Raw genomic sequence first — 56,852 nt, 5'->3', positions numbered from 1 at the left:
TGAAGTTGGTCAAGTATTCATCCGTTAATTTAATCGCAAGACTTTAAATCTTTTGTATATGTAAAGTGATCTTACAATCACCATTTAAATTGTCATTACTTTCAACCAAGGTAATGATACTGACTGCAATAATATCCAGTAATTTATTAGTCTCTGCCATTTACCCAATAAACAAACCCAATAACGGCTCCTCCGATAATATTACCTAGTGTTACAGGTAATAAATTTGAAAAGGCTCCAGCAACCGATACGAGTTCACCATGAGGTACTAAAAGAGCAAGTGAAAACAATGTCATATTTGCTATACAATGCTCAAATCCAATTGTAACAAAAGGGAAAATACAGCAGAAAATCATCACTAATTTTCCTGTCTCTGTTTTTAACTTATAGGTACACCATACGGCCAAGCATACAAGCAAATTACATAAAATACCTCGACATAAAAGTTCAACGAAGCTACCACTCATCTTAGCTGTAGCCAGTTTTTCAATGTAAGCTGCTATATCTCCACCTGCTAGCCCCGAGTAAAAAAATAATGCGGCTGCTAAAAGCGAACCAAAGAAGTTTCCTATGTAACTAAACGTCCAAATGCCCAACATCTCTAATGGTGATGATTTTTTTGATAGTGTACTAACCGTTAAAACTAGATTATCACCTGTAAATAAATTGGCCCCAGCCATCATGACCATACTAAGAGCAACGCCAAATGATAACCCTTGTACGATTTTCATACTCGGTACCCCAGCTGGACTTAATAAGCCTCCTATAGTAGTGATGAGCAAAATTCCAAATCCGATAAAAAGTCCGCCAAAAATAGCTAATAATAAATAATTAGCAGGCTTTTGCTTCATCATATTAATTTTTGTTTCAGCTGTTATACAAACTGAAGAAATTGCCTCTTTCATACTTTCATCTCCTAAACAACATCAAGCTATATAAATAACTTATTTTTAATGCTGATCTCAAGTAGTCATCTTTTTCCACTCTAATCAACTGATATACAAGGCTTACATTTTAACAAATATTATTCTAAAATATAATTAATTAGCAAATTCAAAGTAAATTCCTCCAAATAAACACATATTCATGCACTTTAACGATCTTTAAGTTTAGTTAATTGATATTAAAAAGGGATAGTAAAGCAAATATTGTGCATGAATTTCTTTCTGAAAGGACATCAATTTGTGTTTCGGACTACTCACTTTTGTATAGAAGCATTGTCAATAATAATCCGTATTTCTCGCATTACTAAACAAAGAAAAATTAAATTTGTAAATTTGATTAATTATTTTTTTCTATTGCTACATTAATTACTTCTATTAGTGATTTTATTGCTTAAATGGATTTAAATTGATATGATTCCACCAATCCCTACAAAACAAGTTCGTTAAGTAGGTTAAATTAAAGGGGTTGATTGGGATGGGTCAAATTGTAACAAATAAGATTAAACAATCAATTACAGAATTAATCGGTCATACACCACTATTAGCATTAAACCAATATGTAAAAGAGCAACAGTTAGAAACCGAAATTATCGTAAAGCTAGAATATTTTAATCCCGCTAATAGTGTGAAGGACCGTGTCGCTAAAGCGATGATTGAGGATGCTGAAGCTCGTGGTGTATTGACAAAGGATAAAACAATCATTGAAACAACTAGTGGCAATACTGGTATTGGTCTAGCAGCAATTGCAGCTGCAAAAGGCTATAAGCTTCGAATTTACATGCAGGATGGTGTAAGTGAAGAGCGTACAAAGGTAGTTAAGGCATACGGAACGGAGGTTGTACCTTTTTCAGATGTCCCAGAAATGGTAGCTGCATTTGAGGACACAGATGGTGACTTTGTAGAAACGATTAAAGTATTTCGAGAAACAGTCGTTGAACAAGAAGAAAATGTTGTATTTTTAAATCAACTTGATAATGATGCCAACCCAAATATTCATAAGTTAACAACTGGTCCTGAAGTCTGGGAGGATACAGACGGACAAATTGATATTTTTGTAGCAGCAATTGGCACAGGTGGTACGATAAGTGGTGCAGGTGCATACTTAAAATCTAAAAATCCAGATATTCAGATTATTGGTGTAGAGCCTGCTGTTAATTCCATTGCAACAGTTGATAATCCAGATATCATTGAAATCACAGGTGTTCACCGCTTCTCCGATGCTGACGAGGCTCGTGTGCCATCGAATGTTCATTTAGAAATAATTGATGAAGTACTCGAGGTGGAAACTACACAAGCTTATGAGGCGGCACGTGCTGTTGCGAAGTCAGATGGAATATTAGTAGGTACTTCATCAGGTGCTGCTTTATTTGCCGCCACAGCCCTTGCAAAGCGTCCAGAGAACAAAGGGAAACGGATTGTCGTTATCCTACCCGATACTGGTTTACGATATTTATCAACAGATTTATTTTAGAAACAAGCGCATCGAAAAATACGCAGTAGCTTAGACACCATATAAAAAAAGAAGGGTAAAATATTTTACCCTTCTTTCATATTAATAATTTGATCAATTATGCCTCGGCATAATTGCGTCTGGAATCGGCTTTGTGCTTAGGCCTGCAGATGTTTTTTGCGCGAAAGCGTAGCGGCAGCAGCAGGATGCAGGTCAGTTAGCCGTTATCACATGGATGCGATGATTTTAGGCTAACATCCTATGTGAACTCCTTTCCGATTCCGTGACATCGCCGGAGGCTTTGGGCCAACGTGATGTTGGTCACTCAGTCATTGCCATAGGACGTGGCGTTCTTAGACTGAGTTTCCCTATTTCAGCGGGCGTTTGGATACCCGCTGAAAAGTAGCTTAAATCCGCATTCAACTCACCACCTATAGTGGTGGGAGACTTCCGCTGAAAGAAGTTAAAAAGATCTTTCCTTTTGTGGTTTTAGACAATTCAACGGCCGTTATCGCATTTTTAATGTCTAACAAATCATAATGAGAATCCACTGCCATCATTTTTAACTTACCACTATTAACTAGATTGATTAAGTGATGAAATGTACCTTGCCATCTTTCTATTGAGACTTGCTTGTTCCAATGACGTAAATGGAACATATTTGCGTTTACATTTGCCTCTTTAACGATACTTTGCCAATTCACTTGCACACCAGATAAAAGACCAATAGCTAAAAAGTTCCCTCCAGATTTCAGACAGAAAGCAAGATCATTGCCTGCAGTCCCCCCTATAGAGTCAATAGCAGCATCAGCGCCCTTACCATTTGTTAGTTCCATTACTGTCTCATTGAGCGGTGCTACTGAAGCATCTATTACATAGGAAGCGCCAAGCTGAATTAAATCGTCAGTATGTCTATTATTTCTCGTAACCGCGATTAACTTGAAACCTAACAATTTTGCTAGCTGAGCAAATATGTGTCCAATTGCGGACCCGCAGGCATTCACTAATAAAACATCATTTGGCTGCAATTGTAATATGTCAGTACAAGTTACCCAAGCTGTCATTGGGTTGATATACAATTGCGCTGCGGTAAAATCATCAATAGAATCTGGGATGGGCACTGCGAATTCTGCGCTTGTTTTTACAATTTCCTGCCAAGTCCCTTCTCCTCGTAAAGGTAGTACACGCTTTCCGATAAGATTTTGAGATACTTTAGGACCTACATTCTCTACAATACCTACTCCTTCATAGCCAGGAATAGTTGGTAAAGAAATTCGATGAGCATAATTCCCCCATATTGGTATTAAATCAGAAGGATTTATAGGTCGTGCCAGCATTCGAACAAGGATTTCTTGTTCTTCAGGAGGTTTAATCGTTTTATTTTCAAACTTCAAAACCTCCCGTGGGTTTCCAAATTCATATAATTTAATGCTTTTTGCTTTCAAAAAATGTAACTCCTTTATAATTGATTAATAACTTTTATGTAACGACTCATTAAGAGAGACTTTAAGTGGCTTTTCTTCGTCCCCAGTGATTAGTTCTACTGAGATCATCATTCTTCACTAGGTGCCAGCCATTACATTGTTCTCCCCATATATAATGTTCTGTATACTGTTTGCTAATTTTCAAAACTGATATCCCCTTCCTTTTATCTTGATTGTATGGATATTTACCTAATATTTCTATAAAATATAAATAAGTATATTACTATCACGCAGTAAGGAGTGGGATCGTTGAATATCAAAAAACAATTGCTAGGCACTGCTCTCGGCTATATGCTGGCATTATTAATTGCATACATCTTTTTCGATTATTTTTCATGGTCGTTTACTCTAGGTTCTATTATAGGTATTTGTTTATTTGCTGTAATTTTAATGTTCATGAAAAGAAGATAATTTCCCTTCTCATAATGTATTTAGTAATTTTTCGAACTTGTTTGCACTCAATATTTCATGTGTCATAAAATGACCATTGTAAAACAGTCCAAAGGTTGTCCATATGATAGGCGCATTCTGTGCTTCATCTTTCGTCATTAATTGGAATGAATGAAAAGGAATGCCCTTTTTTTCTGCTATATTTTTTAAATCATCTATAACACCTATGGCAAACGGACATTGGGCAGTGAAGTATATTACAATACCACTGTTATTAGATATAGGATTCTTCACCTGTAGTTTAAAGGAAGGATCATTGGCACAATCGTTAAATTTATAGACGGCTAGCTGAAAATAAGGTGCCGCTTGATCTACAATTTCAAATCCCAAATGTTCAAAAAAACGCTTATCACTTAGAAATGGAAGCTTTTTCTCCCCTACTATATGTACGATGCCATCCATCCCTTGCGCTAATGCATCTTCCTTACACTTTTCAAACAATTGTCTAGCATGGTTTTGATTTTTGTATTTACCTGAAACCCACAGGCAATTTATATACATAAAATTCGGTGCTTCGATAGGAACCCAAGCTTGATTAGCCGGTAAATATTCAATAAACACTTTTGCCCGATCATATCAATTATGCCTCGGCATACTTGCGTCTGGAATCGGCTTTGCGCTCGCACAAAGAACTCCTTGCCGATTCCGTGACATCCACCGGAGGCTTTAACTTCTTTCAGTGGGTGTTTGGACACCCGCTGAAAAAAGTTAAACGATAAAAAACTAGCCCCTCATCCATACGGTTTATCAACCATTCTTTCTTTCCCTTTACCGCTTCCTCGTATTGCTTCGAACCGAGAGCGCAACATAAATGCTCCTGTTCAATATTGTTTCTAGTAATTTGAATATAATCCACTTTACTATCCTCCTCTTTACTAACCCAATTTGTTACCACTATTCTATTATATCTAAGGTAGAAAATGGGTAGCAATTCCTTCCCTTTTTCATTATCCATTATTTGGATTTCATAACAAAAAAGCGAACAATTAAAATATCTAAATTGAAATTTAATCCTTGGAATTAAATTTTCCACTTTAATTTCGTAAGTAAACCTTATCGCATCTACACATAATATAGTCATTATTCTTCTCTAACTTTATTAGCATACGATTTTAACCCAAACACCTTAGCTAGTGTACACATTGTATTTTGGTTGTTTGATTTTTATTAAAAAAGATGGTTATGCATTTTTCCTTTATACAACTTTTTTTCACACTAGTTATTTAATCGGAGTTAGGAAAAAACGTTGCTATAGACCCACTCAAAGTTTACTTGGTATCATAGGTCTATATTGATCAGGAGGTGATTTCAGGTGAATTCATCAAAAATTGCATTTTTATCAGTTTTGAGTAATTCTACTGTTGTCATATTAAAACTTATCGTTGGATTGTTCACTGGATCAGTTGCAATTATATCGGAGGCAATCCATTCTCTTCTAGACTTACTCGCCTCTTGTATTGCCTTTATCTCTGTACGAATTTCCAGTAAACCAGCCGATAAAGAACACCCCTACGGACATGGAAAGGTTGAAAATATTTCAGGGACAATTGAAACACTTTTAATTTTTGTTGCTGGGATTTGGATTATTTATGAATGTATTCATAAAATAATCAATCCCACACCAATCAAACTCCCAGTTTTAGGAATACTGGTCATGTTATTTGGTGCCTTGATTAATTTTTTTGTATCAAGAATTGTTTATAGAACTGCAAAGAATACTAACTCTGTTGCCATGAAATCAAATGCACTGCATCTACTTACAGATGTCTATACATCATTGGGTGTTGCATTGAGTTTATTGATTGTTCATTTAACTGGTTGGTACATTTTAGACCCGATCATCGGAATAATATTAGCATGTTATATTATGATTGAGGCTTTCAAACTGATGAAAGAAACATTTCCTCCATTAATGGATGCACGATTATCAAAGGAAGAGGAAGAACAAATTATTCGAATTATTGAATCATTTAAAGATGAATACATCGAGTATCACGATTTTCGAACTAGACGCTCTGGGGCGGAAGAATACATCGATTTCCATTTAGTCGTAGCATCAAATGAAAGCATTGAAACAGTTCATAATTTATGTGACCGTATTGAAGAAAAGATTAATACCCTCTTTCATCAAGCCAATATTCTTATTCACTTAGAACCAGAGAATGAGAAAATAAATGAATGATTTGCAAAATGCCCAGGTCTTTATTTTTTAAAGTACCTGGGCATTTATAAAAAAATAAGCTTAAATTAAAAAAACGAAATTTCCCATTATAAAAAAAGGAGGAAAAATATATGCAATATAAAATCTCACAAGAGCAAAATGAACGTAACAAATCTTTAATTAATAATAAGCTTTACGAATACAATTTAAAACATTTTCCAAAGGATTTAAGAGGTCGATATCAAGAAATCAACCTGTTCCTTACAGATGAAAATGATCAAATTCGTGGTGGCATATTGGGGGAAATTTGTTGGAATTTGTTGGAATTGGTTAGAGATACATACACTTATGATCGATGAGGATATTCGTGGATTAGGCCATGGATCTAAATTGTTATTAGAAATCGAACAAATTGCTTTAAATAACAAATGTGACTTCATAAAGGTCGATACTTTAAGTTTTCAGGCTTTAAATTTTTATCAAAATCACGGATATCAAATCTACGGTACATTGGACAATGTCGGAAGGGATCATCAGCACTACTATTTAAAAAAGAATCTTTCATAGGGCTACCAAGTTTTCTTCTAACATTGTAAATGAATAACAGTTAGGAACTTCCATTTAAAAAAAGTTGTAATTGTAATCACTTAATCCTTATTATGTCTTACAATTACAACTAATTTATGTACTAAATATTCGATCACAAATTAGATTTCTAAAAATACTGAATATATATGATGAATTTTATTAAAAATAAACGATTCCTTCTCCTTCGTAAAACCATTTTTTTCTGCCACTCGAATTGATGGTTCATTTTTAGGATCAATAATACTTATTAATTTTTCTTGTCCTAACTGTAAAAATCCATACTCCACACAACCTTTAGCCGCTTCAGTTGCATATCCTTTAGACCAATATTTTTTATGAATATGGTAGCCCACTTCAACTTCGGTTTCTCCATCAACTATTTGTTTAACGAGGCCACAATCTCCAATTAATTCATTCGATTCTTTTAAACATACACTCCATAAACCAAAACCATCTTCTCGATATCTTTGTTTATTTTTTTTCGATCCAATTTTTAGTTTGTTCTAAAATCAATTATGCCTTGGCATAATTGCGTCCGGAATCGGCTTTGTGCTTAGGCCTGCACGATGCAGGTCAGTTAGGCGTTATCGCATGGATGCGATGAACTTAGGCTAACATCCTATATTGAACTCCTTTCCGATTTCGTGACATCCGCCGGAGGGCTTTAACTTCTTTCAGCGGATGTTTGTACACCGACTGAAAAGTAACTTAAACCCGTTTTCATCTCACCACCCATAGAGGTAGGAGACTTCTGCTGAAAGAAGTTAAATGGTGACGGATAATATTTCATTGTTTCAGCATCTGAAAAAATTGAATAAAGGACAGAAATATCATCAACATTTAATTCTCGTAATTCTAACCTTTCTGTTTCCATAATTATCAATTTAGTTACCCCCTTGAATATGTGAATTGTTTTTCCTTATTTTAAGTTTAGAACAATTCGCTCCAGACTTGAAAAAAAATATAAATTTCTTCTAATTTGAATGTACAAATAACAATATTTCTTAAGGTTTATGTAAGGATTACGTAAAAAGGATGTAATTTCAAAAATCTATGCTAATATATAGTAGTTTAAATATAAAATGATCAATAATATATTGGCGAGGTGTAGGGTTTTTATGTATTTTGGGATTATTCCGCTTATCCTATTTGTTATTTTTCTGTATTCTTACTTGAAAGATCCCAGAAAGATAGTAAATGGCTTTTTATTTAATATTTTCTTCTGTTCATTTCTTTTATTTTGTACAATTGTTTCTTTAGCATCTGAAAACAATTCTATAAAGCTTTTAGTAATTATTCCTTTAATAGCACTTTTCTTTATTATACCTTTTGGAATTGTAGCTTTAATGTTCGGCCTATTTCTTAATGCAAGAATTTTAATGCAAAGAGAAGGCAGACGCTTAGCAAATTCCTTAACTTTAATTGTAGCAATTATTATTTTATTATTTTTTGCCATGCCTATTATTAGTCCATCCAGTTTGTTATCAAATATATTTCAACCTATGTTTGGCGGAATATCGCTTATAATGTTTTATTTCTTGATTCATTTATCAAACTTTCTATCTGCATATTTCCTCTATCAGTTTAATAAACCAAAGTATAACCAAGATTTTATCGTCGTACTAGGCAGCGGTTTAATTAACGATAAAGTACCACCACTTCTTGCAAGTAGAATTAATAAAGCTATTGATTTTTATCATAAACAAGCAATGGTTACCACACCACCAACAATTATTTTCTCTGGAGGACAAGGTCCCGATGAAAATCTGTCTGAAGCGGAAGCGATGCAAAAATACGCTATTGAAAAAGGTATTCCTTTTGAGCATACTATGCAAGAAAATCGCTCTGTAAACACCTATCAAAATATGTTATTTTCGAAACAGGTTATGGATACGTTAAAACCAGATGGTAAATACAACAGCATATTTACCACAAATAATTTCCATCTTTTCCGAGCTGGTTTATACGCTAGACAAGCTGGCCTGAATAGCCAAGGTATCGGCTCAAAAACAGCCTTTTATTATTGGCCCAACGCAATGATTCGTGAATATGTTGCAATTGTTGTAATGGGACGGAAAAGACATATGAAAGTTGTTGGGATAATTCTCGGAATTTCTCTACTCTTTTCTTTATTTGCCTTATTATTCATATAGATCCACCATGCCTCGGCATAATTGCGTCCGGAACGAAAAAAATAATCAACAAAAGGGTACTGAATCAATTCTAGTACCCTTTTATTAGTTTTTTACAATAAATAATATTCCCCTGTAGCCACAAACGGGACATGTAACAATACTTTCTTACATAACACCTATTTTAAATGCGAAGACAAAATATAATTTCCATAATATACAGCGGCTAGGACAAATCGGACAGACAAAATGAGTTGTTTTCGTTTAACTGGCAGCATATTTATAAATAAATTTCGCATAAAACAGACATTAAAAAGATGCTTAGTGGTAGTGGTGGTATTTAACCAAATTTATTGATGGAGGGACAGTGAATGCACCTAAAAAGAAAATCGTCTTGGTTACTTGCATTATTAACTCTAATAGCGGTTATTTCAGTGTTGTATTTGATGGAATCACCAAAACAACCAAAAGAGAATATCACCTTGTCTGTAGATGCAGATCAAAAAGCTGCAATACAGACTGTTACGAAGGAAGAATCTTTTTCTAGCCCTTTTGAAGAAACACGCCTACAAGTTAGTAATGAAAGAAATCAACTTCGCCAAAAGTTAACGCAAAAAATAACGTCAGATGAATATTTTGTTGACGAACAAAATACAGCGTCTATTGAAATCGATACTCTCAATAAGGAAGAATCTACAGAGGCAATACTGGAGACGCAAATTAAATCATTAGGCTTTCCCGATGCTTTAGTACGAATAGAAGGAGATAACATTTCCGTAACTGTGGTGGCAAATAAACTATCAAAATCTCGAGCAAATAAAATTATTTATCTGGTAAAAAAAGAATGCGAGGATGCAAATGTGCAAGTAAAATTCGGGGATAATAATTATTGAGAAAAAAGGGTCTTCATTTTATTTACAAAAAACAGCCTCACGGAGTGTTTTTAGTGGAAATACCCATTTCTAAGACGCTGCAGCTCCCACTCCACTCTTAATGTTAAAGTAGTAATAGCAGAAAAAGTAGATGTTTTAACTATTTCTATAAACAGGGAATATAACTAAGAGGCATCTTCTTGTTCATTTGGTTCGGTATAAACGGCCTACCGAAAGAGATACTTTACAAGAATATTATTATCAAGTTAATAGCCTTTCTCACTTACTTTCTCGGACATATCATAGCGATGAAAGGAGAAAAATTTATGTGCATTAATAAAGATAATTGTAATTGTTTATCAACGAAAAAAGAATGTGATAACGTTGGACCATTTGTGGCTAAAGATATAAATTGTATAACTTCAGGAATCGAGAACAATGATGAAAGTAACGGCGGTTCAATAATTCCTTTTTCCTCTGGAAATACACAAACTGTAGTTGAAAATATACTCGGCAATAATCTAGCTAGTCTTATAGGGTTTGGTACCGCTATAGACCTTGTACCTATTGCAAATAATACAATTAATTTAACTGGGCTTTTAACTGAATCCTTCACCGTCCCGCGTGAAGGCAATATTACTGCTATTTCAGCTTCATTTACTACATTAGGGGGACAGATTGAATCAGGATCTGTAACAATCCGTGCTCAAATTTTTCATGCACCTATAGGTAGTAATATTTTTACTGGTACAAGTGCCAGCGTTGATTTAGCTCCTACTGTTACAGAGCCTATACCTGTAGGTCTTTTAGTATTTGCATCGGCTAATATCACTCCAGTGCCAGTGGCTCCAGGTGACCAATTATTAATGGTATTTTATATTTCATCGTTACCAGGAGAAACTACAGTTGACCTTATTCTTGGTACTGCAAGTGCAGGAATTAATATTGTTTAAGTGGCAGTACTACTGTAGTTGGAATTTTTACAAATGAATATACTATATCCACTTCTATATTAGCAGCTTGGGTCCTTCGATTTCAGATAATATAGACAAGAAATTTAACTTCTTTCAGCTAAAAATAAGCTACAGTTTTTATTTTAAATATTTTTGATTAATAAATGCCTATTTTTCAATGGATGAATACCCCACTCCTTCTCTACAGCCTACATATTATATATTGTAGAAAGGAGGGTTTTTTTATGGGATACTATGGAAACGTAGGTAATTATAATAATTATTCCTGTGGCTGTTATGGTGGCTATAGCCGTGGCTACGGTTCAACATTTGCGCTGATTGTTGTTCTATTCATTCTTCTAATAATTATTGGCGCTACTTTCATAAATAATGAAAACTGTTAGCATATCAATACAAAACTATCAGTCTTGCTCACCTCTTTAAAGGGTCGCTTCCTGCCTAGTGACCCTTTAATCGTTTCTTTCCTCAAATTTTGCAAATACTTTTTATCATCTATTGCTCGATGTTTACATGACCATTGCTGGCGTTTGATCTCAAAAAACATATGGTTGGAATATTGATAGGGAAAAATAAGAACACCCTTTGCGGAGTGGTCTTTTTTGGTATATTAACCTATCGCACTAATTACTCATAAGAAGGGGCTTTTCTTCTGTAAATGGTTAAACAGTTTGAGCAAGAACTAATTGATTACAACGAGTATTACAATCACAAACTAATAAAGGCAAAATTAAAATATCTGAGCCTAGTGGAATACCGAACTCAGATATTAGAAGCTGTCTAACTAAATATGTCTAACATTCTTGGGCCAGATCACACACTGGAGTGGTATGTATTATATCACTGTCAATGTAAACATTCTTATTAACATCTATGTAAGGCTTTTAAATCGATTGTTCTAATAATTGATGAATAAATCTTTTTATTGTGCGTTCTGTAGATTTAATTTGTTCAATATATTTTTCGGAAACTGTTGAAAAATGCCCTCTTGCTCCCCTCTAGCCTCCCCTTAATTACACACCGTCTAATACATCTTGGTTTTTAATTGCAAAAAGGCAGTTGAAAATCTGATTAAGCTGAACTTTCAACTGCCAACTCAAATATTTGATTTTTATTAGTACCTATTAAATATTATTTTTTTCGATTAAATTTTGTTGCAGTGAACTGCGTTTTTTATTTGTTCTGCTCTTCTAAAAATTAGAATTATCATGGAGGAGTAAGCCCTGTAAGAACAGGAGTTATAACATTTGTGCCAACTCCAAGGCGAATTTGTTGAACTTGCAGTACTTTTACAGTAAGCTCTAGCACGATTTTTTCACGTAATGTGTCGAAAGTGCCTTCTGGTTCTACCATAACCGGTGAAAAGTCAAGTTCAAAGAAGTTTGCAGCTACTAACTCGCCAAATGGTTGTTCATTGTATTTAACTAGATTTTGGAAGAATGCTTTATCTAATCGAGCATCCATTTGCGTAGTTTCATTAAGGAAGTTCGCTTCGGCAAACTCGGAAATTCCTAAAATCGGAGTAGGTCCTCCAAGTGTTTGTGGGAAAGTAAGGTCTGTAAAACCTGAAAACGGAACATTGGCAATTCTATCTTGAAGTGCAGCGTTACATGCTGCTGTAGCATATTCTATATTTTTGCGAATAGTTCCCGCTACAAATAATTTAGCTCTTGTTACCGCAAAGAAATCAGTGGTACCAATACGTGCAAAAGCAACTGGTACTAGTTTTACTTGATTCAGGAATACATTTTTTTTCACTCTTTTGATTTCAGTTGCTGCAGGTGTAAGCGTAATATCTGCCTCCACAGCAATTTGAAGTGTTGGTTCTGCAAGTACAACTGGAACTTTAATAGTTGGAGTCACTAATGGTGTAGCGACTACTGGAGTAACCTCAGTAGTTAATGGTACTTGTTCTGTTGATGTTACTGGACAAGGTTCAACTTGATTAACTTGAACATCTAATTGATCGCTCAAAAAATTCCCTCTTTTCATTTTTTAGTATTAGAGAGCGCTCTCTATATTGCTAGAATATGTAGCGATTAATTCTATGTATAGACGTGTATACTAGTTTTTTCTGATTTTAAAAAAGGGATTTTTTAGAATGAACATCAAAATGCTAGATACTCATCATTTTTAGCACATTGTTTTAATTGTTTAGAAAAAAATAGTCAAAAGCAGAAGCAATATTATGGAGAAAGATATTCATGTACGAAAATACTGGAGCCGTATTTATACCACAAGAAATTACATTACACAGGACTTTGACCTTAAACTAGAATCGAATACGTACTACAATTATAAAGGGGTAATAATCACATCTTACCTCATCTAGGTAAATATAAAGTAAAATCTTTTACCACTCATGTCTTACAACAGTTTATTTATTTATCTTTAAATCATGCAGTGTATTCATACATATACATTAAAGAAAACCCCTATGTAGAGCTCATGAAGGATAACAATAGAAAACCTACCCGTGAAGATTTAAAAATCCAATCAAAAGAAAACTTAAGAAGTATTAATAGCGTTTTAAATGAGAGATGAAGTTTGCGGGCTTGAATGGAAACAAATAAAATTCGAGGAAATGACATTGGAAATTGAGTAGCAACTAATAGGTATCGAAGATGAAAACAAAAAAATATACTGGCAACCTAGACCTCCAAAATCAAAGGATAGTTATCGAGCATTTCCCTTTGATAATGTTCTAAGCAAAATCTTAAGATGTACTATAAAAGAAATTTTTAAAAATGCATTAAGACCACCCATCACGGAGTGGTCTTTATATATTTTATTCAGCTAAGCCCAAGACATCGATAAACATCCTATTCGCAAGTCAACCAACCATAAAAAATAGCCCCCTTATTAAATAAATAAGAAAGCTATATATAATTCTAAACTATCACTTATCAACTGGCTTTAATACATTCACCGGAACCCAAAAAAGTTGTTGGTCATTTCCTTCCAATTTATTGAGTACATTTATATAGCCATTAATTTCATCACTCCAGGAATAAACAATGCTTCCCTTTTCCACAATTTTTGTAGTTTTAGATTCTTTTAATGGATGGTATTTCCCTTCTGCATCTTTTGTTAACTCATAAGGTACACTTGTTTGTCTATATTTTGTCTCAGCGATTTTAAAATCTGTACTAAGATACCGGTCACGATATGTTCCCTCATCTCCATCACTATAATAATGGTCAACTTGTCCATTATCTAAAAAAGTAAGTTGAACTCCAAGGAAATAATATCCGTAATGATGATCACGATTAATGTTAATATAAATTGGATTGTTATAGAAAGATGAACGAATTTTTATTGGTACTTCTTTGAAAACTACCAAATCCGTTGCTTGTACCCGATATTGCCCCATCTGGTAGAATGTTTTGCCATCATATTTTTCAATATCATACGTTTTAAAGAAGTTATTTCGCTTTACTACTAAAGAATCAAACGTACCATCTGGATTTTTCTTGTATACCTTGATGTCCTTTTTAAAGGTCATTTTACCGGTTTGGTCTTTTACAACCTCTGCTCCATCATACATCACTTTTGCTTCTGATTTTGTTGGATTTACTACTGCAAATACCAATGCTGCTAGTAACACAATAAATAATTTTTTCATTATTTCCTCCTACATAGCTTTATTTTAGAAAACATAATATCTTAGTATTATTTACTATCAATCTATATTCTACCATTGACTGTATAATAATGTTGGCATGATTTACTTTAATATAATTTCACCAATCTACCATTTAAGCCAGTTTTTCAAATTGGGTCTGTCTACTATTATTAAATTGGGGAAGACCATCTCTTTCATCTAACCAATTATAGAAAGGCACTGGACGTTCTCTATGCGCTTCGTTCTCCACTTGTGATGATTCAAGTAGGCTTATTACTCGAATACTCTACAGCCTTGTTTACGCTCCCACAAATACAGCTATTTTGATATTTCTAACAAATTTCAATAGATAGAATAAAATATAAATGAGGATTCAAAAATGAACAAACTAAACAACACAGAAATTCTTAGTGCTTGATATACCATCGAGGAAATTAAAGCAGCATTCAAGGAAGTAATTGAAAATACTAAAGACTATAAAACAGATAACTAATTACAGTTGTCTGTTTTTTTGTACAAGTACAAATAAAAAAAGAACCAAGTACTCACAATGAGCACCTGGTCCTTTGCTATTTAGTTCAAAGCATGATCCATTTCGCTCAGCCAGTTCTTCCCCCATAAACGACAAATGTTGTTTCATTTTTTTCTCCAAATATTATTTCTGAATACTTCGAATAATTTAAAAAAGGAAATAGAGAGCATTACTCTCCTGCTGTTATAAAATATCAAACAATAGAGTTAATTAAAAATAAATTAGGTATCAATTTCAACTACCATTCATTACGACATACACATGCAACAATTTTGATTAAAAGTGGACAACCTATAAAAACTGTCCAAAAAAAATTAGGACACAGCAGATCAGCAACTACTGAAGACTGCTATGTCCATTTAACTCAAAAGATGACAAGAGATGCTGCCGATATTTTTGATTCCACCGCAAAAGATTTATAATTGCTGGCACAATTTTAAAGCGCGGTGGCAAATCGGTGGCAATCTCCACCATACTACACACAATTCAAATTCTTATAAACGTTTTTATATCAACGTTACTTCGAATCATCCATCTTCAGAACAGCCATGAATGCTTCTTATAGAAATGCTGTATTCAAGCTTATCTATTTATATTTCTATATAGCCGACAATCCTTTGATATATAAGGGTTTGTCGGTAGTTTTTTATTTTATTTTATTCATGGATATTTTGCTTTTATCGAGCTTTATTTTCTGTGAATGGTGGGGAAATGATGGGAAAAAAATTAGGACCACCCATCACGGAGTGGTCTTTTTTGGATTATTTAACTATGCACCATCTTAAGTAAAATCTTTCTAAGGAGAAAATATAACTGTTAATCAATATGTTCTATATATTGAGAAATAATATTTACAATTTCGGATACAAGTAAAGTTCCATCGACCATGAGGTCAGAATTTGGTTTTATTTTTTCTAACATTTCTAGATAGCCGCGCCTTCCTTGTGAAATATAACTCTCCATATCCATTAAAATATTTTCTACAGAATTATTCTTAAAATCTCTAGATACTCGACGTGCCATTGCAATATCCAAAGGAGTATCAATAAACACAGCAAAATCTATGAATTTACTCGTTTCAAAGTGTTTATAGGCAAACGGAAAGTCCAGCACTATGTAATCTAAAGGTTCAGTTAGTAACGCTTCTATATCTCTAATGAGAGGAGCCAAGTTCCACTCATCATAATTAGCTCCGTTGTCAATCCAATCTATAATGTCATCAGGACCATCAAAATCATATTCATCAAAAAATAGGATTTTAGAATTTTGTAATCTTTCGTTTAGATGAGTCGATATAGTCGTTTTTCCTCCACCAGAAACCGCAGCTATAGCAATAACTAGTGGTTGCTTTCCTTTTCTCATAAAATCCCCCCACTTTTATATTTCTATTCTCTAAACCCTTTTGTCCAACTAAACTACGTCTATAGCTTTATAATACCTTATGCCACATTCGTTTGGATAACTATTTCTCATATCTACCATTCTACCCAGTTCTCTAAATTATATGGTCTACTACTCATTGATTGTGGATGGCTATCACGTTCATTTAACCAGTTATAAAAAGGCACAGGACGTTCTTTAGATTGAGTTTCTTCTATAGATAGCGATTTATTCGTCTTACTACTTAATCGCTCTACAGCTTTACTATATGCCCCTACAAATACGACTCTTAATGTACTAGCAACTGTCAGTATACCTTCTTTTATATCCATAGCAATTTTGAATAGTACGTTCTTAGCTTTTACAAAATCACTTATATTTTCTATTTGTGAAGCCATTACACATTTATGTAATTCATCTTTTAGGTTATCCGCTAATGGCAAGCTATTCATGAAATCAAATAGCATTACCTGGTACTCATTCATGTACTCTTTTTTCTTTTCAGCTTGCAAAGCTAATTCATTTCCAAGACTCATAATATTATTTGCTTGTTTAGAACTTAAAAGATTAAAAGAGTTTAAAGATAGGTTTTCTGATTGTTGCACTTCATCCTTACTCTCACAAGGCTTTTCAGCGTTTTCACGCTCGGACATTACCGCTGGAACATTGTAAGGAAAAATGATATAAATGCTTGCTCCTTGTCCACCTTTGCTTTTTACTGTCGTTTCTTTCTTAATGATTCCTAGCGATTCTAATTTTAAAATAGCGCGGTAAACTGTCTTTGTGCTGATCTCCAATGATGCAGCAATTGTTGAAGCTTTTAAGTGGCAAGTACCTGGATATGCTAATGAACGACTAGCTAAAGCAAAAATGATAGCACGCTCTGATTCTGTTAAATCATAATAGTGTGATGCAATGTGGTCCTCCACACTCTTATCCATATCTGTTACTGAGTTAAATGTTGTGTATTGTGCTAGGTATTCGAATGCCATTTGTTTTTCACCTCTTTATATACCAATATTCGTATATACGATTATTTAGATAAATCATATTATACGCATATTCGTATAGTCAATACCTTTACAAAAATTTTATTCGACATTGCGTATAAACGTATATTCTGATATATTTTGAATATGATAATAATTAGCGGAGGGTGGTTTACTGTGCGGATCAAACTAAAAGAAGTAATGGAAGAACGAGGACTTACACAATTGAAATTGGCTGAAATGACAGGAATTCGCCAAGCAGCTATTAGTGAAATAGTAAATAATCGCAGAGACACAATTAACAAGGCGCATCTAGAAACCATTTGTAAGACATTAGAAATTACAAGCTTTGACGATATATTGGATTGGGACTAACAGATAACTAAATAAGGTTGTCTGTTTTTTATATGTACTTTTGTTATCAAGTTTCCTAAAATGGAAATATAGAGGGAGGATTTTTAAATGAAAAAATTATTTTATGTTGGAGCATTATCAACACTATTACTTGCTGCATGTGGAGATGAAAAACACTGTAGAAAGTGAAGCTGTAAAATCAAATGAAAATCAAATGAATAAAGCTCTTAAAGAAATACAATAAATGATTAAATCACAATTGTGAGATAGTATTTGAATAGCATTATTTGAAGGAGCTATTTTAGGAGTTAAAAAATGTATATTTTTAATATAAAAATTAAGTGGAGTAACTTTCAAATAATTTTCACTACTCTTGTTTTAACAATGTTAGTTTCCTTCATAAAGGTGCAAATTGATGTAGAAATTGGTAAGGGAAGTAATAATTTAGGCGGGTTCTGTGGAAATTCAGTTGCTCAAGTAAGTTGTATGTACTTTTCAGGTTTATTAAATGTTCTTTCAATAGCTTTTGCCGCTATATTTGGTAGTGTAGCTTCATTAAGTTATTTACAAAGTAAGCCAAGCAATTATATACAAAAACAATTTAATAAAATAGAAAAAAGCCATACAAACATATACGATTCATCTTATAAATTTGAATTATTAATATTAGGAATTACTGCTTCTCAATCTTTGGAAAATGTTGAATTTCAGAAAGCTACTTTAATTAATGATATAGATAAACATATCAGGTTATTAGGAGATTTGGAAAATAGTACAAAAATGTCTATTAGTTTACTTGCAAAAGACAGTAGAGAATTTTGGTATAAACATCTATTAATAGTATCAAAATGTAGTGATTATGTTAAATTTAGTGAAGAACTAAATAATAGAGACTTTTATAAAGAACAAATCAGATTGGAAAAACACTTCTTTGAGAGCATTTTAAAAGCCTACAAATCCACTAAAAATTAACATTAAACATAGTCTATTTTATAAGAGGGTAAATAAAAAAAAGCTTTAACTGTTTTTAATATATATAATTGTAAATTACATTACTCTGTAAGGAGTGCATCTACTGGAAATGTAGCTATCATTGACGATGTGCCAGCGCATATTGCGCTTGAAATTAAATCAGGTATTGAGAACTTAAAGACAATGGCCAAAACTGCATCTGCACCTGCAGCTAAACAGGAAAAGGACATGTACGATGTTGCCGATGAAATTCGTGAATTGAAGGAACTATTAGAGGATGAATTAATCACTCAGGAAGAATTTGACGCGAAGAAAAAGCAATTATTAGGAATTTAGTCACTCATTAGAGTGGCTATTTTATTATTAAATAAACAAGATTTTTATTATGGTATATAAGTATCATATTGGTTAAAGTTGTTTTTATAGGCTATTTATAATAGCCTTGTTAATTTAAAGGAGGATACATAAGTGGTAAATTTTTTTAAGAAAAGTTTGATTTATTTAGCGTTAATGCTGCTAGTACTAGTTAGCTTTAATGTTGAAAGTGCATCGGCAGCAGAAGTAATTGATTATGAAGAAGGAGTAACTAATTTAAATAATACGCCTGAAAATAGTGCAATAATTGGAAGTAGGCTTTTACAACCTGAAATTGGTTGGAAAAGATACGATGATAGTAACTTAAACATACAATATCTAGGAACTGCTTGGACAGTCAGAGAAAATCACCCTAGTTTCTATGCTAGGACTGACCACTTTGCAGGAATTGGAGCTATAGTAAAATTCAATTTTACAGGAACTAAGCTAAGAATTAATTCAGTAAATTCAGCTCAAATGTCAGACAATATTGAGATTTATATTGATGGTGTAAAAGAAACATATAGTTCATATTCAGCTACTGCTGTTTATCAGATTGTTAATTATGAAAAAACTGGATTGAAAGATAGAAAACATTATGTTGAAATAAGAAATCTAGGAAAAGGACTATTAGGAATAGATTCAATTGATGTTGATGGAAAATTATTAGCTGAAAACGAAGTCCCTAATGTCGAATCCATCACATTGGACAGAAACACACTAGAACTTTTAGAAGGCAGCCAAGATAAATTAACGGCTACAGTTACTCCAGATGCAGCAAAAGTAATTTGGTCATCTAGTGACGAATCAATTGCTACTGTAGATCAGGATGGAAATATAATAGCTATTCGTGAAGGTCAAGCAATTATTACAGCAACAATAGAAAACACAGATATTTCAGCTACAAGTACAGTGATTGTTAAGAAACCAAACAATGAATTTTCAAATGCAATTCTAAGTATCACATTAGTAAACGGCATAACAAAAGAATATGATGTTACAAATACAGTTTTAACCAATTACTTAAATTGGTTTGACAATGCACAAGGTACTTCGACATTCAAATTTTCAAAAACCATTTCACCTTATAAAAAAGTAACGGAATATATTGTTCATGATAAAATTGCTTCATTTGAAGTAAGAGAATATTAAACGAAAAATGCCAGGCACTCATGTGAGCGCCTGGTCTTTATTTTGGAGGCTTAATAACAATTTTTCCACCTGCGTTTTCAGTGCTTGATTAGCATATCTAACCATTCACATTAACCTAATAATTGGTTGAAAATACATAAATATATATGTTATCATAAAATTGTAATATATTTATAATATTAGGAGGTTTTTATTTTGAAGAAAAAATTATTACTTGTACCTGTTATCTCTTTAGGACTTTTTGGTGGATTAAATGGTAGTGTATCAGCTGCTGAAACAGAAAATTTAAATCAAGGCCAAGTTCAAACCCTTTCTACTATAAATACATACAGTAGTATTCATGATAAAGCTTATGAACTAAAGAATGGAGGTACTGGAAACTCCTACACTAACACTTATAATCCTATTAAATATTATAAATTTTATTTCGATGGTTATGATGGACTCATTGTAAATTTTGACAGTAAAGGCTCTCACAAATTAAGTGTTTTAAACGGGAACTTTATACAAATTGGAACAGACAGAGATGTTATACTAGCTAAGGATTTAACTTACGGTTGGAATTATATTGAAGTAGTAGATACAAGACCTAGTCTTGGCGCATCGTACTATGATTTAAACATAAAATGGTATTAATTTGTTAGAAAAATATTTATTAATATTTATTAGACCAAGACGGCAATTAAGCTATCTTGGTCTTACTTTCGTTTATTTATTACGTCTTTGCTGAATAGTAATATACAATCCAATTAAACGGTCCGTTGTCATTGCTCCGTTTTGTAAATCCTTCAAATGTGAAGCTTGAATAATACCGTCCTTTACTGCCTGTCCGATATAGTTTTCAGCCTCTGTTTTCATTGTTGGTGAACCAGGATTCCAATTTGTCACTTTGTTTCCCTCCTTTTTGTCTTCCACAATTAATTGAACTTGCAATTTGATGTTACTTGGTACGATTACTTGTCCTTCTAGCTTATAGCCATTCGGCATTTTCCAATTTGATTTAACTTCGAAATGAGGTCGGTCAATACTACCTACCCAATCACCGCCCCATGTAATGCCTAGCTTGCGAGCGATAACACCAATTCGATTGAGCGTTGTCACTTCATACAATGATTGTGGAGGACCAACAGCAATATCCCATGCTAAACGTGATTTATGGTTACTGTTTAATGTCCAGGTAACAATTTGCCCTGATCGTGTTTCGACCTTGCGCATATAGGTAATTCTGGCGTTCCTGTGAGCGGTATGTTTCAGTAATGAAGATGTTCTTAATGCTAGCCTTAAAACACTCTTGAAACAGTAATCTACAAGCTGTTTGCGCAGCTGGTAATAGTTCGGATAAGTCTCGACATGTAGTAGTTACGCTTGTACTCATTTTGCATCATCCTTTGGTTCGTCATAATTCATTGCTTGCTGGCTATCTGAAACACCGTTTGTTGTTGGGTCGATAATAATACCAAACAAACCTAAAATACTCAGAATCGTCTCGGAAATAGCCGTAATTTGATCATTATAAATAGTAATGTCATAACCAAAAATGCCTGCGATTTGATACGTAAGCACAAGTAATAATGCAATTAATGACACCCAAAATTGTTTGTGTCGAATACGTACTTTCCAATTAATCTTCATGCTGCACACTCTCCTCTTTGTTCTTTTGAATACCTGCTACCTTTTCTAACACAACGATTCGCACTTCATGATTATTGATGCGTTTTGCAGATTCTTTTGAGGTTTCGTCAACCTCGTTTAAATGTTGATTCAATCTTTCTATGCCATTAGTTAAACTAAGTAGCGTTTTATTCAGATTGTTTGTAATGCGCCAAATGAATAAAAGACCTGCAAGTAATGCTGATACAATCGGCAACCAATTATTAATTGTTTCTACCACTGTTTTCACCTTCATTCCCAATATAAAAGCCCTCCACAGCGTGGAAGGCTACCTGTTCTTATCTAAAGGATATTAATTTAACACATATACCTTTTTTCATTACTGCGATTTTAACCAATTGCTCATTTTTATAAATAAGCTTTACATACTTTAGTCTGTAGTAGTCAAAATCTCCTGTCACGCCTCGGTAATGTTCCATTTTCGCCACTCCTTTCGATGTTTCGGATCAAAAATTTTCAAAATTAATGATCTATACATCTAACGCGAATTTGCCGTACAATAAACAACTATTGACGTATGCTCATGAACTTGGCCACGCTATATTACACCCAGAAGAAAATACGGCGTTTTTAAAAAAGAATACATTATTTTCTACTGACAAAATTGAAATAGAAGCTAATACATTTGCTGTGGAACTATTGTTACCAGATGAATTATTTGAAGATCAAAATATTTATTGTTGTTTTACCATCTATGATGCTATAGAAGAAAATGGAGTTCCAATCGAGCTACTGTCTTTAAAACGAGTAGATGGTAAAAAAATTTTATCTTAAAAAGAACAAACATTCCCATTAAAGGTGGTGATTACTATGTGAGGATAACAGAAAAACAAAATACGAGAGGAGAAAGGGTATGAAAGGCGGAGTTCGCAAACGCGGAAACACGTGGTACTACTATTTTGATATGGGAATTGTGGATGGTAAACGTATTCGTCCAGAGTATTCAGCAACAGCTGAAGGAGCCCATACAAAAGCAGAAGCAATATTACGGAGAAAGATATTAGAGTACGAAAATGCTGGAACCGTATTTAAACCGCAAGAAATTACATTACAAGATTTTTTAAATTTTTGGATGGAGGAATATGTTGACCTTAAACTAGAGCCAAATACGTACTACAACTATGAAGGTGTGATAAAAAATCACATTTTGCCTCACCTAGGCAAATATAAAGTAAAATCTTTAACCACTCATGTATTACAACAATTTATCAATTTAAAGACACGTGAAGGCTATGCTCGTCAAACATTAAGCATAATCATCGGAATCTTAAGTAAATCTTTAAATCATGCAGTATATCCGTACAAATACATCAAAGAAAACCCTATGCATTATGTAGAGCTGATGAAAGACAAAAGCAGGAAACCTACTCGTGAAGAATTAAAAATTCAATCAAAAGAAAACTTAAGACGTATTAATAGTGTTTTAAATGAGGATCACCCTTTTTATTTACCATTTCACATCGCTTACATTGTGGATTGCGTGTAGGTGAAGTATGTGGGATTGAATGGAAACATATAAATTTCGAGGAAATGACTTTAGAAGTTGAACAACAACTAGTTGGCATCAAAGATGATAACGCAAAAATACAGTGGCAACCTAGACCTCCAAAATCAAAAGCTGGTTATCGAACTATTCCATTCGGTAATGCTCTTGTTGAAATCTTAAGACGCGCTAAAAAAAGACAACTTGAAAATCGTTTAAAGTACGGTGAGTTTTATAAACAGATTCCAGAACATGATTATGTATGTAAAAAAGAAAATGGCGAACATTGTACGCCAAGTGTCATCAAATATAATACTAGAAAAATTAGTGAAAAATTAAACATTACTTTTAACTATCATTCTTTACGTCACACACATGCAACAACATTAATAGAGAATGGCTCACCCATTAAAACTATACAAAAAAGATTGGGACATAGCAGAGCTGCCGTAACAGAAAATCGCTATGTCCACCTCACTGAGAAAATGGCCAGAGATGCTGCTAACACCTTTGATTCATTCGCTCAAGATATATAAGAATTGCTAACGTATTTTTTATGGTGGGGAATTGGTGGGGAACCCCACCGTTTAGCCCTTACTTTAATTAACTAAATACGTCACAAACCCTTATCATTACTGAGTTACTTCGAATCATCCATCTTCAGAACAGCCATGAATGCTTCTTGTGGTACTTCAACTGAGCCCACTTGTTTCATACGTTTTTTACCTTCTTTTTGTTTATCAAGAAGTTTTCGTTTACGAGAAATATCCCCACCGTAACATTTCGCTAATACGTTTTTACGCATGGCTTTAATTGTTGAGCGTGCCACAATTTTTTGACCAACTGCTGCTTGAATTGGCACTTCAAATTGTTGACGCGGGATTAATTCTTTCAATTTTTCAACGATGACTTTACCGCGCTCGTATGCAAAGTCACGGTGTACGATAAAGCTTAGTGCATCGACTTGCTCACCATTTAATAAGATATCCATCTTCACTAGTTTTGAAGTCTGATAACCAATGAGTTCATAGTCAAATGAAGCATAGCCCTTCGTATTTGATTTTAAATAATCAAAGAAATCATAAACGATTTCTGATAACGGCATTTCATAAACAATGCTGACACGTGTTGTATCAATATAATCCATTGTCATAAAATTACCGCGCTTTAATTGACAAAGCTCCATAACAGCCCCTACATAATCGTTTGGTACCATAATTGTAGCTTTTACATATGGTTCTTCCACATGATCAATTTTTTGAGGATCCGGCATAAATGAAGGGTTGTCAACTTTAACTGTAGATCCATCCGTCATTTGAACATTGTAAATTACAGAAGGTGCTGTTGTGATTAGATCAATGTTAAACTCACGCTCAATACGCTCTTGAATGATTTCCATGTGTAAAAGCCCTAAGAATCCACAGCGGAAACCAAATCCTAGTGCTTGTGATGTCTCTGGCTCATATTGAAGTGCAGAGTCATTAAGCTCTAACTTTTCTAACGCTTCACGTAAGTCATTATATTTCGCTGTATCGATTGGATATAATCCGCAGTATACCATTGGATTTAAACGACGATAACCTGCTAATGGCTCAGCTGCTGGGCGATTAGCAAATGTAACTGTATCCCCCACACGAGTATCACCTACATTTTTAATAGACGCTGTTAAATAACCTACGTCACCGACTGTTAATTCAGCTTGTGGTACAACTTTCGGTGTGTGTATACCAACTTCAATAACTTCAAATTCTGCTCCAGTAGCCATCATACGAATTTTATCGCCAGGTTTTACTGTACCATTCATGATTCGAATGGAAATAATAACACCTTTATAAGCATCATAAACAGAGTCAAAAATAAGTGCTTGTAACGGTGCATCTGGGTCACCAGTTGGTGCAGGTACCTTCTCTACAATTTGTTCTAAAATATCTTCAATCCCAATACCGGCTTTAGCAGAAGCTAAAACCGCTTCAGAAGCATCTAACCCGATTACGTCTTCAACTTCTTGACGTACACGTTCTGGATCTGCTGCTGGTAAATCAATTTTATTGATAACAGGTAAAATTTCTAGGTCGTTATCAAGCGCTAAGTATACATTTGCTAGTGTTTGTGCTTCAATACCTTGTGCTGCATCGACAACTAAAATTGCACCCTCACAAGCAGCTAAACTACGTGATACTTCATATGTGAAATCGACGTGTCCTGGTGTGTCGATTAAATGGAATATATACACTTCGCCATCTTTAGCTTCATACTTTAATTGGACTGCATTTAATTTAATCGTAATGCCTCGCTCACGCTCTAAATCCATTGAGTCGAGTAGCTGTGCTTTCATTTCACGAGATGTTAATGATTTCGTTTGCTCTAAAATACGGTCAGCAAGCGTTGATTTCCCGTGGTCAATATGTGCAATAATAGAGAAATTTCGTATATTCTCTTGTCTTTTTAAACGTGCTTCTCGGTTCATCTTTTCCACTCCTAATTAAACTATAATGAATTATACTATGAACCTTATACAAACCACAACAATAGAACGGCATAAATGCTGTTAAATCAATGGTTATTCTAAATAGTGTGCCATTTCCTCTGCAAAACAATGCAAAAACGATAATGAGTTGCTAAGAGATATTTCCTATATCCTTCATAAAAAATAGCCAGCTACACCTAGAAATGGTGCACGCTGGCTATTTTATTACTAAAATCACTTATGCCTCAGCATAATTGCCGCTGACGCTTCGCTTTCGCGCAGAAAACAATACGTTCGGAATCAGCTGAGAGAAGTTAAATATTTATTGATTGTTGAATAAGGTTTGTTAACGTATTAACACCTTTTTGTTCTAAATGTACGCCGTCTGGAGCAAAAAATTCTGGATGATTGATAGCAGCCGAGTGCCAATCAATCAATGTAATATTATCATGTTCTTGAGCTTTTTGTTGTAATGAATAATTTACTTTACTTTCCCATGAACGTGGTACTCGAGTATTCACCAAATAAATATCGGCATTGGAGAAAGCTTCAAGTAGTTTATCGATTTGATCACTCGTAAAGAAACCATTTGTGCCAAGTTGAATAATAACTGCTTTATTTGGCTGATTAAAACTAGCATAATTTGGTGCCAGTTCGACAGCCTGTGAAACTTGGCGACCAATTTTTGCATCAATTGTAATATTAGGATAGATATTATGTAAGCTTGTAGCAATATCTATCATTAAAGAATCTCCAATAGCTAATATACCATTATAGGATTCATTAGGGTTAGCAGTTGTATCATTTTCTCCTTGCTTTGGTTCTTCTTTGTCCGATGGAAGGTTAGGTTCAGTTTTTTCATTCCCAACATTTGAAGAATCGCTTTCTGTAGTTTCTTTTTCCGCTACAGAATCATTATGCTTCGGAAGTTGTTCTCCACCATTTCCATTTATTTTAATTTCTGTTGGCTTAGATTCTTTAGATTCGGTTTGTTCTTCTCCTACAACGCCTGTCATTCCAGTAAAAAATACTAGAAGGAATAGTGGAACAAGCACAGTAGAAATTTTTCTATTAAATGAAAAGCTACCCCATTTATCTTTATTAAATACAAGATACTGTCGATAATAGGCTCGGAATCCTTCCTTCCGTATTGGCATTTCGATAAAACGATACGATAATTCAGCAATAATCAAAATAAGACCTAGCTGTAAAGCAACTCGCCAGTATGCAGGATTACCTATCTCGGTTACAGGAGTTCCCAACACCATGATTGGGTAATGCCATAAATATATTCCATATGATCTTGAACCAATCCAACGTAGAGGCTTTAAAGAAAGTATTTTTCCTAAAATGCTAATTGGATGACAAACACACGCTATTAATATAGCTGCATTCAAACAAAATAGGAACATGCCACCTCTATATAAGAAAGTTTGATATTCATCTACAAAAATAATACTTACAATAAAAATACTAAAAGCAACCAAACTTATAGCGTTTAGTTTATTGACATGGTCAGTAGATAGTTTTTGTGAAGATAGTCTTTTCATTGGCCAAACGAGAGCTAGCCAGCAGCCTATAAGTAATTCAAAGGAACGTGTATCTGTCCCGTAATATATACGACTAGGATCAGACCCTGGTTCATACAGAATGCCCATTAACACAGCTGAACATAATGCACCGATAAAGATGAAAATGGCTAGTTTACTCTGCTCTTTTACAAGATAAAGCCCTAGCATTAACAGAATTGGCCAAATAAGATAAAATTGTTCCTCAATCGCTAAAGACCATAAATTTTTTAAAGGTGATGGGGATCCAAAACTATCAAAATAAGAGAGTTTATGAAAAATGAACCACCAATTACTTGAATAAAAAATAGAAAATATTGTATCTCCGCGCAATGTATGAAGAAGTTCCTTATGAAATAAGGTAGCCCAAGCGAATGAAGTAATAATCATAACGTACGCAGCAGGTAGTAGGCGTCGAAATCGCCCAATCCAAAATTGTCCTAGTCCTACTGTTAACTTATTTCCTTTTAAAGGTAAAATAGTAGAGGTTATTAAGTAACCTGATAAAACAAAAAAGATATCAACTCCGAGGAACCCACCACTGGCCCATCTGAAGTTAAAATGATAAGCTATCACAGCTAGTACTGCTAAAGCTCGAATCCCATCTAACCCAGGGATATAACGATGATTGACTGCCTTGCCTGACATAACATTACTTCCTTTTCTTCCGATAATCTACAAAACTTTGTGTAAACTTTAGTATAAAACCAATTATCGTCCCCTTTTAACTAATGATTCGGTGCATTCACTTATATAAATGACGGATGAGTATTTATAAAAGTTTAAATAAAATGATATCTTTAAATATTTTATTGATCATATAAACAACACGAAATTAACTTCTCATATGTATATTTTCCTTCAATAAAGGTTGATCTTTCATATTTTATCCATCAAAAAAGCATCTCCGAAATATGGTAGATGCTTTAAAAGCGTATTTCGCCTATATGCCGCTACAAAACTTTTTACAACTCATAGTCAAATCTTTATGTGTTGACTCAAAAAATTATAAGACATGACTTGAATAATTAAAAGGTTTTATAACTATTTTCCCTAAAAAAATTCCTGGTAATTTTGCTAACAATCATTCAATTTTCATACTTTGTCCAAAAATATTAAGTGCAAAGCCCTTTACAAAAAAAATTGGCAAAAAGAAGGCTGTATAAAAGGTCCATCTTTTCGCCAATTCCAATATTAAATATGACGCATATTAATCTTGTTTTTCTGTAATGAAGGATTTTGCTATTGCTTTTCCTATTACAGCAATTGAACGATTCAATTCTTCTTCTGTATTGTCTATTCCACCTAGTTCGATTAAGATCATTTCTTTAGTTAAATCTTGATTATAACGTCCATCTACATTGTCACCACTTTTAGATATAACACCTCTAGAAATCTTTGGCACAATTTCATTCATAGCAGCAGATAGGCTTTCTGCATAAGCAGTATTCCATCTATAATTTTTATGCTCTGCACCAATAACAATTGCAATTCGTGCATATGACTCGTTGTTATGTGTTAACGTTGTCGTATCTTTCTTGGAAGAATCTCGATGAAAATCAATAACTAAATCATAGGATTGCTCTTGTAAACGTTTTGCTAAATAAGGACGTACAACGTTATAAGAATCCGGAAAACTTTTTCCCTTAAGTTTTAGTTCTTTCATAACATCAACATTTAAAGTATCCGTTTGTATACCATTCATGCTAAAATGCTTAGAAATAGTATCTTTTAAATTATAAATATTTGTTTTTTCATCATAATAGGCCGCTTTCCCGCTAACAGCTTTCACTATTGGTTGATATGATTCCTGTGAATGAGTAAATAATAACAAGACTTTAAATGGATCTTTTGTTTGAACCTTCGTTTGTTCCTGTGTTTCCTCTTGCGTTTGTTCTTTTGTCTGCTCCAGTGCACTTTGTTCAGGTAAATTAGTAGCGGCAAACACGACTTGTTTATCCTCTGGTTCTTTAATCGGAGTCGATGCTTGCTTGTTGAACGGAAGTTGCCCAGCAATGACAGGTAATACGAAAAAGAACAACAATAAACCAAATGACCACTGTAGTTTTTTTAGCAAAGTCACACCCTCCTCCCCTTATCGTATGGAGGGGGTATGCCTTTTAGAACGAAAAAAATTATAGATTATTTGCCCATTTCATAAGCATAGATGACACGAGTTTTGCATACTTATCTACCCAATAATCTGCTTCTTTTGGCGTGACCATCAGCTGTGTATGCGAGCCTGCGAAAGTCTCTGCAAATAATTGCTGACGCTCTTCTTTAGTCCATGTAGCCCATTCACCAAAAATCGGCTGTACTAAAGACATATCTAGTTCTTTATTTATATCTGGTTGCCAAGACGATAATGACAATTTTGATGATGGCTTACTTCGCTCTGACACTCGTGCAGCTATAGAACGTAGCATCACCTCTACAGCATCCGCAATTAATACAGGTGCATCAACTACTGTTGGGACACCAATTGCTGTAACAGGAATGCCAAGCATCTCATATGAAATTTCCTTACGTTGATTTCCAACACCTGAACCAGGGTGTATCCCTGTATCTGTTAATTGAATTGTTTTACATAAGCGATCACTAGCTCTCGTTGCAAGTGCGTCTACAACAATAATTAATTTAGGTTTAAGGCGCTCTGCTAAAGCCGCTACAAATTCACCAGTCTCGTATCCTGTTTGCCCCGTTACACCAGGCGCATACATGACGAATTTTTCATCTATTACATCTAAACTATGCAAATGATCAATAAGATACGGTCCTATAGCATCTGGTGTAATTGTCCTATTCCCTAAACCAATAATTAAAATTTTGTCATCTTCTTTCCATGACATGGATTTATGCATTTTTTTGAAATTCGCAAGCAATTCTTTCTCAAGCTGCTCAAATCCGTCCTGATCTTCTAACGTCAAAGTAGGCACAGAAAGAGTAATATACTTCCCTTTCCTCTTTCCGATTTGCTTCTCACCTTCTGCATCAACGAGCACATCAGTGATTTTTACCCGACCAGCATTGAGATCTTCAATTTGAATACCACTCGACTCTTTAAGTGTATCTTTTTGCTCTTTCGTTTGATGTAAAACAACCTCTTCAGACTCATCAATCAAATCCGTACGTTGCCAATTAAAATTTTGCATACAGTTCACCTCAACTGTAGTTTGTTCAAACTGTCAAGTAAATATTCTTTGCATTTATCTATTGCATTTTGTCCAAGCGTTTGTTAAAATGATTTTTGTTGTATTGACACAAGAATCAATGAGAAGATATCATCTCGTACCTATTTTAGGAGGTGAAACATATGCCAAACATTAAATCTGCGATTAAACGCGTAAAAGTTAACGAAAAAGCTAACGCTGCTAACACTCAAGCTAAATCTGCAATGCGTACTACAGTGAAAAAAGCTGAAAACGCTGTTGCTGCTAAAGCTGAAAACGCACAAGAACTTTTACAAGCAGCTTACAAATCTTTAGATAAAGCAGCTTCAAAAGGACTTATCCACAAAAACGCGGCGGCTCGTAAAAAGTCTCGCCTTGCTAAAAAAGCGTAATTGTTATAAAAGATCAGTTTACTCTATTAAGAGTAGCTGATCTTTTTAATTTACAAGAAAATTATTAACCCCTTGTCGTAACTTCATTTTCCCACTATTGTACTTACTATAAAGAGCTGCCCCTATTGTCCTGGACAGCTCATCAATAGATGTTTTCTTATCGCTATACTCTTAAAGCTGACGCAGTAAAAAGAGTTCTAAATAACGTTCACGATTGCCTCCTGTTGATTTCAGTTGTAAATCGACCTCTGCTAACTGATATAACGCCTTCAATAAGCTTTCCTCTGATGGACGATTACGCTGCTCAACCATCAACTTGACACGATAAGGATGTATTTTTAAATTTTTTGCGATTTGCTGTGGATGATAGCCCTTTTTTAATAAATAAAACACATTAGACATCGTACGTACATTTGATGCAAGCAAACCAACAAGCATGATCGGCTCTTGCTTTTGACGTAGTAAATCGTGATAAATAGACAGTGCCCCTACAGAATCGTTCGCAAAGTAAGCATTTAACATTTTAAAGGCATCCTGCTCTAACGTTTTTGCCACTAAATCCTCGACTAGCGTAGCAGTTATTTCACCACCATCTCCAACATAAAGAGTTAGCTTCTCAACTTCCATTTGCAACTGTAGCATATTCGGTCCCACCATTGCGACAAGCTGCTCAATCGCATTTTGTGTTATGCTGTTGCCCTCTGCTTTGACTATACTTTGAATCCACACAGCTAAGTCCTGCTCCTTCGGTGTTTCCGCTTGAACTAATAACGCATGCTCCTTCATCATCTTTGTCACTTTTTTACGTTCATCCAATTTTTCATAAGGTGCGATAAAAACTGTTACTGAAAAATCAGAAGGGTTAGCAAGCCATGCTTCTAAGCGTTTTATATCATGGTCAATTTTTTCTTTGCCTTTTTCAGTTGCCTTTAAAAAGGATGCATTTTTAGCAATGATAAGCTTTCGCTCAGAGAAAAAAGGAATTGTATCTGCTTCATCCATCACGACATCCACTGGCATTTCTTCCAAATCAAATGTTGACATTTCTATCTCTTCTTCGTGCCCTATCGCTTCTTTTAATCGTTTAACTGTTTCATCTATAAAATAGCTTTCCTCACCAACGAGTAAATAAACTGGTGAGAGCTCTCCTTTTTTAATAGTATTCCAAACCGTTGAAATCATAATTTTCCCTCCATCTAGCAATACTACTAGTATACATGATTTATATTCCTTTGTGACTTTGACCGAATTGTGTCGATTCCTTGCCACTTGGCAAATTCTCCGTTTCGATATAGCTTTTATGAATTTGATGTCTTATAATAAATAACAGAATTGGAGGGATAACAATGAATCCATTTGAAGGAAAAAACATACAATGTCGCCGTAACGATGCAATCGATTCTGGAGTTGGCTTCGGTGTATCATTTGGAATGTTTACGCTTATGTTTCTTATCGCAATTATAGTAGAAGTAGCATCTAGATAATTTATTTTATGTCTAGGAAAAAGACCTTGCTCATTGGACAAGGTCTTTTTCCCATTGCACAGACCAACTATTTTTACGAATTCTTATTTCAATCGTCCCATCTATCCCAGTTGTTAATGTAGATAAATGTCGACTTGTAAAACGCTCCACAACCTCTTTATGTGGATGACGGTAGCGATTATTGAGCCCAGCGCTGAAAATGGTTAGTTCAGGCCGTAACAGCTCTACAAACGGCTCTATACTTGATGTTTTACTACCATGGTGTCCAGCCTTCAACAATGTCATATCCGCTAACTGCTTGTTGTAAAGTTTGATAAGCTCCTGTTCGCCACGCTCCTCTAAGTCACCCGTTAACAATGCTCGAAATGAGCCCTGTTGCATATATAAAACGATTGAATCATCATTGCCCTCATAAAGAGTATCATGAGGCCATAAATAACTAAAACTAGTGTTTCCTATGCGCCACGCTGTTCCCTGCATTTTTTCTTTTACAGGAACTTTTTTCTTTTTGGCTTCCGTCAGTAAATCCCGCAAGACAGGCTTATCAATTGAACCAGGAGTGAGATGAATTTCATGCATGTTAATCTCTTGCAAAATCTCTTCAGCACCCTCTACGTGATCAGCATCCGCATGAGTGGCGATAAAAATATCAATGTTTCGTATTCCTTTTCCTTTTAAAAACGGTACAACAACTTGTCTTCCAACCTCATATGGGCTATCTGATGCCTTCCAAGTTTCCTTCTCAAAGCGTAGTAAGCCCCCTGAATCAATAACATAGACAGCCCTTCTAAACGGTAATTCAATAACCGTACAATCACCCTGACCAACGTTTAAAAACGTCAGCTTAGTTTCGTTAAACAGTTTCGGTGATAAATGAATACACAATGCAGGAATAAACATGACAACTGCAAATTTACCATAATGTTTTATCTCAAGAAAATAGAAGCCCGCTAATACGCTTATCAACGCCACGCAAATAAGCCATATTGCAGGCTTCCCTGGCGACCACAGCTGAAACGGCAATTCCTGAAGATATAAAATAAACTTTGTAAGCCAAGCACGGAGAGGCTCGTACACAACAAACAAAGCTTTTGCTAATGGCATCGATATAATCGTTATTATAAACATGGCAATATTTAAAGGCAAAATAACTAAAGAAAACAATGGTACGAAAATAATATTCGCTAAAAATGAAGAAATAGAAATTTCATAAAAATGATGGAGTAATAATGGATAAACAAGTAGCTGGCACACGAATGTAATAAAAAATGAACGAATCAACCAGTTCGTGGATAGTTTTAAAATGACACCTGAATAGACGAGACTAACCGTTGCTAAATATGACAATTGAAAGCCAATCTGATAAATGACACCTGGTTCAAGTAGGACAAAGCAAATAAAGCTAATTGCTAGAGCATCATCAATAGATATGCGCCACCTAGCGTAACGCATCAACATAATTATTTCTACGACAGATACAGCGCGCCATACAGAAGGAGCACCGCCAGCTATCACCCCGTAGATAGGTAAGATGATGAGTAAAACTATGGTCGCCATTTCCTTCCGTACACCTATACGTAGGAGGCCTTCAAAAAACAACCATGAGATAAGTGCCACATGCAACCCAGAGATAGCAAATATATGAGTAATGCCAAGCTTTTGATAGGCTCTTTGAAGCTCATAATCGACTTGATCTTGTAATCCTATTAGAAGTGCTTGTGCCTCCGCAACTAGTGACTCTGGGAATGTTGTTTCAATATGTTTTTTCATAGAGTGTCTCTGTTTAGCGAGAAACGAACGAATGGACTTTTTCTCTTCTATAAAGGTCCAGCTTGAAACTTCAAATATTCCACTAGCACCTTTACTGATCAAATATTTTTCCATAGAAAACGCATATGCATGTGCAGGTGGAAGCGGTGCTACAAGTTTTCCTTGGACTAGATAAGTCCTACCTGTCAATGATGTAGTTTCATAAAAAATTTTCTCTTCTTCTGATGAAAATGTATAAACAACATACAGCTTCTCACCTGATTCAGTTTTTACAAAACCTCTAAGCTTTTGACCATTTATTTTAAATTCACTCGACCAAGTTATTTGGAATGTTGACGGTAGAGGGGAAGATTCCGTCAGTTGAAATGTAACGATGAAGAAATAAGAAAGAAATCCAATGGCAATAACAAATGCTGAAATTAAACTCTTTTCACCTTTCAATTTAAGCCATAACGCGAATAGCAGAAGAATAGCGAGTAGCCAAGCTGACTTGTGTGCCGCTATTGAAGCAACAAGTACAGCTAGTGCTACGTAAATCCATTTATGCTTTAAAGCCTTTTGCCAAATAATGCACTCACCTTCTGTTCATATGGGAGCAATTTTTCTGCAGGCATGCCACTCTCACGAAGCTCGTTTAACATGTCTATGTACAAGGCAAATTTTTCATCGCTTAAAAAGTCAATTTTACGTTCATCAAATGGAACGTGTACAACCTCTACACCTGCTTTTTCAAATAATTCTTGTGCATAAGGGTTATTTTTATAATCGGTAGCGTAATATACTCGTTTAATACCTGCTTGAATAATAGATTTCGTACATGGTAAACACGGGAAATGTGTAACATATAAATCTGCACCTTTTGTTGGCGTACCATATTTAGCACATTGTAGCAGTGCATTCATCTCAGCATGCACTGTACGCACACAATGGTTATCAACAATATAGCAGCCTTTTTCGATACAGTGTTCATCACCTGTAATTGAACCGTTATAGCCACCTGCTATAATTCGCTTATCTCTAACAACAGTAGCTCCTACTGCAAGCCTTGTACATGTACTACGTAATGCGAGTAAATGGCTTTGCGCCATGAAAAATTGATCCCAAGTAATTCGCTCCATATGACTACCTCCATAATTAATTAGCTGTCCGTTTATTGCAACAGTCATTTATACTATAGTGTAGCCCTTTTTGAAAAGAATCGTCAATATCTCAAAACTTACTGCTATTATTTAACTGTGATGAAATCCTTCAGTTTCTCAAATGTTTTTTCGCCAATACCACTCACTTTTTTTAAGTCCTCAATTGTTTTAAAGCCACCATTCTCTTCACGATATGAAATAATGCTTTGAGCCTTTGAGGGACCAATACCTGATAATGTCGTTAGTGCTGCTTCATCTGCTTTATTTAAATTGACCTTTTGATCTTTCATTCCATTGTTACTTTGTGATGTTCCGCTAGTAGGCATCGTCAAGATATTAGTGGTAATTTCCTCAGGCTTTTCACCCTTTATAGGAATGTAAATAACCATTTCATCCTCGACTTTTTGCGCATGATTAATGAGTTGCGTATTAGCATCCTGCGTATAGCCACCTGCTAGCTTTACCGCATCTATAATTCGCTGGTCAGTCTGTAGTTCATAGACACCTGGATACATAACAGCACCCTTTATATCAACAAATACCTGCTGTATGACCGCTTCATCAACAGATTCTTTCATTTCATGTTGTTCAATAGGTTGGATTGTTTCGATGAGCTCTTCTTGGGGAGGTGAAGAGTCAGAACTCGAAAAAAAGAAGTAACTAAGTCCACTGATTGCAAGTATGCCGGGGATCAACATACTTTTTTTGTACTTTTGCCAAAAAGATTGGATCATCTATAACATCCTTTCCTTTGCAAAAGGTAATCATATGGAGTCTATTTCATCTTACAATATCCTTCAGGTGTTGAAAAGATAAATTGTTTATTTAAAGTGCTAAGTCTAATAATGAAAACCCATTGCCATAACGTGGATTGATTTCCGTTCCGACTGGGCGCTTTGTTGCTGACGCTTCGCTGTCGCACAGAGTAAAGCTTCCTGGGGGCGTCCGATGAGCCGCTTCGCTTCGCTGCAGGGTCTCGGGCCAACAGATGTTTTTTGCGCGAAAGCGTAGTGCTAACGTAGCGTCAGCAGCACCGATGTTGGTCACGAAGGCGTTATCACAGGACGTGATGGTTTTAGCCTTCGTTCCTCTATCGCTGATCCCCAAGGAGTCACCCAGTCTCCACTCCAATCAACTAAATCACTTCGATGATTTAATCCGTCACTTTTATTCCTACCAATCAATGTAAAAAGAACCACGATGCATATTGGCGCAACGTGGCTTTCTTTTAACAATACTTTTTAAAAGCTTTAGTTTTCTAATATGTCTTTAAATCTCACTTGAAGCTCAGTCGTTAAAATTCCTTCTTTGTTAAAATGGCGGATGAACACACGTTGCATCATATCATCCTCTTGAGATGGACTCATCTGCATTAATATATGATTAATCTCCTTAGCGAGCTGTATTGGATTGGCGTACATCGTATTCCAAGCGCGAACCTTTAACTCTAAATCTGTACCGAGAGCCGCCTCTGCCAAGTCCTGTATTGGTATTGGCTCACTAAAGTGTGCATACGGATCTTCATATGTATCTGTATGTAAAAAATGAATACAATCCTCTAACTTATCTGCCACACGTATTGAATCTACATAAACCCCATGTTCATTTTCATTTATATGACTATTTTCAAAAATTAAAAACGGTGCATGTTGCTGAAGCCCAACCACTTGCTTTTTCAATTGCGGCGTAATAAAGATTAAGCCATTCTCTAGCTGTAATGTTTGAACATATGCAGCAAAACTACCACTTTCAGCAAAGTCACTATATGTTTTTGGACGATAATAAAATTCAACTTCTAACTCCTCTGCTTCAATCGTCCACTCCACCTCTGGGCAATCAAAAATAACACGAAGTGCAAAACCATTAGCTGTTTTTCTGAGCTCATCGTAAATATAAAACTGCTCTGGAACTACTTGACCTAACTCACTTTTAATATTGTTAAACGTTAAATAAATGATTGATTTTGCAGTAAAGCCTCCTGCCATATCAAGTGTTAATACAACTTGAGTAGCAGTACGGTGAATACTAACTACTTTTGCATCATGAAGGCTTTGCTCAAAGACCTCTCTTTCCTTTGGTTTCATATAAGCTAACGTTTTCTGCTTTTCCTCATATGCCGCATCGAGAATATTTTCAAATAGTTGCTCCTGTTCATCTCTCCATCGTAAAAATTCTTTCCGTACATGTTTAGGAACTTTTAGTGTATTCAACGTACTATCTAAAATATATGGTTGAAACCTCAGTGGTACATAGTTCATTAAACTATTACGTAATACATCTAACTCCTGCTTTTTTTCCTTATATAAATCAATATCATTTTCCTTTGCATAAGCAAGGCTTTGTATCCACTCTTCATCAGATTCGTGAATCAATAGTTTCATCGCATTTTCATACGCTTTTTTCTCTTGTAATGTTAAATGCCACATAATTCCAGCTCCTTTTAATTGGGTTGTAGATAACAGAAATATTATTTCGGAGGAAAAAATATAAACAATGAAAAGTAAAAACAGCTCGATGGTAAGTTTACCAGCGAGCTGTTTTACTATTTTACCGCACGGATAAAAATGCGTTCACTTTCATATTCAGGGCCTTCATCAGTAAAATCTGCTGTTACTTCTACATGATTAAAGCCAATTTCCTGAAGCCATGCCATATATTGCTCAATTGAGAATGTACGTTGGTTATGCTCTTCGTCGAAACGTTCATACAGATCACTCTCAGCATCACGTACATAAAACGTCATTTGGTGGACAACAGAATGTTCAAAATCGCCAGGCTCCGTGTGCCATACATAGCTAATATCACCATCGTCATACGTAAATGGTCCATCTAAAAATATATCATTCATTTTAAATAACGAATGCACGTCAAAAAACAGTTGGCCTCCATCTCGTAAAGCACCATAAATACGTTCTAATGTTGAATATACTGCTTTTTCCTCTACTACATAATTCAGCGAATCAATAGCAATTGTTGCAACGTCAAGCGCCTCAAAGCCCTCTAATTCATCCATCGACATACAATAGAGAGGAACATGTAATCCTGCATCAGCAAAGCGCTCTGCGGCAATTGAGAGCATATTTTCAGATAAATCGATTCCACTCACCTTGTAACCTGCCTGCGCAAACAACAGCCCAAGTACACCTGTACCACAGCCGATATCTAAGAGATTTGGAAATTGACTGCTCGGTGCATGCTTCAAAACCCATTCCACATAAAGATTATAAGGGATATCGGTTTGCAGCTCATCATACACGTGCGCAAATCGTTCGTAACTACTCACACTTAAGCCTCTGGCATGTCTAGTTGAGGTGCATCGCCCCATAGACGCTCTAAGTTATAATAAGCGCGTTCATCTTTATGGAATACATGCGCTACAACATCCCCAAGGTCTACAAGAACCCAGCGTGCTGCATCGAAGCCTTCTACGCGGCGAATTTCATAGCCCTCTTTTACTGCTACCTCTTGTAATTCACGTGCGATTGCTTGCACTTGGCGGTCAGAATTACCATGAGAAATAATAAAGTAATCCGCTAAAAGTGAAATGCCTTGCATATTTAAAACGACAATATCCTCACCATGTTTGTCGTCAATTGCTTTGTAAGCTGATTGTAATAAAGTTGAAGTCATCCTTCACTGTCCTCTCTTTTCATCATATCGTTGTAGCATTCTATTGATAATGGATAAATTGGTTGTTTTGTGTCAATTAAAAATGCCAATGTATGGCGCACACAAGCACTCATCGCTTTATCCAAATTTTTCTTTGCTTTTTTTCGCAGACGATCAACATCATCAAATTTACGATTGGGTTCAATCATATCCGCAACAAAAATAATTTTTTCTAAACGGCTCATGCCAACGCGTCCTGTTGTATGAAAACGAATAGCATTTAACATATCCTCATCCGTAATGGCAAATTCGCTTTCTGCAATATATGCACCTACTGGACCATGCAGTAATTCACTACCCCAGCCAATAAGACGAGCATCTAATTTTTCATCACGGACGATTTGCTCCATCCATTCGATATCAGCATATTTCGCAATATCGTGAAGGATGGCTGCTGTCTCAGCTTTTTTTTCATCTTCACCATATAATTTCGCTAGCTCAATGGCTGTTTCCATTACACCAATAGTATGAATATAGCGCTTCTCAGGCATACGTGGCTTAATCGCCGCTAAATACTGTTCGCGTTCCATAAAGACCTTCCTCTCGTATGAACGTCTCTACCGCTTCAGGCAGTAAAAAAGTAACCGTTCCTCCAGTGGCTAGGCGTTCACGAATCAGTGTGGACGATAAATCGATTTGGGGAGCTTCCACCATTATTATAGGATACTCTGTTGTGGCCTCAGTTCCTGGACGCTTTACTCCTACAAATTGCACAAGCTTCACTAATTCATCAATACAGTACCATGTATGAAGCGAATCAATCATGTCGCCACCAATGATGAAGTAAAACTTCACATTAGGCTCTCTCTTACACATCGCAGAAAGTGTCTTATATGAATAGGATACGCCACCCTTATCCACCTCATACGACTCCACAGAAAAATACGGATATGGACTTATTGCACGCCTTACCATTTCAAGGCGCTCCACATCGCTAGTATCATGACGTGCGAACTTATGTGGTGGTAACGCATTTGGCATAAAGCGAACTTCATCTAGATCTAATGCGTGAAGAACTTCATTAGCCATCATTAAATGTCCATTATGTGGTGGATTAAATGTACCTCCCAGTAAACCGATCTTTTTCATCGTCTCACCTTATTTCGTTGCTTTTGGTAACACAATCTTTTTTTGATTGCGTGATTCTTTATATAAAACAACTGTCAGTCCAATTAATTGCACAAGCTCTGCATGAGCACCTTTAGCAAGTGCTTCTGCAACTTCATGCTTGTCCTCCTCACAGTTATCTAAAATACGTACCTTAATCAACTCACGTACTTCTAATGCTTCACGAATTTGCTTTGTCATTTCGTCATTAACGCCGCCTTTTCCTACTTGGAAAATAGGTGTTAAATGATGTGCTTCTGCACGTAAAAAACGTTTTTGTTTACCTGTTAACATAAAAATTAATATCCTCCTAATTGCGCCTTTAATTGCGCAATCATTGAATTTGTATTTGGGTATTCACCAAGCCAATGCTCAAAAGCAATAGCCCCTTGGTGAACGAACATTCCAAGACCCGTAACGACGGTTGCTCCTTTTTCTTCAGCCGCTTTTAAAAAAGGCGTCATTAATGGATTATACACAATATCAGCCACAATTGCGCCTTTTGCAAGTCGTTCTAATGAAAATGGCATTAAAAAATTGCCCGTAGCAAGTCCAGCCGATGTCATTTGCACTAAAATGCCGAAATCAGCTAATGATTCCTCAGCCTCTGTTAAAGAAATTGCATTACCTATACCCATTTCATCGACAATTGCTTGTGCATTTGCCACTGTGCGGTTGGCAATGGTTAAATTCGTATAACCTTGCTGCTGCATAGCAAAAGCAATACCACGAGCAGCACCGCCCGCACCAATAAGAAGAACTGGCTTGTCTTTATGTGACTTACCAACCGCTTCTTCTAACGAGCGCACAAAACCAACACCGTCTGTATTGTATCCCTTTAATCTTCCTTCATTTGTTCGGACAACCGTATTAACAGCTCCCATTTTTTGGGCCAACTCATCTAGCTCATCTAAATAAGGAATGATCGCTGTTTTATGTGGGATTGTAATATTCCAACCACTAGCACCTAATGTTTTCAGGCCAGCAACTGCTGACTCCAAATTTTCAGAAGATACATGCACTGGAATATACGTCGCATCTATCGACATTTCCTCGAACCATGCATTATGCATCGCTGGGGATTTTGAATGCTCAATCGGATCACCAATAACCGCAAACCATTTCTTCATTTCCTAGTCCCTCTTCTCTACTTGTACATCCTAAATTAGTGATGGGCGAATTGAAACTTGTACACCCTTTGGTGCATAAGCTGCTACAACAACATTGGCATGTTGCACTGTAATCCATCCAAGACCAGAAAATACAACGTCTGTTTTTGCTTCTTTGATAGAAAACTCATGACGCACTAATGGCGGTAGCTGTTCGATAAATTCGGCAGTTGGAGGTGCCAGCAATTCACCCTTATGCTCTGCATACAATGTATCTGCCTTTTCAAGCTTTGTACGGTGTATTGGTAAGTCATTTGCCACATGTACCGTAAATGCCGAACGTTCTCCTTGAATAAAGTCAAAACGAGCAAGAGCACCGATAAATAATGTTTGTCCTGCATTTTGTTGATATACTTTTGGCTTTATTTCTTTTTTAGGCATAATATATTTTAATTCGCTAGAGTCAATATGATGTGCCATCTGATGGTGATTAATAATTCCTGGTGTATCATATAATGCACTACCATCATCTAATGGAATTTCAATCATATCTAAAGTAGTACCTGGGAAATGAGAAGTTGTAATAATCTCACCTTCACCAGTAGCCTGCTTGATAATGCGATTAATGAACGTGGATTTCCCAACATTTGTACAACCTACAACGTACACATTTTGTCCATTACGGTACTCATCAATGGCTTCCATTGCTTCGGCCATCCCTTTACCTTTATGGGCACTCACTAAAAGTACATCGACAGGTTGTAGACCAAGAGCCTTTGCTTCACGTTTTAGCCAATTAATCACTTTTTTCGGTTTCACAGATTTCGGTAATAGATCGGCTTTATTCGCGATTAATAAGACAGGATTGTTACCAACGAAACGGTGAAGTCCTGGTAACCAACTCCCATTGAAGTCAAATATGTCAACAATTTTTACGATTAAGCCTTGCTGTGTTCCAAGACCGTTTAATATGCGTAAAAAGTCGTCATCTGTTAATGAAACTGGTTGAATTTCATTATAATTTTTCAAACGGAAGCAACGTTGGCAAATGACCACGTCTTTTTCTAATGATGATGGGGGTGCATACCCAACTGCTGTTTTATCTTCTGTTTGAATTGTTGTACCACAGCCAATACAATTTGGCATTTCGTTCATTCTTTTTCCTCCCAAGTAGTGATTCCTTTTCGTTTCAAATTATTGAACACACGACGTTCAATAAATCGATTGAATTTTGTTACGAGCCCATCTGATTGTGCAACTGGTTTTACTAGTACCGTATGCAGGCCTAAGCGATTTGCGCCCATTACATCTGTTAATAGTTGGTCTCCTACCATTACTACTTCCTGTGGTCGTAGCCCTAATTGAATAATCGCACTATAAAAGGCATTACGAAGTGGCTTTCTCGCCTTATGAATATAAGGAATACCTAATGGCTCAGCAAATTGCTTTACACGCGCTTCTTTGTTATTCGACGCAATAATAACACGAATGCCTGATTCTTTCATAATGCGCAGCCAAATAATAAGCTCTTCCGTTGCATCAGCACGATCCCATTCCACAAGCGTATTATCTAAATCGGTAATAATACCTTTAATGCCTAAGTCTTGAAGCTTTTCCGGTGTAATTTCATAAATACTCGTGACAAATTCATCTGGTAATAAAAAATTATACAAAATAGCGACCCCTAATCTAAATGTATTATTCGAACATTATAGCATATTTGCGAAGGCTTCACCCATTCGAATTGGGCTTCCTTGCACAACATTTTCCGTAAATTCTATTGCACCCTTTTCAAACAGCATAACTACTGTTGAGCCGAATGAAAAATATCCGACTTCTTCACCTTTACGCCACTGTGTTGTTGTATTAGTGAGCATGATTGAGTTTACAAAGGTAGCGCCTACTTTAATAAACGCTATCTGCTGATTATTCGCCACTTTTAGCTCCGTTACTGAACGATAATTGTGTGAAATAGGTTTTTTACCGTATGTAAGACCGAGCTGGTTAACAGGATAAGATTTTTGACCAAGTGTATATTGTCTTAGCACTTCCCCATCAATCGGGCTATGAATACGGTGATAATCTGCGGGACTCAAGTAAAACACGATAAAATGTCCATCTGTATATTGTGAAGCACGTTCTGCATTGCCAAGTAAATCATGTAAAGCATAAGGCTTACCCTTTACATGAAATGTCATATCCCATTCGATACGTCCAAATGATTCCACTTTGGCATCTACTGGACTTACATAGGTAGTGGGATTTTGTTCAATTGGGCGTGCATGTTCTAAAAGCTCTCTTGTAAAAAAATCATGTAAACTTGAAAATTGTTGTTGTTTTTTTGAAACCTCTTCAAGTTTAATATCGTAAACTTTCATGTAACTAGGAATAATGCGTTTACTCCACTTTGCTTTTGCAATAGATTGCAAAAGATGGGAGGATTGCTTTCCATTTGTTAATTCAATCAAGCGTTGATATAGTTTTTCTTTCATAAAACAAAACCCCTATCGATTAATTTAGACTGTCAATTTTTTCGCATTCGAAGTATAATGGTACAATATCTTAAGTGCAAAGGAGTGATCCCCCTTGTTTTTTTATCACAAGTTGGTGGATACCACGGTTAAGAAAATGAAATCGCAAGCAGCAAACTTTATCACAATCAGTAATATGTCCTTCGGCGGAGCGGCCATAATGGCTACACTACACGAATACTATAGCTATAGTGTCTTGTTTATCTTTATTGCAGCCCTTCTTGATCGTTATGATGGAAAGGTAGCTAGAGCACTCGGACAAGTGTCTGATCTAGGTAAACAATTAGATTCTATGAGTGATATTATATCATTTGGTGTGGCACCTGCATTATTAATGTATAAAGTTGTCTTAGTCGACTTTGGTTTCGTCGGCATGACGATGACAGTATTGTATATCATCTGCGGTGCGATGAGATTAGCTCGTTTCAATATTACTGAAGCAAACGGCTATTTTACAGGGTTACCAATTACAGCGGCAGGTACAATCTTAACTTTAACGTATTTTGCATCTAATACGTTCCACCCGGCATTTTATCTTTTCCTATTCCCAATACTAGCATTACTAATGATTAGTACAATCTCGTTAAAAAAAGTGTAACAGCGCATTTGCTGTTGCACTTTTTTTCATTTAACACAGTTTCATAACATATACTGTCGAAAAATGGGGAAAGGATGAAATCATTCAATGAGCGGAATTTTTACATCTATGTTGCAGTTATGGCTTGAGATCCCAGCGTTACTTGGCTATCTAAAGGGGCAAACATTCCATAAACCCTTTTCAAAAGAAGAGGAAGCTGCTTGTATTGAACGATTTTTAGGCGGTGATGAGCAAGCGCGTCTTGACCTAATTGAACGCAATATGAGACTTGTCGCACACGTTGTGAAGAAATTCCACCCAAAGCATGAACAGCTTGATGATTATATTTCCATCGGTACTATTGGGCTTATGAAAGCTGTAGAAAGTTATACTCCCGACAAAAAAACCCGTCTTGCCACTTACGCCGCCCGTTGTATCGAAAATGAAATTTTAATGCATTTGCGTACACAGAAAAAAGTGCAAAAAGATGTTAGCTTATTTGAGCCAATCGGTACAGATAAAGATGGTAATGCACTACAAATTCGAGATCTTTTACAATGCGACGAAGAAAGTGCAACAGAAAAACTTGAACATAAAGAGCATGTTGCACAACTATATCATTATTTGCATATGCTTGACGAACGTGAACTCGAAATCGTTACACTTCGCTATGGTCTAAACCAGCAAGATGCACTCACACAAAAGGAAATCGCTGCACGTTTAAATATTTCTCGTAGTTATGTATCTCGCATTGAAAAGCGAGCACTTATTAAACTCTATCAATTATATAAACGAGATCAAAAGATTATTGAGTAATATATTGTAAATTGATACTTATAAAATTTCAACAATCCCATTACATTATTCTGCAGTTAATCTTGTATTTTTTGTTACAAAAGTACCCCTTATGTTTATCACCATAACGTAAAGTTGATTTCCGTTCCGACTGAGCGCTTTTCTAGGGCGTCTGATGAGTCACTTGGGTCAACAAACTTTTCAGTAATTTGCCCAAAAAAAAGCTCTCTTGCGTCATAAAATGTCGCGAGAGAGCTTTCTCTTAATGAAATTCTGCTGCTTCTGAAAGTTCTACTGAAATAAGTGTACCTAGTAACATCGTTATAATGACTACACCTGCTGTTAAAAATAGCATTATGAATGCCTCCCATCTAAATATGAAGAGATTTATTTAACAACAGTTTAGCATTAGCGAGACCTATAAACTGTGATTTTTCTCACACTAATAGCTACTCATTTTGACCATTTTGTGTAGTTTATTTTACAAATTATTAGACTTTATAACGATTCGATAGCTTTTAGTACGATTTGTGTTGAATGCTTTGCAGCTACTGGTAAAAACTCATCGAAGCTAATATTCGATTCTTTTCCAGCAATATCAGATAAAGCACGAATAACAACAAACGGAGTACCAAATTGATAGCATACTTGTGCAACAGCTGCTGCTTCCATCTCCACAGCCTTCATTTGTGGGAAATGACGACGGACAGCTTCTACACGAACAGGATCATTCATAAATGCATCCCCCGAACAAATTAAACCAATACCATATTGGTGCTCTCCAACAGCCTCTACTGCCTCTTCAGCCACTTTCATAAGTTTTTCATCTGATTTATAAGCTGCTGGCATACCAGCCATCTGACCCATTTCATAACCGAAAATCGTTACATCAACATCATGGTGACGGACCTCATCTGAAATAACGACTGCTCCTACTTCAAGAGTTTCATCATAGCCACCGGCAGAGCCCGTATTGATGACTACATCAGGCTTGAATTCATGTAATAGAATAGTAGTTGACATTGCAGCATTCACTTTACCAATACCACTTTTTAATAAAACTACCTCTTTCCCTTTATAAGTTCCTGTTGTATATTCACTGCCTGCAATTGTTGTGCTATTTGCCTGATCTAATGAAGCTCGTAAAAGCTCTACTTCCTCTTCCATTGCGCCGATTACTGCAATTTTCATGTCTATGTTACTTCCCTTCTTTATTCAACTCTATTAAAAAATAAACAAACGAGTTATTTTCGTCAATAGGCGCCGTTTAATGTATTTAGTTGCTCAAGTTTTACTGGTGTCCAGCCTTCGTTGTCGACCCATTCCATACTAACACGATACATTTTTGTCTTATCCTTCGTTGAAACTGTTGCAATAGCCGAATTAGCACTACCGTTATTTCCCATACGCCAGATAATCAAATTGTCCTTTTCGATGCCTGTAACAACCTCAACTGTTGCTACCTTTTCAGCCCAGTCTACTGATTTACCATCGTAAGAAGACACATGCTGACCTGTTTGAGTTGTAGGTGTAGGTTCCCAATTTTTATTTGTTATGACCTTGTCAACAATTGGGTTGTCTGAAGTAGTTTCAGTAGTAGTGTCCTGTTCAGATGTTTGAGATTCTTCTGTAGGCTCGTCCTTTGCTGGTTTTTCCTCCTGAGCGGATTCATCCTTATTTTGATCTTTAGAAGGCTCTTCCTTCACATCTTTTTTATCGTTCTTCTGCTCCTGTATTGGCTCGTCTTTCTCAGCTTTTCCTGCATCGTCCTGCCATTTAAACACAAATGTTGCTGTTATAATAATTAATATCACGACAATACCAATTAAAACATTCAATAGTTTATCTAGCTTTTTATTACGAGATGGCTGTAAATGACGACTGCTTCGAGTTTTTCTTTCACTCATGAAGTCTCCCCCTCTCTAGCCAATATTCTATCAAGTTCAACAGTACTTGCAAAATAATTGTGCTCATAATTTTTTCATAGAGAAAAATATAGACATCTCGACTTATTTTCCAAAGATTTTTGGATCATCACCAAAACGTGTGGTTGATTTTCTCATCTGTGATGTTAATCCCAGCCTCTACTCCAATCAACCTATTTACATAGTATACGTTTTAGCAAATGTCATCCACAACTTTCGATGACGAACCACACTTTCACCATTTATGCAAAAATTTACATATAATATAAATTCAAGAATCTTTTCTCCTTGGCGTACTTGCTGTTGTCGCTTCGCTTCCGCACAGATAAACCCTTTTGTTGCGGTCACTACAAAAAAACATTTGCGGATGAAGAAAAAGCAGCTAGCTCTCCTTTCAAAAGATAAGCTAACTGCTTGTACAAAAAATTATTTTATTGAAATAATTTTAACTTTCATTTCACCACCAGGTGTTTGTACGACAACCTCTTCGCCTTCAGCACGACCTAGCAAGCCTTTAGCAATTGGTGATTCATTTGAAATACGGAACTCCATTGGATCTGCCTCAGCCGAACCAACAATTGTATACGATTCCTCATCTGTTGATGGTTTTCCATTAATTACTTCTACAAATGTAACCGTTTTCCCTAGTGATACTACGCTGTTGTCTGTTTCATCCTCAGAAATAATAACTGCGTTACGAATCATTGATTTTAATGTAGAAATTCGACCTTCTAAAAAGGCTTGTTCTTCTTTTGCAGAGTCATACTCAGCGTTTTCAGAAAGATCCCCGAAATCACGAGCGATTTTAATACGTTCTACGATTTCCTTACGTGTTTCCGTTTCTAATTTCACTAATTCTTCTTCTAATTTTCTTTTACCTTCAGCTGTCATTGGGTACTGTTTTTCGTTTGCCAAAGTTCTTCACTCCTTGTTTTCGTCAATATAAAAACATAAAACTCGATTAAGTGCCTAGTAGGATTCACTTAATCGAATTTTATTATTTTTAAACGGTTTCAAATTACTCTTTGACCTAATAGTATGCATGCCTTTCTGAAATATGTACAGATATGCATGTAAATATTGTCAATACCACTCTATCTTATTACAATACGTTGTCGGTTTCAAGGATAGTTTTAATCTTAGTTACCATTAAATCAATTGCAACCTCATTGTCCCCGCCTTCAGGAATAATAATATCAGCATAACGTTTCGTCGGTTCAATAAATAAATTATGCATTGGACGCACTGCCGATAAATATTGGTCGATTACAGAATCTGTTGTACGTCCACGCTCTTTTATATCACGCATTATACGACGAATAATACGTAAATCTGAGTCCGTATCTACAAATAATTTAATATCCATTAAATCACGTAAATCTGCATCTTCTAACACCAAAATACCTTCAAGTATAATAACATCTACAGGCTCTACATGAATAACTTCTTGAGCTCTTGTATGCTGCACATAATCATATACTGGCTTTTCGATTGGTTGACGGACCAATAATTTTTTTATGTGTTCAATTAACAAATCATTATCAAACGCTAACGGATGGTCATAGTTTGTACCTAAACGCTCCTCAAACGTTAAATGACTTTGATCTTTATAATAAAAATCTTGTTCAATAACAACTACTGAATGATCGCGAAAAACATCATAAATAGCACGGGTCACACTCGTCTTTCCCGAGCACGAGCCACCAGCGATTCCGATGACGACTGGACGCTTTGCTGCCATTAATTATTCCCCTTTCGCATCATGTTATGTGGTTTTAATGGTGTATCGCATTTAAATTTAACAATTTGTAGTGGGTGACGTGCAGCATCTAAGCTATTGCCATCCTCATCCCAAATTTCACCCATTGTAAGACGGAAATTTTCGATTTCTGGTCCAAAGAACTCTACCTCATCACCAGGTTTAAAATAGTTGCGTTGTTGCATTGTAACTACTTTCGTTTCTGGGTTATGCTCTAAAATTAAACCAGCAAACTCATAAGTCGTTTTACGGCCATGTACGCCAAACATTTGCTCCTCGTGGCCAGGAGCATCATGGAAGAATGCTTCAGCTGTATCACGGTTAGCACATTTGTCTAGTTCCTCAAGCCATTCACGTTTAATTTTGAAATTTTCAGGGTCAGCACAATAAGCGTCAATCACTTTGCGGTACACCGAAACAACTGTAGCAACATAGTGAATTGATTTCATACGACCTTCTACTTTTAATGAATCAATACCAAGCTCAATCATGTGTGGAATTGCTTCAATCAGCTTTAAGTCTTTCGGACTCATCGCAAAAGGTGCGTGGTTATCATCGAAAAGTGCCTTTTCTTCGCCATCTTCTAGCTCATATAAATCATAGTCCCAACGACAAGATTGACAGCAACCACCACGGTTAGAGTCACGAGCAGTCATATGATTTGAAAGTACACAGCGACCAGAATAAGCGATACACATTGCTCCATGAACGAAAGCCTCAATTTCAATATCGACTTTTTCTTTCATCAGCTTCATTTCTTCGCCGCCAACTTCACGTGCTAATACTACACGATGTAAACCTTCTTCTTTCCAATACTGTACTGCCTTCCAGTTTGATAAAGATTGCTGTGTCGAAAGGTGAATTTCAAGCTTTGGTGCAGCTGTACGGCATGTTTCAATAATTAATGGATCCGCTACAATAATGCCTGTAACACCTGCAGATTCAATATCTTGTAAATATTGTTCTAAGCCGTCCATATTTTCATTGTGGGCGAAAATATTAGTCGTCACATATATTTTTGCTCCATATTTATTGGCGAATTCAACACCTTCGCGCATTTCTTCAATCGAGAAGTTATCTGCATTTGAACGTAGACCGAACTCTCGTCCACCGATAAATACAGCATCTGCTCCATAATGTACTGCTACTTTTAATTTTTCTAAACTACCTGCAGGGGCAAGTAGCTCTGGTTTTTTTGTAATGACACGTTTACCGTTAACAATCTCACGGATCTTGTCATTTTGCTCTAATGCTAATGCCATGTTCTTGCCACCTCCTAGTAAACTGTTTCCTTGAAGATAAAGCCAGTATCAAGAGGTCTGATGGTAGGCTGAATGTCTTCAATTTTAACTAATAAATCATCTTTAATATCTTCATAAGCATCTTCTGATTCGTCAAAATATGTGTCAATTGCTTGACGATAAGCTTCTGTTACTGTGACCACATATTCTGGCGTTTGAAGAACACCCTCAATTTTCAATGCATCAATGCCACCTTCGAATAATTCGCCAAGCTCATCAATAATGCACATATCGTTTGGACTGAAAATATGAGTACCGTTAGCGTCCTCATAAATTGGATATTTATTATTACGTTCATCATCGTGAAGGAACATATTGCGATTTTCCTTACGATTTTCAATTTCCATTACTTTATCTTGATATAAGAAATAATGGCCTAGTAATGGACGTTTTGATTGGAACATACATGTCATTCCATGTACTTGAACCTCAATCTCTACTTCTGTATTTTCTTTAATTTCTAGTACTTCATCTAGAGAAAGTTCACGTGAAAGCACTGCGCGAGTTGCGCCGCGTTTTCCCCAATAATTTGCAGTAAACCAGTTAGTTGCAGTAGTTTCCGGATTCCAGTGTAACGGTATTGTTACACCCTGATCACGACGGATGATTAATACTGCTGGATCACCATAAATTAATCGGTCGACACCAATACGTTGAATTTCTTTTAAATATTCGGCAAGTGCATCCAATTTCTCATTATGGAATAGCGCATTTACCGCAACATAAACCTTTTTACCCGCTGCATGAATTAGCTTTGTAGCTTCTTCCACTTCACTAACAGAAAATTCTCCTGCTAGGCGCAGACCAAATTGTTGTTCACCAATGACAAAAGCATCTGCTCCAGCCTGTAAAAGTGATTTAACATGGTCCACTGATTGCGGTGTAACAAGCAATTCAGGTTTTTTCATAATAGTCACCTCTTCAAACATAATAATAAACCATCACCGACTGGTAAAAATGCACTTGTGTAATCAGGGTGCTGCATAATCCATTCAGTAAAGTTTTTTAAATTGCGAATCATTGTCCGCTTGCGACGCGGTACATCTTTCAAATCCAAATCTGATAAGCCATGCATATACATATTATCGATATACAGAACTCCGCCAGATTTTACAAGTGGCGCATACTTTTCAAAAAAGCGTTGATATTGTCCCTTTGCAGCGTCGATAAAAACAGCATCAAAAGTCGTTTGAATTGCTTCATCATTCACCTCTAAGGCGTCACCTTCAATGACCGTAATACGATCTGATACTGTGGAACGTTCAATATAAGCTTTTGCTCTCGTAACACGCTCTATATCTCGCTCGATTGTAACGATCTGCACATTTGGTAAAGCCTCTGCCATCCTTATTGCAGAATAACCAATTGCTGTACCAATCTCTAAAATTTTCGACGGATTTTGGATACGAAGCAGTTGATTTAGTGCATCAATGCCTGAAAGTTGCATAATCGGTACATGATTCTCCTCCGCAAATGCTTCCATTTCTAAAAGCAATTCATTACGTGGTTGAATAAATGATTGTATATATGCATCTGATAATTCCATTTTTTAGTTCACCCTCATATCAATTATGCCTCGGCATAATTGCGTCCGGAATCAGCTTTGTGCTGGCACAAAGAACTCCATTTCGATTCCGTGACATCCGCCGGAGGCTTTAACTTCTTTTCAGCGGATGTTTACCCGCTAAAAGAAGTTAAAAGGCAACGAGTTCTCCTCGTTGTCTGTACTTCATCATTTAGCAACAAAAAGAAAAAGACCAAACGTGATGTCTTGGTACTTCGTCATACAAAAATGAGCAATTGTTTTTATAAGCTCAAAACAATTGCCACCACGTATATTATTCCGCATTAACGGACAGATTGAATTTTTTCCATGCGGATCGATTAAAAATCACAATTTATAATAGCATGAAAATAGAAGGAAAGCTATTTTTCTTTCCTTCTATCCACATTATTGCTATTTATTCTTGCTATTTAAAGTACTTACTCTGCTTTTTTTATATATTTATCTACTTTTTGTAAATGTTCATCGTACGTTTTTGAGAAGTGGTTAATACCTTTTTTATCCGCTAAGAAGTAGAGATAGTCCGTTTTACTTGGATTAAGCACTGCTTCAATTGAAGATTTTCCAGCACCCGCAATAGGACCTGGTGGTAAACCTTTATTTTTGTAGGTATTATAGGCATTATCTACTTTTAAATCTTCATATAGTACACGATCTTTATGGGAACCAAGTGCATATAAAACAGTTGGGTCTGTTTGTAGTGGCATCCCTTGATCGATACGGTTATAAAATACGCTTGCAATCGTTTCTCGATCTGTTTGGGCAGTAGCTTCTCTTTCTAGTAATGAAGCAAATGTTAATAATTGATGTACTGACATTTTCTTTTCAGTTAAAACATCGTTGTAATTTTTCACAATCTTGTCCATTGCTCCTATCATTTCATCTACAATCGATTCCAATGATGGTTTTTCTTCAAAATAAGAATAAGTTGCAGGGAATAAATAGCCCTCTAAATCATATCGGATATTATCAGCTAAAACCGCATCCGTTACAAGCTCAGGGTATTTAGCCTTCATTTGTTGTACAAACGCATCGCTTGTTACTAAGTCCATAAATTCTTTTTGGGTGTACGGCGTTTTCTTTTCTACAATATTACCGATTTGTTCAAGTGTTAAACCTTCAGGGATTGTCATTGTAAAGACTGGCTTACGGTAGACCTTCCCAGTTTTTAAACTTTCGATTAGCTCATCCAATGTCATTGCTTGAGTTAAGCCATAATTTCCTGCTTGGAACTGGGATTCATTTTTAAATTTAGCATAGTATTTAAAAACACGAGCATCTTTAATAATCCCTTTCTTCTCAAGTAGAGTTGAAATAGAGCTTAAAGTTGAGCCAATTGGTACTTCAACAGCTATTGTTTTAGTCGCATCTGGATCCACTGGTTTTAAGGCACTCTTCACATAATTATAGCCAAATAAACCACCTATCCCAACTATTAGAACAAAAGCAATTGCAACTATAGCAACGATTTTTCTCACAGTTTTTACCTCGGATTTTCTTTCTTGCATTTTTGAAAACATTTCTTGTTTTTTTGAACCGTTATTCACGGGTTTCCCCCCTATCACTTCATTATCATACTAGAAATCAACTTTCACGACAAACAGAAATAGATAATTCAGTAGAAATAGATCATATCAATTATGCCTCCGCATATTTTCGTTTGGAATCGGAAAAAAGTTGAGGAATAGCTTGCGACAAAAGAATGAATATAATAATTCAAAGTTGATATTACAGGTTTAGTCAACAAACTGACACAAATACAGTTTTATGGCTTTGACTAACGATTTATCAAATATCCAAAAGATAAGTAGAAACGCAACAATCGGAAATCCTGTATTACTAATTAAACAAAAAATTCATATTCTCCTATTGAATCTCCAGTTTTACTATAAAATCGTTGAATACCTCGCTTTTTTCATTTGGAACTGTGACTCTACTGTTGTTTTCCGAAGCATTCCGCTCGCTTTCCGCGGGCGAGCGCCGAGCCTCCTCCTACGCTTCGCTTCGTGCGGGGTCTCGTCTGTCTCGCTTTCCCGCAGGAGTCGAGCAATGCTTCTCCAAACAACGCAATGTATCATACTATTATTTTAGTCACGCTTTCCTTTATAATAAAAGAATTAATGTGCAGGTGGTGCCCTCGATGATTTCAAATCAAGAAACCCTTAATTTAAGTCCATATATGGCGATCTACGATATTGTTATGCCAAAAGATAATATACTTCGCCAAATCAATTGTTGATTTTTCATTCATTTTAGAAGAGTTAAAAACAAAATATTGTTTAGACAATGGACGTAATGCCATTCCTACAATTCGTATGTTTAAGTATTAAAAGCGATTTATGATGTATCAGACGTCGACCTTGTAGAGCGTTCAAAGTACGATATGTCATTCAAATATTTCTTGGATATGGCGCCAGAAGATCCAGTCGCCAAGACTTGTAAATGTACTTGCAAATCCAGCTTGTATAATTTCCTCTTCCCAAAAGTCAAGAAATGCCTTTTGCGCTTTATAAGCATTAGTAACAGTGCTACGATTGAAAGAAACAGTCGTATTCAGAACATGAATTATTAGCTGTATCCATTATTAATTTCCTCCATGTATATAATTAATTTTGTTTTGTTAGCCCCAACACTCTATAAAGGGGAATTTTGATTCGATTCAACAACCTCTTTTTTAAAAATTTTATTCATGTTCATACATTTTGACTTTATATAACAACTAAAAAACTCTGAGTAGCATTTTACCACTCAGAGTTCTAATTACAATTCATTTAATACATCTTCAACAAATGTCCATTCTTCATCTGTTTCAATCGGTAATAAATCATCAATTGTTCCGTCATTTCCCGATACATATTGTGCAGCAAAAATATCTCTTTCCTCTATTGGCTCGTCCGTTACCAAAACATATAGCACATAGGATTTGCCAAATTGTTCAGATGAAAATGTATGAATAACCTCACATACCTGATCTGCCCCATTTTCATCTGTTATTGTAAATAGTTGCGACTCCTCTTCAAACTCGTCTAGAAGTGTCAGGACTACCTCATTAATCATTTCCCACTCTGCTTCTGTTTCTACAGGCTGTAGATTTGTCATTTCGCCAGTATTATCATCATAATCAAATGTCATAGCAGAAATGTCTCCAGGAATTTCATTGCCCTCTTCGTCGATTAATGAAAACAATACATATGATTTTTCCTCTGCATCAAAGGTGAAAACAACACGACACTTTTGCTCCTTGCCATTTTCTCCAACTATGAAAAATTCTTGCGTTTCCTCGTTCATTCAATGTCCTCCTTTAACTATGGTCCAAATTTTCAAGCGATTCCTTTAATATTCAACATCTATTGTTGATATTGAAATTTCACTATAGATTCGAATTATAACTTCATAGCTTCATTCTGCCTAAAGTAAAAAAGGAACAAGGAGTGCTTTGTGCCATCCTTGTTCCACACTTATAAAGAACGATGATTACTCTTCGTCTTCATCCTCTAAAGCGTTTAATACGTCTTCTACCATATCCCACTCTGCTTCAGTTTCGATAGGTGTTAACTCACCATCTTCACCATTTTCAGATGGTACAAATGAAGACACGAAGATTTCTACAGAGCCATCCTCATCTTCTTCTGCGCCTACCATAGAGTAAAATACGTATGATTTGCCGAATTCAGCTGATTCATGTACGTGAATTACTTCACAAAGCTGTTCATTTCCGTTCTCGTCAATCACTGTAATGTGTTGTACATGTAATTCTTCTTCATGGTTATGCTCGTGTGCCATGTGTGTCACCTCATCAATTAATTTTTGCTATCCAAGTAGCCTTGTAAAATCATCACAGCAGCCATTTTATCAATGACTTGCTTACGCTTTTTGCGACTCACGTCAGCTTCGATTAGCATACGCTCAGCGGCCATCGTAGTTAAACGCTCATCCCAAAGCTTAACCGGTAGTGAAAATGTTTCTTCTAAAAGCTTTTTATAGTTTTCAGAAGCCTCGCCACGCGGTCCCACCGTATTATTCATGTTTTTCGGATATCCTACAACAAATTCTGTTATAGCATACTCCTTCACTAGCTCGGCTATACGGTCAATGCCGAACTCGCCGTTAGCTTCATCAATTTTTACGGTTTCAATACCTTGGGCCGTCCACCCTAAAGCATCACTAACAGCAACGCCAACAGTCTTTGACCCAACGTCTAATCCCATAATTCTCATTTCTAGTCCTCGTTGTTCTTTTTAATATAAAACTTAACAAGCTCTTCTAGAATTTCGTCACGCTCAAGCTTGCGAATTAAATTACGAGCATCCTGATGGCGAGGAATATACGCCGGATCACCAGAAAGTAAATAACCGACAATCTGATTGATAGGGTTATATCCCTTTTCCTCTAATGAAGAATGTACTTTCAACATTACCTGCTTGACTTCCTGTTCCATTGATTCTTCTGGAAAATTAAATTTCATAGTTTGATCAAATGAACTCATGACCAGCACCTCGCTTTCAGAAATAAGGAGATGTGCAAAAGCTCATCTCCAATTTCTCTTTATTATAACATGTTTTGGCGTATTAATTAAATGGATTTAACATAATCATACACAGAAAGTAGTGCTTCATCAAGTTTTGATGCATCTTTCGCACCTGCCATCGCCATATCTGGACGACCGCCACCTTTACCACCACATGCTTCTGCTACCATTTTTACGATATTTCCTGCGTGGTAATTACCACCAACTAAATCTTTTGTAACTCCAGCACATAGCATAACTTTTTCACCATCGATAGCACCTAGAACGATAACAGCTTTAGGCATTTTAGCTTTCAAGTCATCCATCATTTGACGCAGTTGATTATTGTCCTTCGCCTCAACTTTAGTGGATAGAACAGTTACATCCCCAAAAGTTTGCGCTGCGTCCACAATTGCGCCTGCTTGTGCATTCGCGATTTTTTGTGATAATGCCT

The 56,852-nt window shown here is 35.8% G+C and carries 63 protein-coding genes and 7 pseudogenes (1 of these 70 running past the window's edge); 24 read left to right on the top strand and 46 right to left on the bottom strand.

From position 1 onward, the window contains the following. Positions 1-146 precede the first annotated feature (146 nt). On the bottom strand, positions 147-905 hold the full coding sequence (locus ACFVT8_RS02510) for a formate/nitrite transporter family protein (protein ID WP_387082106.1): 759 nt from the start codon (positions 903-905) through the stop codon (positions 147-149). Positions 906-1,419: 514 nt separating this feature from the next. On the opposite strand from ACFVT8_RS02510, the gene ACFVT8_RS02505 reads away from it, so the two are divergent. After that, positions 1,420-2,415, top strand: a complete 996-nt coding sequence (locus ACFVT8_RS02505) for a PLP-dependent cysteine synthase family protein (protein ID WP_387082107.1) — start codon at positions 1,420-1,422, stop codon at positions 2,413-2,415. Between the two features lie 410 nt (positions 2,416-2,825). Here the strand turns inward: ACFVT8_RS02505 and ACFVT8_RS02500 are convergent, their stop codons facing one another. Further along, a complete protein-coding gene (locus tag ACFVT8_RS02500; RefSeq protein WP_387082108.1) occupies positions 2,826-3,839 on the bottom strand; it encodes a zinc-dependent alcohol dehydrogenase family protein in 1,014 nt (337 codons plus the stop codon). 97 nt (positions 3,840-3,936) lie between these two features. Then, positions 3,937-4,023, bottom strand: a pseudogene (locus ACFVT8_RS02495) (cupin domain-containing protein); the annotation flags it as partial. Positions 4,024-4,127: 104 nt separating this feature from the next. Here ACFVT8_RS02495 and ACFVT8_RS02490 point away from each other — a divergent pair. Next, positions 4,128-4,289 (top strand): hypothetical protein, encoded by a 162-nt coding sequence (locus tag ACFVT8_RS02490; protein ID WP_387082109.1) that lies wholly within the window; start codon positions 4,128-4,130, stop codon positions 4,287-4,289. A gap of 9 nt (positions 4,290-4,298) precedes the next feature. On the opposite strand, the pseudogene ACFVT8_RS02485 reads toward ACFVT8_RS02490, so the two are convergent. Together ACFVT8_RS02485 and ACFVT8_RS02480 are read right to left on the bottom strand one after the other, a co-directional pair. Next, a pseudogene (locus tag ACFVT8_RS02485) lies at positions 4,299-4,906 on the bottom strand (YoaP domain-containing protein); the annotation flags it as partial. Between the two features lie 131 nt (positions 4,907-5,037). Continuing rightward, positions 5,038-5,184, bottom strand: a pseudogene (locus tag ACFVT8_RS02480) (GNAT family N-acetyltransferase); the annotation flags it as partial. Between the two features lie 456 nt (positions 5,185-5,640). Between ACFVT8_RS02480 and ACFVT8_RS02475 the strand changes: the two are divergent. Next, complete coding sequence (locus tag ACFVT8_RS02475; protein ID WP_387082110.1) at positions 5,641-6,510, top strand: cation diffusion facilitator family transporter; 870 nt, start codon at positions 5,641-5,643, stop codon at positions 6,508-6,510. A 110-nt stretch (positions 6,511-6,620) separates the two neighbouring features. Beyond that, a pseudogene (locus ACFVT8_RS02470) lies at positions 6,621-7,056 on the top strand (GNAT family N-acetyltransferase). A gap of 140 nt (positions 7,057-7,196) precedes the next feature. On the opposite strand, the pseudogene ACFVT8_RS02465 reads toward ACFVT8_RS02470, so the two are convergent. Together ACFVT8_RS02465 and ACFVT8_RS02460 are read right to left on the bottom strand one after the other, a co-directional pair. Further along, positions 7,197-7,584 (bottom strand): annotated as a pseudogene (locus ACFVT8_RS02465) (GNAT family N-acetyltransferase); the annotation flags it as partial. Between the two features lie 157 nt (positions 7,585-7,741). Then, on the bottom strand, positions 7,742-7,960 hold the full coding sequence (locus ACFVT8_RS02460; RefSeq protein ID WP_387082111.1) for a GNAT family N-acetyltransferase: 219 nt from the start codon (positions 7,958-7,960) through the stop codon (positions 7,742-7,744). Between the two features lie 235 nt (positions 7,961-8,195). Between ACFVT8_RS02460 and ACFVT8_RS02455 the strand changes: the two genes are divergently transcribed. From ACFVT8_RS02455 to ACFVT8_RS02435, 5 genes and pseudogenes are all read left to right on the top strand, one after another. Further along, positions 8,196-9,230 carry a YdcF family protein gene (locus ACFVT8_RS02455; RefSeq protein WP_387082112.1) on the top strand — a complete coding sequence of 345 codons (1,035 nt, stop codon included), beginning with the start codon at positions 8,196-8,198 and terminating at the stop codon, positions 9,228-9,230. A gap of 350 nt (positions 9,231-9,580) precedes the next feature. After that, a complete protein-coding gene (locus tag ACFVT8_RS02450) occupies positions 9,581-10,102 on the top strand; it encodes a SpoIIIAH-like family protein (protein ID WP_387082113.1) in 522 nt (173 codons plus the stop codon). A gap of 305 nt (positions 10,103-10,407) precedes the next feature. Then, positions 10,408-11,034, top strand: a complete 627-nt coding sequence (locus tag ACFVT8_RS02445) for an exosporium glycoprotein BclB-related protein (RefSeq protein WP_387082114.1) — start codon at positions 10,408-10,410, stop codon at positions 11,032-11,034. Positions 11,035-11,279: 245 nt separating this feature from the next. Continuing rightward, entirely contained in the window at positions 11,280-11,438 is a 159-nt protein-coding gene (locus tag ACFVT8_RS02440) for a YjcZ family sporulation protein (RefSeq protein WP_387082115.1), read from the top strand. A gap of 275 nt (positions 11,439-11,713) precedes the next feature. Further along, positions 11,714-11,836: pseudogene (locus tag ACFVT8_RS02435) on the top strand (IS3 family transposase); the annotation flags it as partial. 422 nt (positions 11,837-12,258) lie between these two features. On the opposite strand, the gene ACFVT8_RS02430 reads toward ACFVT8_RS02435, so the two are convergent. Further along, complete coding sequence (locus ACFVT8_RS02430) at positions 12,259-13,026, bottom strand: CsxC family protein (protein ID WP_387224215.1); 768 nt, start codon at positions 13,024-13,026, stop codon at positions 12,259-12,261. 342 nt (positions 13,027-13,368) lie between these two features. Between ACFVT8_RS02430 and ACFVT8_RS02425 the strand changes: the two genes are divergently transcribed. Beyond that, on the top strand, positions 13,369-13,596 hold the full coding sequence (locus ACFVT8_RS02425) for a hypothetical protein (protein WP_387082549.1): 228 nt from the start codon (positions 13,369-13,371) through the stop codon (positions 13,594-13,596). Between the two features lie 355 nt (positions 13,597-13,951). On the opposite strand, the gene ACFVT8_RS02420 is transcribed toward ACFVT8_RS02425, so the two are convergent. Next, entirely contained in the window at positions 13,952-14,677 is a 726-nt protein-coding gene (locus tag ACFVT8_RS02420; protein ID WP_387082117.1) for a hypothetical protein, read from the bottom strand. A gap of 717 nt (positions 14,678-15,394) precedes the next feature. Here ACFVT8_RS02420 and ACFVT8_RS02415 point away from each other — a divergent pair. Then, positions 15,395-15,631 (top strand): tyrosine-type recombinase/integrase, encoded by a 237-nt coding sequence (locus ACFVT8_RS02415; protein WP_387224228.1) that lies wholly within the window; start codon positions 15,395-15,397, stop codon positions 15,629-15,631. A gap of 394 nt (positions 15,632-16,025) precedes the next feature. Here ACFVT8_RS02415 and ACFVT8_RS02410 read toward each other — a convergent pair whose 3' ends face one another. Together ACFVT8_RS02410 and ACFVT8_RS02405 are read right to left on the bottom strand one after the other, a co-directional pair. Beyond that, entirely contained in the window at positions 16,026-16,571 is a 546-nt protein-coding gene (locus tag ACFVT8_RS02410; protein ID WP_387082118.1) for a nucleoside/nucleotide kinase family protein, read from the bottom strand. 113 nt (positions 16,572-16,684) lie between these two features. Further along, a complete protein-coding gene (locus tag ACFVT8_RS02405; protein ID WP_387082119.1) occupies positions 16,685-17,581 on the bottom strand; it encodes a helix-turn-helix domain-containing protein in 897 nt (298 codons plus the stop codon). 174 nt (positions 17,582-17,755) lie between these two features. On the opposite strand from ACFVT8_RS02405, the gene ACFVT8_RS02400 reads away from it, so the two are divergent. The 5 genes from ACFVT8_RS02400 to ACFVT8_RS02380 all read left to right on the top strand — a co-directional run bounded on the left by ACFVT8_RS02400 (position 17,756) and on the right by ACFVT8_RS02380 (position 21,046). After that, positions 17,756-17,953 carry a helix-turn-helix domain-containing protein gene (locus tag ACFVT8_RS02400; protein ID WP_387082120.1) on the top strand — a complete coding sequence of 66 codons (198 nt, stop codon included), beginning with the start codon at positions 17,756-17,758 and terminating at the stop codon, positions 17,951-17,953. Between the two features lie 294 nt (positions 17,954-18,247). Beyond that, entirely contained in the window at positions 18,248-18,904 is a 657-nt protein-coding gene (locus ACFVT8_RS02395) for a hypothetical protein (protein ID WP_387082121.1), read from the top strand. A gap of 129 nt (positions 18,905-19,033) precedes the next feature. Then, positions 19,034-19,240: an SHOCT domain-containing protein gene (locus ACFVT8_RS02390; RefSeq protein WP_387082122.1), complete on the top strand. Its 207-nt coding sequence runs from the start codon at positions 19,034-19,036 to the stop codon at positions 19,238-19,240. A 132-nt stretch (positions 19,241-19,372) separates the two neighbouring features. After that, a complete protein-coding gene (locus ACFVT8_RS02385) occupies positions 19,373-20,410 on the top strand; it encodes an Ig-like domain-containing protein (protein ID WP_387082123.1) in 1,038 nt (345 codons plus the stop codon). A 195-nt stretch (positions 20,411-20,605) separates the two neighbouring features. Continuing rightward, entirely contained in the window at positions 20,606-21,046 is a 441-nt protein-coding gene (locus ACFVT8_RS02380; RefSeq protein WP_387082124.1) for a hypothetical protein, read from the top strand. Positions 21,047-21,118: 72 nt separating this feature from the next. On the opposite strand, the gene ACFVT8_RS02375 is transcribed toward ACFVT8_RS02380, so the two are convergent. The 4 genes from ACFVT8_RS02375 to ACFVT8_RS02360 all read right to left on the bottom strand — a co-directional run bounded on the left by ACFVT8_RS02375 (position 21,119) and on the right by ACFVT8_RS02360 (position 22,500). Continuing rightward, positions 21,119-21,625, bottom strand: a complete 507-nt coding sequence (locus ACFVT8_RS02375; protein WP_387082125.1) for a M15 family metallopeptidase — start codon at positions 21,623-21,625, stop codon at positions 21,119-21,121. Between the two features lie 156 nt (positions 21,626-21,781). Continuing rightward, a complete protein-coding gene (locus tag ACFVT8_RS02370) occupies positions 21,782-22,042 on the bottom strand; it encodes a phage holin (protein WP_387082126.1) in 261 nt (86 codons plus the stop codon). After that, positions 22,032-22,322, bottom strand: coding sequence for a hypothetical protein (locus ACFVT8_RS02365; protein ID WP_387082127.1), 291 nt, complete (start codon positions 22,320-22,322; stop codon positions 22,032-22,034). The genes ACFVT8_RS02370 and ACFVT8_RS02365 overlap by 11 nt, the downstream gene beginning before the upstream one ends. A 37-nt stretch (positions 22,323-22,359) precedes the next feature. Then, a complete protein-coding gene (locus ACFVT8_RS02360) occupies positions 22,360-22,500 on the bottom strand; it encodes a hypothetical protein (protein WP_387082128.1) in 141 nt (46 codons plus the stop codon). Positions 22,501-22,570: 70 nt separating this feature from the next. Between ACFVT8_RS02360 and ACFVT8_RS02355 the strand changes: the two genes are divergently transcribed. The 3 genes from ACFVT8_RS02355 to ACFVT8_RS02345 all read left to right on the top strand — a co-directional run bounded on the left by ACFVT8_RS02355 (position 22,571) and on the right by ACFVT8_RS02345 (position 24,100). After that, the gene (locus ACFVT8_RS02355; protein ID WP_387224213.1) at positions 22,571-22,855 is read left to right on the top strand and encodes an ImmA/IrrE family metallo-endopeptidase; all 285 of its coding nucleotides are present in this window, start codon (positions 22,571-22,573) and stop codon (positions 22,853-22,855) included. 79 nt (positions 22,856-22,934) lie between these two features. Beyond that, positions 22,935-23,567 carry a tyrosine-type recombinase/integrase gene (locus ACFVT8_RS02350; protein WP_387082130.1) on the top strand — a complete coding sequence of 211 codons (633 nt, stop codon included), beginning with the start codon at positions 22,935-22,937 and terminating at the stop codon, positions 23,565-23,567. Next, a complete protein-coding gene (locus ACFVT8_RS02345) occupies positions 23,558-24,100 on the top strand; it encodes a site-specific integrase (RefSeq protein ID WP_387082131.1) in 543 nt (180 codons plus the stop codon). Before ACFVT8_RS02350 ends, ACFVT8_RS02345 begins: the two co-directional genes overlap by 10 nt. Positions 24,101-24,204: 104 nt before the next feature. On the opposite strand, the gene lepA is transcribed toward ACFVT8_RS02345, so the two are convergent. The 4 genes from lepA to gpr form a co-directional block, all read right to left on the bottom strand. Then, positions 24,205-26,031: a translation elongation factor 4 gene (gene lepA, locus ACFVT8_RS02340; RefSeq protein ID WP_387082132.1), complete on the bottom strand. Its 1,827-nt coding sequence runs from the start codon at positions 26,029-26,031 to the stop codon at positions 24,205-24,207. A gap of 314 nt (positions 26,032-26,345) precedes the next feature. Beyond that, entirely contained in the window at positions 26,346-28,247 is a 1,902-nt protein-coding gene (locus ACFVT8_RS02335) for an acyltransferase family protein (protein WP_387082133.1), read from the bottom strand. Between the two features lie 562 nt (positions 28,248-28,809). Next, entirely contained in the window at positions 28,810-29,682 is an 873-nt protein-coding gene (gene spoIIP / locus ACFVT8_RS02330) for a stage II sporulation protein P (protein ID WP_387082134.1), read from the bottom strand. A gap of 52 nt (positions 29,683-29,734) precedes the next feature. Then, positions 29,735-30,751, bottom strand: coding sequence for a GPR endopeptidase (gene gpr, locus ACFVT8_RS02325; RefSeq protein ID WP_387082135.1), 1,017 nt, complete (start codon positions 30,749-30,751; stop codon positions 29,735-29,737). Positions 30,752-30,912: 161 nt separating this feature from the next. Between gpr and rpsT the strand changes: the two genes are divergently transcribed. Then, positions 30,913-31,161 carry a 30S ribosomal protein S20 gene (gene rpsT, locus ACFVT8_RS02320; RefSeq protein ID WP_142508923.1) on the top strand — a complete coding sequence of 83 codons (249 nt, stop codon included), beginning with the start codon at positions 30,913-30,915 and terminating at the stop codon, positions 31,159-31,161. A gap of 171 nt (positions 31,162-31,332) precedes the next feature. Here the strand turns inward: rpsT and holA are convergent, their stop codons facing one another. Then, positions 31,333-32,343, bottom strand: coding sequence for a DNA polymerase III subunit delta (holA, locus tag ACFVT8_RS02315; RefSeq protein WP_387082136.1), 1,011 nt, complete (start codon positions 32,341-32,343; stop codon positions 31,333-31,335). A gap of 164 nt (positions 32,344-32,507) precedes the next feature. On the opposite strand from holA, the gene ACFVT8_RS02310 reads away from it, so the two are divergent. Further along, the gene (locus tag ACFVT8_RS02310; protein ID WP_349660086.1) at positions 32,508-32,645 is read left to right on the top strand and encodes a YqzM family protein; all 138 of its coding nucleotides are present in this window, start codon (positions 32,508-32,510) and stop codon (positions 32,643-32,645) included. A gap of 30 nt (positions 32,646-32,675) precedes the next feature. On the opposite strand, the gene ACFVT8_RS02305 is transcribed toward ACFVT8_RS02310, so the two are convergent. The 13 genes from ACFVT8_RS02305 to ACFVT8_RS02245 form a co-directional block, all read right to left on the bottom strand. Next, positions 32,676-34,856, bottom strand: coding sequence for a DNA internalization-related competence protein ComEC/Rec2 (locus ACFVT8_RS02305; RefSeq protein WP_387082137.1), 2,181 nt, complete (start codon positions 34,854-34,856; stop codon positions 32,676-32,678). Between the two features lie 107 nt (positions 34,857-34,963). Continuing rightward, positions 34,964-35,533: a ComE operon protein 2 gene (locus ACFVT8_RS02300; RefSeq protein WP_387082138.1), complete on the bottom strand. Its 570-nt coding sequence runs from the start codon at positions 35,531-35,533 to the stop codon at positions 34,964-34,966. A 107-nt stretch (positions 35,534-35,640) separates the two neighbouring features. Then, the gene (locus ACFVT8_RS02295; RefSeq protein WP_387082139.1) at positions 35,641-36,288 is read right to left on the bottom strand and encodes a helix-hairpin-helix domain-containing protein; all 648 of its coding nucleotides are present in this window, start codon (positions 36,286-36,288) and stop codon (positions 35,641-35,643) included. 516 nt (positions 36,289-36,804) lie between these two features. Next, positions 36,805-37,980: a DUF4085 family protein gene (locus ACFVT8_RS02290; RefSeq protein WP_387082140.1), complete on the bottom strand. Its 1,176-nt coding sequence runs from the start codon at positions 37,978-37,980 to the stop codon at positions 36,805-36,807. Between the two features lie 116 nt (positions 37,981-38,096). Continuing rightward, complete coding sequence (locus ACFVT8_RS02285; RefSeq protein WP_387082141.1) at positions 38,097-38,837, bottom strand: class I SAM-dependent DNA methyltransferase; 741 nt, start codon at positions 38,835-38,837, stop codon at positions 38,097-38,099. Between the two features lie 2 nt (positions 38,838-38,839). After that, complete coding sequence (gene rsfS, locus ACFVT8_RS02280; RefSeq protein ID WP_387082142.1) at positions 38,840-39,184, bottom strand: ribosome silencing factor; 345 nt, start codon at positions 39,182-39,184, stop codon at positions 38,840-38,842. Then, positions 39,181-39,753: a bis(5'-nucleosyl)-tetraphosphatase (symmetrical) YqeK gene (yqeK, locus tag ACFVT8_RS02275; RefSeq protein WP_387082143.1), complete on the bottom strand. Its 573-nt coding sequence runs from the start codon at positions 39,751-39,753 to the stop codon at positions 39,181-39,183. The genes rsfS and yqeK overlap by 4 nt, the downstream gene beginning before the upstream one ends. Next, complete coding sequence (locus tag ACFVT8_RS02270; protein WP_387082144.1) at positions 39,722-40,312, bottom strand: nicotinate-nucleotide adenylyltransferase; 591 nt, start codon at positions 40,310-40,312, stop codon at positions 39,722-39,724. Before ACFVT8_RS02270 ends, yqeK begins: the two co-directional genes overlap by 32 nt. Before the next feature lie 9 nt (positions 40,313-40,321). Further along, positions 40,322-40,624 (bottom strand): ribosome assembly RNA-binding protein YhbY, encoded by a 303-nt coding sequence (yhbY, locus tag ACFVT8_RS02265; protein WP_283868833.1) that lies wholly within the window; start codon positions 40,622-40,624, stop codon positions 40,322-40,324. 5 nt (positions 40,625-40,629) lie between these two features. Further along, positions 40,630-41,460, bottom strand: a complete 831-nt coding sequence (aroE, locus tag ACFVT8_RS02260) for a shikimate dehydrogenase (RefSeq protein ID WP_387082145.1) — start codon at positions 41,458-41,460, stop codon at positions 40,630-40,632. Between the two features lie 30 nt (positions 41,461-41,490). Continuing rightward, positions 41,491-42,594: a ribosome biogenesis GTPase YqeH gene (gene yqeH, locus ACFVT8_RS02255; RefSeq protein WP_387082146.1), complete on the bottom strand. Its 1,104-nt coding sequence runs from the start codon at positions 42,592-42,594 to the stop codon at positions 41,491-41,493. Continuing rightward, positions 42,591-43,112 (bottom strand): YqeG family HAD IIIA-type phosphatase, encoded by a 522-nt coding sequence (locus tag ACFVT8_RS02250; protein ID WP_053484739.1) that lies wholly within the window; start codon positions 43,110-43,112, stop codon positions 42,591-42,593. The genes yqeH and ACFVT8_RS02250 overlap by 4 nt, the downstream gene beginning before the upstream one ends. Before the next feature lie 36 nt (positions 43,113-43,148). Further along, positions 43,149-43,931, bottom strand: coding sequence for a phosphatidylserine decarboxylase (locus ACFVT8_RS02245; RefSeq protein ID WP_387082147.1), 783 nt, complete (start codon positions 43,929-43,931; stop codon positions 43,149-43,151). Between the two features lie 136 nt (positions 43,932-44,067). On the opposite strand from ACFVT8_RS02245, the gene pssA reads away from it, so the two are divergent. Further along, entirely contained in the window at positions 44,068-44,568 is a 501-nt protein-coding gene (gene pssA / locus ACFVT8_RS02240) for a CDP-diacylglycerol--serine O-phosphatidyltransferase (RefSeq protein WP_142509087.1), read from the top strand. Between the two features lie 87 nt (positions 44,569-44,655). Further along, positions 44,656-45,363 (top strand): RNA polymerase sporulation sigma factor SigK, encoded by a 708-nt coding sequence (gene sigK, locus ACFVT8_RS02235; RefSeq protein ID WP_053484741.1) that lies wholly within the window; start codon positions 44,656-44,658, stop codon positions 45,361-45,363. Between the two features lie 477 nt (positions 45,364-45,840). Here sigK and mtnN read toward each other — a convergent pair whose 3' ends face one another. The 8 genes from mtnN to mltG form a co-directional block, all read right to left on the bottom strand. Continuing rightward, entirely contained in the window at positions 45,841-46,533 is a 693-nt protein-coding gene (gene mtnN / locus ACFVT8_RS02230; RefSeq protein ID WP_387082148.1) for a 5'-methylthioadenosine/S-adenosylhomocysteine nucleosidase, read from the bottom strand. 62 nt (positions 46,534-46,595) lie between these two features. Further along, positions 46,596-47,249 (bottom strand): YrrS family protein, encoded by a 654-nt coding sequence (locus tag ACFVT8_RS02225; RefSeq protein ID WP_387082149.1) that lies wholly within the window; start codon positions 47,247-47,249, stop codon positions 46,596-46,598. A gap of 444 nt (positions 47,250-47,693) precedes the next feature. Beyond that, positions 47,694-48,182: a transcription elongation factor GreA gene (gene greA, locus ACFVT8_RS02220; protein ID WP_049667741.1), complete on the bottom strand. Its 489-nt coding sequence runs from the start codon at positions 48,180-48,182 to the stop codon at positions 47,694-47,696. A gap of 187 nt (positions 48,183-48,369) precedes the next feature. Next, entirely contained in the window at positions 48,370-49,008 is a 639-nt protein-coding gene (gene udk / locus ACFVT8_RS02215) for a uridine kinase (protein WP_386827614.1), read from the bottom strand. Next, entirely contained in the window at positions 49,008-50,288 is a 1,281-nt protein-coding gene (locus tag ACFVT8_RS02210) for a peptidase U32 family protein (protein ID WP_387082150.1), read from the bottom strand. The genes udk and ACFVT8_RS02210 overlap by 1 nt, the downstream gene beginning before the upstream one ends. Before the next feature lie 14 nt (positions 50,289-50,302). Further along, positions 50,303-51,235 (bottom strand): peptidase U32 family protein, encoded by a 933-nt coding sequence (locus tag ACFVT8_RS02205; protein ID WP_387082151.1) that lies wholly within the window; start codon positions 51,233-51,235, stop codon positions 50,303-50,305. 5 nt (positions 51,236-51,240) lie between these two features. Then, complete coding sequence (locus tag ACFVT8_RS02200; RefSeq protein WP_049667737.1) at positions 51,241-51,873, bottom strand: O-methyltransferase; 633 nt, start codon at positions 51,871-51,873, stop codon at positions 51,241-51,243. 437 nt (positions 51,874-52,310) lie between these two features. Beyond that, positions 52,311-53,438, bottom strand: a complete 1,128-nt coding sequence (mltG, locus tag ACFVT8_RS02195) for an endolytic transglycosylase MltG (protein WP_387082152.1) — start codon at positions 53,436-53,438, stop codon at positions 52,311-52,313. A 593-nt stretch (positions 53,439-54,031) separates the two neighbouring features. On the opposite strand from mltG, the pseudogene ACFVT8_RS02190 reads away from it, so the two are divergent. Then, a pseudogene (locus tag ACFVT8_RS02190) lies at positions 54,032-54,319 on the top strand (transposase); the annotation flags it as partial. 332 nt (positions 54,320-54,651) lie between these two features. On the opposite strand, the gene ACFVT8_RS02185 reads toward ACFVT8_RS02190, so the two are convergent. The 5 genes from ACFVT8_RS02185 to alaS all read right to left on the bottom strand — a co-directional run. Continuing rightward, positions 54,652-55,179: a DUF1292 domain-containing protein gene (locus ACFVT8_RS02185; RefSeq protein ID WP_387082153.1), complete on the bottom strand. Its 528-nt coding sequence runs from the start codon at positions 55,177-55,179 to the stop codon at positions 54,652-54,654. Positions 55,180-55,365: 186 nt separating this feature from the next. Then, positions 55,366-55,674, bottom strand: coding sequence for a DUF1292 domain-containing protein (locus ACFVT8_RS02180; protein ID WP_132356923.1), 309 nt, complete (start codon positions 55,672-55,674; stop codon positions 55,366-55,368). A gap of 17 nt (positions 55,675-55,691) precedes the next feature. Next, complete coding sequence (gene ruvX / locus ACFVT8_RS02175) at positions 55,692-56,108, bottom strand: Holliday junction resolvase RuvX (protein WP_142508949.1); 417 nt, start codon at positions 56,106-56,108, stop codon at positions 55,692-55,694. Positions 56,109-56,110: 2 nt separating this feature from the next. Beyond that, positions 56,111-56,377, bottom strand: coding sequence for an IreB family regulatory phosphoprotein (locus ACFVT8_RS02170; protein ID WP_004226839.1), 267 nt, complete (start codon positions 56,375-56,377; stop codon positions 56,111-56,113). 86 nt (positions 56,378-56,463) lie between these two features. After that, positions 56,464-56,852: the end of an alanine--tRNA ligase gene (gene alaS / locus ACFVT8_RS02165; RefSeq protein WP_387082154.1), read on the bottom strand. Its footprint extends 2,272 nt past the window's final position; 389 of the gene's 2,661 nt are visible here — the last part of the coding sequence; its start codon lies off the right edge, out of view; the stop codon is at positions 56,464-56,466.

The sequence above is a fragment of the Lysinibacillus sp. NPDC058147 genome (assembly GCF_042884205.1).
Classification (GTDB): Bacteria; Bacillota; Bacilli; order Bacillales_A; family Planococcaceae; genus Lysinibacillus.
The sequence above is the reverse complement of the archived record's forward strand: the minus strand, read 5'-3'. Positions and strand labels throughout refer to the sequence as shown.

What these genes read in the sequence shown, in the direction of transcription:
- ACFVT8_RS02510 (WP_387082106.1), bottom strand. Translation starts at nt 905, where the DNA reads ATGAAAGAGGCAATTTCTTCAGTTTGTATAACAGCTGAAACAAAAATT.
- ACFVT8_RS02505 (WP_387082107.1), top strand. Translation starts at nt 1,420, where the DNA reads ATGGGTCAAATTGTAACAAATAAGATTAAACAATCAATTACAGAATTA.
- ACFVT8_RS02455 (WP_387082112.1), top strand. Translation starts at nt 8,196, where the DNA reads ATGTATTTTGGGATTATTCCGCTTATCCTATTTGTTATTTTTCTGTAT.
- ACFVT8_RS02450 (WP_387082113.1), top strand. Translation starts at nt 9,581, where the DNA reads ATGCACCTAAAAAGAAAATCGTCTTGGTTACTTGCATTATTAACTCTA.
- ACFVT8_RS02445 (WP_387082114.1), top strand. Translation starts at nt 10,408, where the DNA reads ATGTGCATTAATAAAGATAATTGTAATTGTTTATCAACGAAAAAAGAA.
- ACFVT8_RS02440 (WP_387082115.1), top strand. Translation starts at nt 11,280, where the DNA reads ATGGGATACTATGGAAACGTAGGTAATTATAATAATTATTCCTGTGGC.
- ACFVT8_RS02420 (WP_387082117.1), bottom strand. Translation starts at nt 14,677, where the DNA reads ATGAAAAAATTATTTATTGTGTTACTAGCAGCATTGGTATTTGCAGTA.
- ACFVT8_RS02410 (WP_387082118.1), bottom strand. Translation starts at nt 16,571, where the DNA reads ATGAGAAAAGGAAAGCAACCACTAGTTATTGCTATAGCTGCGGTTTCT.
- ACFVT8_RS02405 (WP_387082119.1), bottom strand. Translation starts at nt 17,581, where the DNA reads ATGGCATTCGAATACCTAGCACAATACACAACATTTAACTCAGTAACA.
- ACFVT8_RS02395 (WP_387082121.1), top strand. Translation starts at nt 18,248, where the DNA reads ATGTATATTTTTAATATAAAAATTAAGTGGAGTAACTTTCAAATAATT.
- ACFVT8_RS02375 (WP_387082125.1), bottom strand. Translation starts at nt 21,625, where the DNA reads ATGCGCAAGGTCGAAACACGATCAGGGCAAATTGTTACCTGGACATTA.
- ACFVT8_RS02370 (WP_387082126.1), bottom strand. Translation starts at nt 22,042, where the DNA reads ATGAAGATTAATTGGAAAGTACGTATTCGACACAAACAATTTTGGGTG.
- ACFVT8_RS02360 (WP_387082128.1), bottom strand. Translation starts at nt 22,500, where the DNA reads ATGGAACATTACCGAGGCGTGACAGGAGATTTTGACTACTACAGACTA.
- ACFVT8_RS02350 (WP_387082130.1), top strand. Translation starts at nt 22,935, where the DNA reads ATGAAAGGCGGAGTTCGCAAACGCGGAAACACGTGGTACTACTATTTT.
- lepA (WP_387082132.1), bottom strand. Translation starts at nt 26,031, where the DNA reads ATGAACCGAGAAGCACGTTTAAAAAGACAAGAGAATATACGAAATTTC.
- ACFVT8_RS02335 (WP_387082133.1), bottom strand. Translation starts at nt 28,247, where the DNA reads ATGTCAGGCAAGGCAGTCAATCATCGTTATATCCCTGGGTTAGATGGG.
- gpr (WP_387082135.1), bottom strand. Translation starts at nt 30,751, where the DNA reads ATGCAAAATTTTAATTGGCAACGTACGGATTTGATTGATGAGTCTGAA.
- rpsT (WP_142508923.1), top strand. Translation starts at nt 30,913, where the DNA reads ATGCCAAACATTAAATCTGCGATTAAACGCGTAAAAGTTAACGAAAAA.
- holA (WP_387082136.1), bottom strand. Translation starts at nt 32,343, where the DNA reads ATGATTTCAACGGTTTGGAATACTATTAAAAAAGGAGAGCTCTCACCA.
- ACFVT8_RS02310 (WP_349660086.1), top strand. Translation starts at nt 32,508, where the DNA reads ATGAATCCATTTGAAGGAAAAAACATACAATGTCGCCGTAACGATGCA.
- ACFVT8_RS02300 (WP_387082138.1), bottom strand. Translation starts at nt 35,533, where the DNA reads ATGGAGCGAATTACTTGGGATCAATTTTTCATGGCGCAAAGCCATTTA.
- ACFVT8_RS02295 (WP_387082139.1), bottom strand. Translation starts at nt 36,288, where the DNA reads ATGATCCAATCTTTTTGGCAAAAGTACAAAAAAAGTATGTTGATCCCC.
- ACFVT8_RS02290 (WP_387082140.1), bottom strand. Translation starts at nt 37,980, where the DNA reads ATGTGGCATTTAACATTACAAGAGAAAAAAGCGTATGAAAATGCGATG.
- rsfS (WP_387082142.1), bottom strand. Translation starts at nt 39,184, where the DNA reads ATGACTTCAACTTTATTACAATCAGCTTACAAAGCAATTGACGACAAA.
- yqeK (WP_387082143.1), bottom strand. Translation starts at nt 39,753, where the DNA reads ATGGAACGCGAACAGTATTTAGCGGCGATTAAGCCACGTATGCCTGAG.
- ACFVT8_RS02270 (WP_387082144.1), bottom strand. Translation starts at nt 40,312, where the DNA reads ATGAAAAAGATCGGTTTACTGGGAGGTACATTTAATCCACCACATAAT.
- yhbY (WP_283868833.1), bottom strand. Translation starts at nt 40,624, where the DNA reads ATGTTAACAGGTAAACAAAAACGTTTTTTACGTGCAGAAGCACATCAT.
- aroE (WP_387082145.1), bottom strand. Translation starts at nt 41,460, where the DNA reads ATGAAGAAATGGTTTGCGGTTATTGGTGATCCGATTGAGCATTCAAAA.
- yqeH (WP_387082146.1), bottom strand. Translation starts at nt 42,594, where the DNA reads ATGAACGAAATGCCAAATTGTATTGGCTGTGGTACAACAATTCAAACA.
- ACFVT8_RS02245 (WP_387082147.1), bottom strand. Translation starts at nt 43,931, where the DNA reads ATGAAAGAAAAACTATATCAACGCTTGATTGAATTAACAAATGGAAAG.
- pssA (WP_142509087.1), top strand. Translation starts at nt 44,068, where the DNA reads ATGAAATCGCAAGCAGCAAACTTTATCACAATCAGTAATATGTCCTTC.
- sigK (WP_053484741.1), top strand. Translation starts at nt 44,656, where the DNA reads ATGAGCGGAATTTTTACATCTATGTTGCAGTTATGGCTTGAGATCCCA.
- mtnN (WP_387082148.1), bottom strand. Translation starts at nt 46,533, where the DNA reads ATGAAAATTGCAGTAATCGGCGCAATGGAAGAGGAAGTAGAGCTTTTA.
- ACFVT8_RS02225 (WP_387082149.1), bottom strand. Translation starts at nt 47,249, where the DNA reads ATGAGTGAAAGAAAAACTCGAAGCAGTCGTCATTTACAGCCATCTCGT.
- udk (WP_386827614.1), bottom strand. Translation starts at nt 49,008, where the DNA reads ATGGCAGCAAAGCGTCCAGTCGTCATCGGAATCGCTGGTGGCTCGTGC.
- ACFVT8_RS02210 (WP_387082150.1), bottom strand. Translation starts at nt 50,288, where the DNA reads ATGGCATTAGCATTAGAGCAAAATGACAAGATCCGTGAGATTGTTAAC.
- ACFVT8_RS02205 (WP_387082151.1), bottom strand. Translation starts at nt 51,235, where the DNA reads ATGAAAAAACCTGAATTGCTTGTTACACCGCAATCAGTGGACCATGTT.
- ACFVT8_RS02200 (WP_049667737.1), bottom strand. Translation starts at nt 51,873, where the DNA reads ATGGAATTATCAGATGCATATATACAATCATTTATTCAACCACGTAAT.
- ACFVT8_RS02185 (WP_387082153.1), bottom strand. Translation starts at nt 55,179, where the DNA reads ATGAACGAGGAAACGCAAGAATTTTTCATAGTTGGAGAAAATGGCAAG.
- ACFVT8_RS02180 (WP_132356923.1), bottom strand. Translation starts at nt 55,674, where the DNA reads ATGGCACACGAGCATAACCATGAAGAAGAATTACATGTACAACACATT.
- ruvX (WP_142508949.1), bottom strand. Translation starts at nt 56,108, where the DNA reads ATGAGAATTATGGGATTAGACGTTGGGTCAAAGACTGTTGGCGTTGCT.
- ACFVT8_RS02170 (WP_004226839.1), bottom strand. Translation starts at nt 56,377, where the DNA reads ATGAGTTCATTTGATCAAACTATGAAATTTAATTTTCCAGAAGAATCA.